The sequence below is a fragment of the Aurantiacibacter sp. MUD11 genome (genome assembly GCF_026967575.1).
Lineage (GTDB): Bacteria > Pseudomonadota > Alphaproteobacteria > Sphingomonadales > Sphingomonadaceae > Alteraurantiacibacter.
Genome location: NZ_CP114054.1, coordinates 57,672 through 112,591, shown reverse-complemented (window position 1 = coordinate 112,591; position 54,920 = coordinate 57,672). Strand labels below are relative to the sequence as shown.

The window sequence follows — 54,920 nt, the reverse complement described above, 5'->3', positions numbered from 1 at the left end:
ACCCGCTCGTGCGCACCGATGGAGATGACCGCACCGCTGGCATCGGCCAGTTCCTGCAGCGGCAGCAACCGCTCGTCATCGGCGACGACGGCATTCTCCATCAGCAGGCGGTGCAGCGCCCTGGTGCCGGGGTGGTCCCACAGGGCCGCGCCGGGCGCTTCATCCAGCCACAGCGGATAGCCGCCGAGGAAGGTCTCGCCGAAGGCCACAAGCTGCGCGCCGCCTTCCACGGCCTCTCGCGCCAGCCGTACGGCCTTGTCGATGCCGTCACTGACGGCGAGCGGGACCGGCGCGGCCTGAACGATGGCGACGTTGAGTGATGTCATGTGCCGAGCGGTAGGCCCACCAGGGCGTCAGCGCAATCGGATCAGCCCTCGATCAGTTCGGGTTCGTCGTGCTCGATGACGACCGGCTTGCTGTCACCACGGCCAAGGCGGGTGGTGGTCCACCAGGCGGGCGGCAGGGCGCAGACCGAGAGGATGACGAAGAACAGCAGGGTGAGCGCGGCCAGGCTGAGGAAGAAATCGTCCTGGCCAACGTCCGCTTCCTGGAAGAAGCCACCGAACACGATGATCATCGGCAGCACTGCCGTCACTGCCGAAGCGGTCAGGATGCGGCGGCGCTCGCTCCAGTGCGGTGCCAGCAAGTGCAGGCCTAGCGACAGTCCGCCCGACATGGCGGCAAGAACGATGATGGCCAGTACGACCCAGAGAACCCACATGATTTTCGCACCTTCGCTAGCGTCCCGAAAGGTGTGTTACCTTAGCATAACGCCTGCGGCAAGAGGACTCAGGATTCGGCGAAATCGTCGGAGACCGTGAGCGTCTCTTCATCCCAGCCGGGCACGGCCTCCACCCGCATGGGGATCATGAAGGTCTTGCCGTCGGCCTTGCGGATCTCGACTACGTCGCCCGCGCCGAAATTGTGCACGGCGATCACCTCGCCCAGCGCAGCGCCGCTGGCGGAAACGGCCGCGAGGCCAAGCAGGTCGGTGTGGTAGTACTCGCCCTCTTCCAGCGGCGGCAGCGCGTCGCGCGGAACGGTGAGCGTGGTGCCGCGCAGCTTCTCGGCGGCGGTGCGGTCCTTGACCTCGGCAAAGCGGGCGATTGCCCCGCCCTTGTTGTCGTCGCGGACCTTGGACAGCGTCAGCGCGCCGTCGTTGAATGTCTTGTGCGGTTTCAGCGAGGCCAGGCCGTCGCCGAACAGCTTCAGGCGGACCTCGCCCGTCACGCCATGCGCGCCGGTAACGGCAGCAAGGGTGACGGGCTTGGCCATGGCCGAAATCAGTCTTCCGACTTCTCTTCTTCGGCAGCAGCTTCCTCAGCCGGAGCTTCCTCAGCCGGAGCTTCCTCGGCGGGAGCCTCTTCAGCAGCGGCTTCCTCAGCCGGTGCTTCTTCGGCTGCGGCCTCTTCGGTGACAGCTTCTTCAGCAGCGGCTTCCTCGGTTGCGGCCTTGGCAGCTTCCTCGGCTTCGGCAGCCTTGGCAGCCTTTTCCTCGGCGCGTTCCTTGGCGGCAGCGCCCGGCTCACCCTTCTTCGGGTTGTTCTTCGGTGCACGCTCGAGGATGCCGGCGGCATCGAGGAAACGGTGCACGCGGTCCGACGGCTGGGCGCCGACGCCCAGCCAGTAACGCACGCGGTCCTCGTTCAGCTTGACGCGGTTGGCGTCGTCCTTCGGCAGCATCGGGTTGTAGGTACCCAGCTGCTCCAGGTACTTGCCGTCACGGGCACGACGGCTGTCGGCCGCCACGATGCGGTAGTACGGACGCTTCTTGGCGCCACCACGGGCGAGACGAAGTGCAATTGCCATGTTAGATTACCTTTCCAGTCCTAATTCTTGAAAATACTTATTTCTTCTTGAGAAAATCCTGCATGTCGGGCGGCAGCTGGCCACCCGGCAAACCCGGCATGCCGCCGCCGGGAAGGCCCGGTGCGCCGCTGGGAGAGGCGCCGCCAATGCCGCCGCCGCCGAACATGGCGGCGAGGCCCTTCAGCCCGCCCATCTTCTTGATCTGCTTCATCGCGCGGCCCATTTCCTGGTGCATCTTGAGGATCTTGTTGACCTCCTGCACCGAGGTGCCGCTGCCGGCCGCCACGCGCTTCTTGCGCTTGGCATTCATCAGCTGCGGGTGAGCGCGTTCCTTCTTGGTCATCGAGCCGATGATGGCATCCATGTGGACAAGCACCTTGTCGTCCATGTTGGCGTTGGCCATCGCCGCCTTGGCCTTCTTCATCCCCGGCAGCATCCCGGCCAGCATGCCCAGCCCGCCCATGTTCTGCATCTGCTGCAGCTGCTTGCGCAGGTCGTTCATGTCGAACTTGCCCGCCATCATGCGCTGGGCGAGTTCCTCGGCCTCTTCGGCCTTGATCGTCTCGGCGGCCTTTTCGACCAGCGAGACGACGTCGCCCATGCCCAGGATGCGGTCGGCCACGCGCGCCGGGTGGAACCGTTCGATGGCGTCCAGCTTTTCGCCGGTACCGGCAAACTTGATCGGCTTGCCGGTGACGGCGCGCATGGAAAGCGCCGCGCCGCCGCGGGCATCGCCGTCCATACGGGTCAGCACGACGCCGGTCAGCGGGACTTCGTCGGTGAAGCTCTGCGCGACGTTGACGGCGTCCTGACCGGTCAGGCTGTCGACCACCAGCAGCACTTCCGCCGGGTCGGAGACACCGGCGACGGCCTTCATCTCGGCCATCAGCGCTTCGTCGACATGCAGGCGGCCGGCGGTGTCGAGCAGCAGCACGTCGACGTTCTGCAGCTTGGCCGATTCGAGCGCGCGCTTGGCGATGTCGACCGGCTGCTGGCCGGGGACGATCGGCAAGGTGGCGACACCCGCCTGCTCACCCAGCACGGCGAGCTGTTCCTGCGCCGCCGGACGATTGACGTCGAGCGAGGCCATCAGCGGCTTCTTGCCGTGCTTTTCCTTGATCAGCTTGGCGATCTTGGCGGTGCTGGTGGTCTTGCCCGAACCCTGCAGGCCGACCATCATCACCACGGCCGGCGGCTTGACGTCGAAGTTGAGCGGCGACGCCTCGCCGTCGCTCTGCTCCCCGCCGAGCATGGTGATCAGTTCGTCATTGACGATCTTGATGACCTGCTGGCCGGGAGTGACCGACTTGAGCACTTCCTGGCCGACGGCGCGTTCGGTGACGCGGGCGATGAAATCGCGGGCGACCGGCAGGGCCACGTCGGCTTCGAGCAATGCGACGCGAACCTCGCGCATGGCATCGCGCACATCCTGCTCGTTCAGCGCCCCGCGACCGCGCAGGCGGTCGAAGACATTGTTCAAGCGATCGGACAGCGTATCGAACATGCGCGTCTTTGCTCCTTTGCAGCGCGTGGCACCCCGATGTGGGAAGTCATGCGCCAAATGCCAAAAACGCCGGCGGACGAGAACTCGTCGGCCAGCGTGAGCCCGGAGGGCCCGCTCAATAATAGCGCCATGCCGAAGCAGGGCGGGAAATCGTCTTAGTCGATGGTGGAGCCTAGCGGGATCGAACCGCTGACCTCAACACTGCCAGTGTTGCGCTCTCCCAGCTGAGCTAAGGCCCCGTTCCATCGATTTGAGCACCATATCAGGTGCCGGTTCCAACCGCCAGTGCGGCCGGGAGGCAGCCCTTTATGAGGAGGCTGCCTCTGACGCAAGTCCTAATTTTCGTCGTCGTTCTCGTCGTCGGCAGTCTGCACGCCGAGATCGTCGTCGCCGCCAAGGTCGACATCGTTGTCGGGCGAATCATCGTCCTCGTCGACGTCGATATCTTCCAGATCGTCATCGGCCAGATCCGAATCGGCTTCCTTGTCGTCCTTCTTCTTGTCCTGCTCGTCGAACGGGATCGGCTGCTTGGACTTCAGCACCGGTTCGGGCGTCCATTCGTTGCCGCATTCGATGCAGGTGACCGGATCTTCCTTGCCCAGGTCGTAGAAGCGTTCACCGCACTTGGGGCAGGTGCGCTTGGTGCCCCATTCTGGCTTGACCATGTGTATGTCCTTAACTCTCATCCGGAGTTCGTCCGGGAAAACTGTTGGCGTGAACCGGATGGCGTATGTGACGCCGGTCCAGAATCACGAGCGGGGCGCGCCTTGCCATAGGCCTATCGCACTGTCAAAGCACCTCGCCGACGCGACACCAGATAGGTAGCCCCTTGAGTCATTCCAACCCGCCTGCCCCGCACCGCTTTTCCGCCACCGGCCCGCTGACCGGGCGCATCCGTGTTCCGGGCGACAAGTCGATCAGCCACCGCTCCATCATGCTGGGCGCGCTGGCCGTGGGCGAGACCCGCGTCACCGGCCTGCTGGAAGGCGAGGACGTGCTCGCCACCGCCGCCGCCATGCGCGCCATGGGCGCACAGGTGGAGCGACTTGAAGACGGTAGCTGGAGTATCCACGGGGTCGGCGTCGGCTCGCTGCTGCAGCCGCAGCAGGCGCTCGACATGGGCAATTCGGGCACCAGCACGCGGCTGCTGATGGGCCTGGTCGCCAGCCACCCGATCACCGCCATGTTCACCGGCGATGCCAGCCTGTCGAAGCGTCCGATGGGCCGGGTGATCGACCCGCTCAGCCAGATGGGCGCGAGCTTCGAGGCCTCGCCCGGCGGCACCCTGCCGCTGACGCTGCGCGGCATCTCCCCCGCCGTGCCGATTACCTACCGCCTGCCCGTCGCCAGCGCGCAGGTGAAGAGCGCCGTGCTGCTGGCCGGTCTCAACACCGCCGGCATCACTACGGTGATCGAACCCATCCCCACCCGCGACCATTCGGAACGCATGTTGCGGGGTTTCGGCGCGAAGCTCGACGTGGGCGAGGAGAACGGCGCGCGCGTCATTCGCATCCACGGTGAAGCGGATCTCAAGCCGCAGGACATCGTCGTGCCGGGCGATCCCTCTTCCGCCGCCTTCTTCACCGTTGCCGCACTGCTGGTTGAAGGCAGCGACCTCGTGATCGAGAATGTCGGCCTCAACCCCACCCGCGCCGCGCTGTTCGACGTGCTGCGCGACATGGGCGGCCAGATCGAGGAGCTGGACCGCCGCGAAGTCGGCGGCGAGCCGGTGGCCGACCTGCGCGTGCGGCACTCCGCCCTGACGGGCGTGGAGGTCGATCCCGCCGTGGTCCCGGCCATGGTCGATGAATTCCCCGTGCTGTTCGTCGCCGCCGCGATGGCGCAAGGCACCACGACCACCACCGGCCTCGAGGAATTGCGGGTCAAGGAATCGGATCGCCTTTCCGCCATGGCCAGTGCCCTGACGCTGGCAGGCGCCAAGGTGGAAGAACGCGAGGACGGCCTGGTGATCCACGGACGCGGCGGCGATCCGCTGCCCGGCACGCCTGAGGGCGCCGCCATCACCACCCACCTCGACCACCGCATCGCCATGAGCATGGCCGTTGCCGGGCTGGTGAGTGCGAACGGGGTGGAGGTGGACGATACCGCACCCATCGCCACCAGTTTCCCGACTTTCACATCGCTGCTTGAAGAGGCTACCCGATCATGAACATCCGCTCGATCCGCAACATCCTCGCCCCGACCCTGCTGATGCTCGCGGCTTGCTCCAACGCGGCGCAGGCGGCCACCTTCACCATGTTCCGCGATCCCAATTGCGGCTGCTGCGAACTCTGGGCGGAGCATGTCCACGCCGAACACGAAGCCGAGGTCACGGTGGTGGAATCCTCCGACATGGCGGCCGTCAAGCGCGAGCATGGCGTGCCTTCGGTGCTGTGGTCGTGCCACACCGCCATCGTCGATGGCTACGTAATCGAAGGCCATGTCCCGGCGGCAGAAATCGAACGCCTGCTAGAGGAACGGCCGGAAGGGATCCGCGGACTGGCCGTGGCCGGGATGCCGATCGGCTCTCCCGGCATGGAAATGGGCGACCGCGTGCAACCCTACCAGGTCATCGCCTTTGGCGACGTTCCCGCCTATGTCTTCGCCACCTATCCGCAAGACCCCGGTGCCTGATTGAATGAGTGAAGCGCTCGACATCTATTCGGTGATCGGCTTCGTCGGCACGGCGTGCATCATCGGCGCCTATTTCTACCTGACCGCGGTGGACAGGCCGAACCCGTGGATCCTGCACGGCACCAACCTGAGCGGTGCGGCCCTGCTGACCGTTTCCCTGCTGGTGCACACCAACTGGCCGAGCCTGGTGCTCGAAGGCTTCTGGGCAGCAATTGCCATCTGGGGCCTGGCCAAGGCCTGGCGAGCGCACCGGGCGAAAGGCGATGCGGCATGAGGTTGCCGGCCACCCTTGCAGCCGCACTGGCGCTGTCAGCTGTGCCTGCCTCGGCGCAGGAAGTCCCGGCCCATGCGCAGGACTGGTCCGACCCCACCTCCCAGCACATGGTCGAGGTCGAAGGCGGACGCGTGTGGGTGCGGGTGAACGGCATCTACACGCGCGACAATCCGCCGGTGGTGTTCATCCACGGCGGGCCGGGCGGCACGCATCTTGGTTTCGGCGGCATGTTGAGCCTCGCCGACGAACGCGCCGTGGTGCTGTACGACCAGCTGGACAGCGGCATGTCCGAACGACCCGAAGATCCGGCCAACTGGCGCGTCGAACGCTTTGTGGCGGAACTGGAGGCAATCCGGCAGGCGCTGGGCTACGAGCGCTGGCACCTGGTCGGCCACAGCTGGGGCGCTGCCCTCGCGCTGGAATATGCCGCGGCCTATCCGCAGCACACCGCCTCTGCCGTGCTCTCCGGCACCTTCATCTCCACCCCGCACTGGATAACCGGCACCAACCTGCTGATCCGCGAACTGCCGGACGCGGTGGCGGCGGACATCATCGCCTGCGAAAGCGACACGCCGCCCACGCCCGATGTCTGCGGCCCAGCCACGGCTGCCTTCTACAACGCCTACAACGGCCGGCCCGACCGCCCGGCTCCGTCACCGGAAGCCCTTGCCTATCGCCAGCGCTATTCGGGCGATGGCTGGAACGAGACGGTCTACAACGCCATGTGGGGGCCGAGCGAATTTTCCGCGCGCGGTTCGCTGGTCAATTACGACGCCACCCCGCTGCTCGCCCGCATCGACGGCAGCCGCACGCTGTTCATGGTCGGCCAGTACGACGAGGCGCGGATCGACGACGTGCAGGACTTCGTGACACTGACGCCGGGTGCGGAGCTGGCCGTGGTGCCAGGTGGCAGCCATGCCTTCTTCGGCGAGCGTCCCGCGATTACCGAGGCCATCCTGCGCAGCTGGCTGGCGCGCATGGATGCCGCGCAAGAGGAAACCGAATGATCATCGCCGTCGACGGACCGACCGCATCGGGCAAGGGCACCATCGCCAAGGCGCTGGCGAGGCATTTCGGCCTGCCCCATCTCGATACCGGCCTGCTCTACCGCGCGGTGGGGTGGCAGGTGGCGGCCAATGGCGGCGATCCGGACGACCCGGCCGACGCGCTGGCGGCGAGCGATTTCCCCGACGACCTGCTCGACAACCCGGACCTGCGCAACGAAGTGACCGGCGGCCTCGCCAGCCGCGTCTCGGTGCATCCCGAAGTGCGCGAGGCGCTGTTCGAGCGGCAACGCAGCTTTGCCACCCGGTCAGGCGGCGCGGTGCTGGACGGGCGCGACATCGGCACCGTGATCGCGCCGGAGGCCGAGGTGAAGCTCTACGTCACCGCCACCACCGCTGCGCGCGCCGAGCGCCGCTGGCTGGAAATGCGCGATGCCGGTCGCGAGGTATCGCTGAAGGATATCGTCGAGCAGCTCGAGCGCCGCGATGCGCGCGACAAGGGCCGCGAGAGCGCCCCGCTCGCCATCGCCAAGGACGCCTTCGTCCTCGACACCACCGAGCTGAGCAAGGACGACGCCATCGCCCAGGCCATCGCCGTCGTGGTGGAAGTCACCGGCCAGGCACCCTGCCCCTGAGCATGGACCGGCGGCTCCTCCTGCTGACTGCGACCTGGTTCGCCATGCTCGCCTGGTCCGGCTGGCACCCCTACGACCGCGGGACCTGGCTGATGGAGGTCGCTCCCGCCCTGATTGCGCTGCCGATCCTCTGGGCCACCGGCAAGCGCTTCCCGCTCACCAGTCTTTCGCTCACCCTCATCGGCCTGCACGGCCTCGTGCTGATGCTCGGGGGAGCCTACACCTACGCCCGCGTGCCGATCGGGTTCGAGGTACAGGAGTGGCTCGGCCTCGCCCGCAACCCCTATGACCGCTTCGGCCACCTGATGCAGGGCTTCGTCCCCTCCGTGGTCTTTCGCGAGCTGCTGCTGCGCCTGTCCTCCCTGCGCCCCGGGTGGTTGCTCACCGTCCTGCTGCTGGCCTGCTGCCTGGCCGTGAGCGCCAGTTACGAGCTGATCGAATTCGGCGCGGCCATGGCATTGGGCCAGGGCGCGGAGGAATTCCTCGGCACGCAGGGCGACGTGTGGGACACGCAGTGGGACATGCTGATGTGCCTGATCGGCGCGGCGCTGGCCTTGTTGCTGCTCTCACGCTGGCACGATCGCCAGCTGGCGCGGCTGGACTAGTCTTCCATCTCGCGGCGCAGGTCTTGCATCAGGCCAAGCGCAAACAGGCCTTCCACCACCACGAACAGCGGACCGACAAGGAAGCTGCGCAGGTCGTCCACGAAGGCGGGTTTGCGGCCCTCGAACTTGTGGCCCACCAGCTGGAAAATCCAGCCGACCACGAACAGGCCGATCCCGCCGCCGAGCCATAAGGCGTCAGACGAGTTCGCGATCATCTGCCCCAGCGCCGTGAACAGCGTCAGCAGCATAGCCATCAGCACCCCGGTCCACAGCTCCAGCCTCACATAGAAGATCGCCGCCAGAACCGCCGCTATGAGCGCCGGGGTCAGGATCACACCGCCCACGTCGAACATGGGCCGCGCCAATAGCGTGGTGATGGAGAGCACAATCATCGGGATACCAATGGCGTGTGTCAGCACATTGCGACCGTCGCGGTGGTATTCACGATAACGGGACAAGGATTCACTGAGCGTCATGCTGCTGTCCTACACCCGATTTCCCTCTGCAAAAAGGTTCACATGTTAACCATGCTTCTTCCCTGTAATGCGGTGGGGACTGAAGCGACCTGCGCACTCCGGACTTTTTGCGCCCAGGACAGTGTTCCAAGTGTTCCACATTAGCCGCAGCGCCACTGTCCGCGCAGCCGCAATTCGCTTGCCAACGCGCGTATTTTCGCCTAGGCGCGCGCCCGTTCGACGGACGGAACACATGTCCGCGGGCGCACAAGCCAGCATGGTCGGCTTTCCACCGGGGCGCAACGACGCCCATGCCATGTTTGTTTGTCGCTCCGCAGTCATGCCGTTCGAAGAGCGCCTGTGCCGGTATTCGGCCGCACGGGCAGTTCGGCCCTTTGGCCCGCCAATCGCAATCCCGCGAGCGGCGGAGAAAAGACCCCCGGCTTAACCGGGTGGCCGGAAAAAACATTGATTAGGAACACCAGATAATGGCTACTTCTGCCAATCCGAGCCGCGACGATTTCGCGGCACTCCTCGACGAACAGCTCGGCGGCGCCGAGGGCGGCTTCGAAGGCCGCGTCGTCAAGGGCACCGTCACCGCCATCGAAAACGGCATGGCCGTGATCGACGTGGGCCTGAAGAGCGAAGGCCGCGTCAACCTCAAGGAATTCGCCCGTGGTGAAGACGACCACGGCCTGACCGTCGGCAGCGAAGTCGAAGTCTTCGTCGACCGCGTCGAGAACGCCGACGGCGAAGCCATGCTGTCGCGCGACCGTGCCCGCCGCGAAGCTGCCTGGGACAAGCTGGAAAGCGAGTTCGGCGAAGGCAAGCGCGTCGAAGGCCGCATCTTCGGCCGCGTCAAGGGCGGCTTCACCGTCGACCTCGACGGCGCCGTGGCCTTCCTGCCCGGTTCGCAGGTCGACATCCGCCCCGTGCGTGACGTTACCCCGCTGATGGACGTGCCGCAGCCCTTCCAGATCCTGAAGATGGACCGTCGCCGCGGTAACATCGTCGTGTCGCGTCGCGCCGTGCTGGAAGAAACCCGCGCCGAACAGCGCAGCGAGCTGATCGAAGGCCTGAGCGAAGGCCAGATCACCGACGGTGTCGTGAAGAACATCACCGACTACGGTGCCTTCGTGGACCTGGGCGGCATCGACGGCCTGCTGCATGTCACCGACATGAGCTACAAGCGCGTCAATCATCCCAGCGAAGTGATCGAGATCGGCCAGACCGTGACCGTCCAGATCATCCGCATCAATGCCGATACGCAGCGCATCTCGCTGGGCATGAAGCAGCTGGAAAGCGATCCGTGGGAAGGCGTTGGCGCCAAGTACCCGGTTGGTGCCAAGGTCACCGGCCAGGTCACCAACATCACCGAATACGGTGCCTTCGTGGAGCTGGAGCCGGGCATCGAAGGCCTGGTCCACGTTTCCGAAATGTCGTGGACCAAGAAGAACGTCCACCCGGGCAAGATCGTCTCGACCTCGCAGGAAGTCGAAGTCGTGGTGCTGGAAGTCGATTCCGAGAAGCGTCGCATCTCGCTCGGCCTCAAGCAGGCCCAGCGCAACCCGTGGGAAGAGTTCGCCGAAGCTCACCCGGTCGGCTCGACCGTTACCGGCGAAGTCAAGAACGCTACCGAGTTCGGCCTGTTCATCGGCCTGCCGGGCGACGTGGACGGCATGGTTCACATGTCCGACATCGCCTGGGGCATCTCGGGTGAAGACGCGCTGGCGCTGCACCGCAAGGGTGAAGAAGTCCAGGCCGTCGTTCTGGACGTCGACATCGACAAGGAGCGCATCTCGCTCGGCATGAAGCAGCTCGAAAAGGGCGCTCCGACCGAAGCTGGTGCCGCCGGCGCGCTGCGTCGCGGCGAAGTCGTCACCGTCACCGTGCTGGAAGTCCGCGATGGCGGCCTCGAAGTGCAGGTTGGCGACGATGGCGCAACCGGCTTCATCAAGCGTTCGGACCTCGGCCGCGACCGCGACGAGCAGCGTCCGGATCGCTTCCAGACCGGCCAGAAGGTCGACGCCATGGTCACCGGCTTCGATCGTTCGAAGAAGCCGAACTTCTCGATCAAGGCTCACCAGATCGCCGAAGAGAAGGAAGCCGTGGCACAGTTCGGCTCGGCCGACAGCGGCGCCTCGCTGGGCGACATCCTGGGCGAAGCCCTGAAGAAGAACGACTAAGCGCGTTCTCCCGTAACGGGATCAGGAAGGCCCGCTTGCCACACCGGCAGGCGGGCCTTTCTTGTCTGCGCGGTGCGGTGTAGGCTGGGCAGATGAAAGCAACGCCATTTCTGATGTTTCAGGGGCAAGCCAAGGATGCCCTCGCGCTCTGGCAATCCGCAGTGCCGGGCTTCGAAGTGCTCGAACTGAACGAACATCCTGAAGGTGACATGGCGGGACAGGTAATGACCGCGCGCATCCGCATCGGCGGTGCGGAATGGCTGGTGAACGACAGCCCGCCGGTTCACAATTTCAGCTTCACACCATCGACTTCGATCTTCGTCGAGTGCGATGACGAGGCACAGTTGCGCGACATGGCCGAGAAGCTCACCGCCAGCGTGATGATGCCGATCGACAACTACGGCTTCAGCCGGCTGTTCACCTGGATTGCCGACCCGTTCAATATCAGCTGGCAACTCAACCTCCCGGAATGACCATGCTGCAAGTCCACCAGTTCCCCTGCCTGTCCGACAACTACGGCTTCCTGCTGCACGACCCTGCCAGCGGGGAGACCGCCTGCATCGACACGCCCGATGCCGAGGAATACCTGCAACAGGCCGCGGCCAAGGGCTGGCGGATCACGCAGATCTGGAACACCCACTGGCACCCCGATCACGCTGGCGGGAACGAGGCGATCAAGGCTGCCTGCCAGAGGGATGGTGGCGTCTGCACCGTCACTGCCCCGCTGCTCGACGCCGAGAAGATCGCCGCGGTCGACCGCACCGTGCGCGATGGGGACCTGGTGAAGCTGGGCGAGCACACCGCCCGTGTTATTGACGTGAGCGGCCATACGATGGGCCACATCGCTTATCACCTGGCCGAGAGCGCCATGGCCTTCGTCGGCGACAGCGTCTTCGCGCTGGGTTGCGGGCGCATGTTCGAGGGCACTGCACCGCAGTTCTGGGACAGCCTTGCCCGCATCAAGCGCCTGCCCGCCGACACCACGCTCTATTGCGCGCATGAATACACCAAGGCCAACGCCGCCTTCGCGCTGCATGCGGATCCCGGCAACGATGCCCTGATCGACTACGCCCGCGAAATCGACGCCAAGCGCGCCGCCGGAGAGCCGACCGTGCCCTTCCCCCTCGCCCGCGAGCTGGAGACCAACCCCTTCCTGCGCGCCGACGATCCCGACATGCAGGCCCGTTGGGGCGGCGACGCCCCGCACGAGACCTTTGCCGCACTCAGGGCAGCGAAGGACAGCTTCTAGGGGTAAGCCGCGGTGAACCGCTGGCGGCTGTGGTTGTGCTGCTCCAGCTCGTCGACCATGGCGATAGCGTAGTCGGCATAGCTGATCTTGCTGTTGCCATCGCCGTCGGTGACCAGCTCATCGCCGCCCAGTTCGAAGCTGCCGGGACCTTTGCGCTCGCCTTCGAAGATGACCATGGCAGGGGAAAAGAAGGTCCAGTCGACCTCCTGCTCCTCGCGCAGTTCATCGAGGAAGGTGATCGCCGGCTTCACGATCGGTTTGATCTCTTCGGGGAAGTGCGGTGAATCGTAGAGCATCACGCCGTCCGCTCCCTTCAGGCTGGCAGCACCGCCCATCACCAGCAAGCGGTTCACCCCGGCCTGCTTCACCGCACCCAACAGCGTGGCGCTGGGGATGTCGAAATGCACCGCGCTGATGACGGCATCGACACCCTTGATGAGCCGGGCCAGTTCATCCGGCTTGCTGGCATCCCCTGCCTTGCGTTGAACGCCCGGCAGGTCCGGAATGGCATCGGGATGGCGCGAAATGCCCACCACCGTGTGCCCCCGCGCCGCCAGTTCCTTGGTAATCTCCGAGCCGCCCTTCCCGCTCGCTCCCAGAACCGCAACTTGCATGGCAAATCTCCCTTTCGGGACAGGTGCTAACGGCAGGGCAGCGCATTTGTGAAGCGCAAAAACAAAAAGCCCCCGCCGAAGCGAGGGCTTGTTTGCCGTAACCGCGGAGGACGCAGGTCAGATGTTGGAGATAACCTCGTCGGCCAGCGCCTTGTCGGCCTCGGCGTCGTGCTGGTCGGCGATCAGCGCGGCGGCGGCAGCGGTGCTGGCGTCGGCGGCCTTGGCCTTCAGCTCGGCAACGGCCTGACGCTCGGCGGCGGCGATCTTGTCCTGCGCCATGCGCTCACGACGGGCGATCATCGCAGCCGTGTCTTCCTGCGCCTTGGCGACAATGCCTTCGGCTTCGCGCTTGGCGTTGTCGAGCATCGCCTCGGCGTCCTTCTCGGCATTGGCGATCTTGGCAGCATATTCCTCGCGCAGGGCCTCGGCCTCGGCACGCAGCTGCTTGGCTTCCTCAAGGTTGTCCTTGATGGCCTTGATCTTGTTGTCGAGGCCGCCGGCAATCGCCTTGTGCACCTTGGCAACGCCGAAGGCGAACAGCAGCAGCACCGCCATGGCGATCGAGACCCACTGGAAGGGCGCGAGACCCAGCAGTTCGGGTTCGGCATGGACGGCAGCGCCGCCGTGCGAGTCCGCAACTTCGATCTGTGCTTCCTCGGTCGCGAAGACTTCGGGCAGGGCTTCGGTCTGGGTCGGGTTAGCCATTGGCCATCGCCTTCTTCACCGCCGTGCGGGCGACGGTCTTGGTCACTTTGACATTGGCCAGGCGGGCAGCGATGTCCTGCGCCGCTTCGGCGGCCACGGTCTCGATTTCCTTGGCGGCTTCGGCACGGCTCGCGTTGATGCGGGCTTCGGCCTCTTCCAGCTGGGTATCGATCCGCGACTGCACTTCGGCCAGCTTGCCTTCGGTGGAGGCCTGCGCCTTCGCCTTGGCTTCGTTGACCAGCGCCTGCGCCGCTTCGCGGTTGGCGTTCTCGCGCTTGCGCCAGGCTTCCTCCGCCTCGTCGGCGGCGTCGCGGGCGGACTGCGCCGCGGCCAGGTCGTCAGCGATCTGCTTGTCGCGCAGGCCCACGGTGTCCATCACACGCGGCACCATGCCGCGACCGATGACGAAATAGATGAAGCCGAAGATCAGCAGCAGCCAGAAGATCTGGCTGGCATATGTCTCGGCCAATTGGGCTATCTGGGGCATGGACGGATTCCGCCTATCTGCGCGAGATTACAAATTACAACCGGCCGGACGCGAATTCGCCCGGCCAGCTATCCGGTGAGGTCGATCAGGCGACGAAGATCAGGATCATCGCCACGACGAACGCCAGCAGGCCGAGAAGTTCGGCAGCGGCGAAGCCGATGAACAGGCGACCCTGCTGGCCGTCGGCAGCACCCGGGTTGCGCAGCGCGCTTTCGAGGAACGAGCCGAACACGTTACCCACACCGATGGCGGCCATACCGGCACCGATTGCAGCAAGACCGGCACCGATCAGCTTGGCAGCTTCCATATCCATGAGATTATCCTTTCAAGTAAATTCGTTGGGCAAAAAGGTGGTTGAACTTAGTGCAGGTTCTCGGCGTCGTTGATGTAGAGCGACGAGAGCAGTGCGAAAACGTAGGCCTGGATCGCGGCGACCAGGATTTCCAGCGCGCAGATACCGACCATCAGCAGGAAGCTGGGCACGCCGACCAGCAGGCCGAACTGGGCACCGGCGTTCCAGCCGTCGATCACGAAGCTGGACAGCACTTCCAGCAGCACGTGGCCGGCCATCATGGCGACGAACAGTCGCAGGCCGAGGCTGAACGGGCGCACGAGGAAGGAAATCAGCTCGATCGGGAAGATCACCGGGATCATCGGCAGCGGCGTACCGTGCGGCACGAACAGGCTGAAGAAGTGGAAGCCGTGCTTCCAGAAGCCCACGATCAGCACGATGGAGAAGCTGATGATGGCCAGCACGCCGGTGACGGTGAAGTGGCTGGTGAAGGTAAACGGGTGCACGCCGACAAGGCCCAGCGGCAGCAGGCCGAGCAGGTTGGCGAACAGGATGAACATGAACAGGCTGAAGATGTAGGGGACGTACTTGCGCCCCGCCTTGCCTACGTTCGCTTCCAGCATGTCGTCGATGAAGCCGGTGAAGGTTTCCACCGCCATCTGCCAGCGGCCGGGCACCAGCTCGCGCTTCATGCCGCCAAGCATGAAGATCCACAGCACCACGGCCGTGATCAGCATCCACAGTGCCGAGTTGGTGAAAGCGATGTTGTATCCGGCGATGTCCCAGTTTTCACCCAGCAGCGGCTGGATGGTGAACTGGTACATCGGGTCGACCTTGGCCGTTTCGGCTTCGCCTGCCACGTCTTTGTAAACCCTTGCGTTTTAGTCCGATCAATCGCCCTTGGGCGGCTGGCTGGACGTCCGAATGATATTCCTGAAAGCGACCACGATCCCGAGGAACAGGCCGATCAGCAGGGCCCAGGGATTGGTATCGGTCAACCAGCCAATGGCATAGCCGACCACCGTTCCACCAAGAAGCCCACCAAGCAGGTCTGCCAGCACCTTGTTGCCAGCCTTGTAGCTGGCATCGGAGCCTTGCACCTGCGGCTGGTTGCGCTGTTCTTCCCGCTCGCGTGCAGCTTTGAGCCGCTCTTCGAGCGCGTCGATCCGCGCATCCTCACCGATGGGTTCCCGTGCGGGTTTCTCATCTGTCATGCCGGCTCCTTTAGGGGAGCATTTTGCCATGCGCAAACGAGCCGCCCGCCGAGGGCGCCGCCCCCTTAGAAGGGGGGTGTTGGCGAGTCAACACGTGGGGGCGGGAAATACCGGCTTGATCAGGGACAACGCGGGTCGCGCTGGGGCGGTCCGTCGCCGCGCTGCTGCCACGATCCGTCGGGGGCCTGGTACATTTCGCCCGGCGCGGTGCGGGCGATCAGGATGCAGCCCTGGGTAAAGGCATATTCCACCAGCGTGGCGTTGTTGGCCTGGGCACGCTCCGCGTAATTGGCGCGGCGGCGAATATTGAGATCTTCTACCATCGCCCGCAGCGCCGGGGTCTCGGCCCCGACGATACCGAGGTAGCCGTCCATTTTCTCGCCGATCTGGCCGTTGTCGCGCGCGGCCTGGTAGGCCGGGTCGCGCTGCGCCTGGGCGGGCGTGGCGAGCATGGCCAGCGCCACGGCCGCGCCGACAATCGTCATGAGGTTGCGCTTGTGCATTCCAACTCGCTCCTTCGATCCGCCATCAGAAGATGTCGGGATTTTCCTCGATATTCTCGCGGGCGTCGTCCGCCAGCCGGTAAATCACTTCCTGCGTGATGTTGATGTTGAGCTCGATCACGATCGGCTCGTCGGGCGCTTCCAGCGTGATGCACCCGGCAAGCGGGATCGCTCCCAACACCGCCATCATCGCGGCCCTTGTGCGCTTCGCCCCCTGCATCGGGTGACTATGCGCGCCACGGGCGCAATTCGTCAATTTCGAAGGGATCATGGGGACGTCTCGCTTTCCTCAGGCTGAATATCGGATTCATCGGGGTTCAAAGCTTCCTGCAGGAGGCGCTCCGCCTCCGCCTCTTCCGCAGCTTCGTTCTCGTCGACAGTCTGCTGGTCGATGGCCTCGCGGAGGCGCACACCATCAGTCGTCAGCAGGCCAAGGTCGCGCGGGTCGCGCACGGTGGCCGGATCGTAGAGCGAGCGCAGCGAGGTCATCAGCTTGTAGAACGGTGCCCGGATGTTGAGCCGCAGCTCGATCGGCAGGTCGGCAATCGCGCGGGTGATGAAATTGCGCCGGGCGGTCTCACCCTGCTCCACGCCCTCGAAGCGCACCTGCGTCACCAGTTCGCCGGTCAGCGGACCGTTCATCTGCACTTCCATGGTGTCGTAGCGTAGGTCGCGCAGCGCTTCGAAGGCGAAGTTGGCCATGAAGCCCACGTCCTCGTAGGTCAGCTGGCCGACGTAGGAGACATGTCCGCCCGGCGGGCGCGAGAGTAGGAAGCCGCCTTCGAGCTGGCCGTTGCCGTCCTCGTCGAAAACGATCGGAATGGTGCCGTCGAATGTGCCGGTGGCCGCCACGTTGGACATTTCCATCCGCTCGACGAACAGGCCGGCCTCCAGCCCCTCGATTTGCATGACGTAGCGCCGCACCTCGGGCGCGCCGAAGCGCAGATTCACCGGCTGCATCGTCAGTCGGCCGCCCATGAAGGGCCAGGTCGCCCCTTCGAGCGCCAGCATCTCGCCGTCCACCAGCTGGAAGGCAACTTCGCCCTCGAACACCTCGATGCCCGGATTGATGGAAGCCACGGAGACGCGCTGGTTCGGCGCGGTGGTGAGGCCCAGCAGGTCGGTAAAGACCAGCGTACCGCTGGCGCCCTTCACCGGCCCGAAGGCGGCGGCAAGATCCAGCGAATCGCTGCTGAAGCGGCCGCTGCTGGTCACTTCTTCGGCATTCCAGTCGATCCGGCCGCTACCGCTGACAGTGCCGGACACGTCGCTGACCACGCCCAGCGCGAGGCAGGTCAGCCCGCTTTGCGGAATGCGCCGCGCGCCGGGGCTGGCCAGACAGTGCGAGGCGGGCGGTACAACCTGCAGGTTCTGCCCGAAGGTGACGCCGTCGACAAACAGGTTGGCATGGCCGGTGCTGGTGGAAAGATCATGGACGATCTCCACCCGGCTGAGCACCGTGTCCGATGCCGGATGCCGCAGCAGGGCATCGGCGGTGATGCGGTTGTCGAACAGCGAGAGCGTCGCTCCGCGTGCCCGCATGGGTTCGAATCGGTGGATCCGCTCGCGGTCTTCCAGCACGAAGCTCGCCTGGCTGATGCTGAAACGCTCGTCCGCATAGGTCCAGTTGCCCGCTGCGCCCAGCAGGTCGAGCGGCACGGAGGCGAGGAACACGTCGGTACCGAAGAACTGGCCGGCGATTGCTTCCGCCGACACGTCCGCCCGCAGGTCCGCGATAACGAAGCGCTGGGCATTGTCGGCAGCACCAAGCACCACGGCAACGTCGCGTGCCGCCAGCGCGCCGGGCCAGGCGATCGCGACCGGGCCGGAGCGAATCGCGATCGGTGTATCGGCAAGTTCACCTGCCAACTGCAGGGCCTCGGTCCCGGCCGCGAATTGCAGGCCATCCGCACCATATCGCAGGATCGGTTCGCCGCTTTGCGGGCACAGCGCCAGCGACTGGCGCGAAAGCGATAGGTTGGCGAGCGCCAGCCGGTCAAAGCTCACTTCGCGGCACCCGCGCCACATGGCGAAGCTACCATTGGCGGCCAGCACGGCGTCGATCGGCAGCAAGAGGTTCTCGACCGAACCGCCCGGCAGCAAGCCGCTCGCCATGGCGCGACCGTCGATGGCCAGCTGCCCGCCCCTGCCCTGCACCAGTGTCAGCTCGGGCAAGGCCAGGCGCGAGGTGCCGGCAGCATATTCGCGCATCGCCATGCGCAGTTGCAGCGCGCCGTTGCCTGCCTGCTCCATCCGCCCGGTAATCTGCGGCAGGCCGTTGCCGCCCGTTGCCACGTTGCCGGTGAAACGCGGCAAGCCATCGCTCTCGTCGGTCAGTTGCACGCGCGACAGCGAGAGCAAGGTCTCCCCGCTGCCACCGCGCAGTCGTGCCTCGGGCACGACCAGGCTGGTGCGGCCGTCCAGCTGGCGAGCAGTGAAGTTCGCCTCCAGCCGGCTGCCGCGCAATTCGCTCGCAAGATTCAGGCCCAGCTTGTCGAGCAAGGGCCCGAGCAGGGTGTCGCGGCTGGCCTCGGCGGCGCTGGCAATCGCGCCATCGAGCTGCGGCCCCATGCGCAGTTCTTCGCCCGCGACGTCACCCTCGACCTCGACTTGGGCGAATCCGTCCAGCGCCCGCACGCGCCCGGCCAGCGCCAGTTCGCCGAAATCGGCATAGGGCGTCGCCGCATCGCTGGCAGCGAGATCGTAACTGACGGTCAGTTCCTCGGCATGCCAGGCGAACCGCCCGGTACCGCGCAACGCCCCTTGCAGGTCCGCCACCGAGACCGCACGCGTGACGAAATCGATCTCGCCGTCGAATTCGACGAGGCTGCGTTCGGCCTGCACGTCGAGCGCGATGCCCGACCGGCCGATTTCGAGGCCGTTCTCGCAGGAAAGCGAGGCGAAGCGGAGCGGACCGTGCAATTCCGGGCGTTCGGCATTGATGCCGATTTCGCCGTAGAGCGTGACGTCTTGCGCCCCGCAGCTGCCCAGCGCCAGCGAGGGAGCCACGGCAGCCAGTTCCCCGGCAAAGCCGCCGCGCATGTGCCCGGCCCCGCTCACCTTCAGGCCGATGTCGCCCATATCGGTCTGCATCAGCCCCCGGCCATCGTCGATGACGAGCGTGAGCGAAGGGAATTCGAACGGCTCTTCGCTGCCGGTGAAGATAAAGGGATCGAGGTCGCCGAAACTCAGCTCGCCATCGCGGTAGGTGCCGTAGAGGCGCGGCCTGGTCAGCCGCAGCTCGGTGATGTCGGGCAGGCCCAGGCGCGGGGTGACGAACACCTCCATCCGCTCCACCGTCAGGTCCGGCCGTTCGGGATCACCGATGACGATGTCGGACAGCACCTGTGGCCCCGGCCCGATGGTGTCGACGCGATAGCTGGCACGCACGTTGCGGGCGTCGAATTCGCGGGCAATGAAGTCGTTGGCGATCTGCTCGCGCTCGAACCAGACGAGCAGGACCGCTACCGCCATCAGGGCGATAACCACGCGAAAGGCGTTGCGCGCAATGCGGCGCTTGCGACCCCTTGGGCGTTGCTCGATGGCCTCTCCGGCTTCCTGCGCCATTGCGCCTGCACACTTGCGCGACTGCGCGCACAAAGGCAATGCATCGTGTAGGGGAGAGCGCTTAAGGCAATGTCTCAAGGCGATTTTTTGCAGGACGAGCCGGTGTCGCCACCGGGGAAACCAGGCGCTGCGGGCCACCGTGCGCGGCTGCGCGAACGCCTGCTGGGCGGCGGGGCGGAAGCGCTGGCCGACTACGAAGTGCTCGAATACCTGCTGTTCGGCGCGCTGGCGCGAGGCGACACCAAGCCGCTGGCAAAGGCACTGCTGGCGCGTTTCGGCACGCTGGCCGGGGTGCTGAATGCGGAAGCCTCGGCGCTGAAGCAGGTGAAGGGCATCAGCGATGCCAGCGTGGGCCAGATCAAGATCGCCGCGCTGGTCGCCCGTCGCATGGCGCGCAGCGAGGTGCAGGACAAGCCGGTGCTGGGCAGCTGGCAATCGCTGCTGGACTACCTCGCCATCGACATGGCGCATCTCAATGTCGAACGCGTCCGCGTACTCTATCTCAATTCACGCAACCGGCTGCTGGTGGACCACCACTTCGGCGAAGGGACGATCGACGAGGCCGCCATCCACCCGCGCGAGGTGATCCACCGGGCTATGGACCTTGGCGCATCGGCGCTGATCCTGGTGCACAACCACCCCAGCGGCAATCCCGAGCCCAGCCGCGCCGACATCGACATCACCAAGCGCATTGCCGAGGCCGGCAGGCCGCTGGGCATCCTCGTCCACGACCACGTGATCGTGGGCCGCGAAGGGCACGTTTCGTTGCGGGCGAAGGGTCTGATCTAGCCCGCGCTCACACCTCCGGGGTCAGGCCGTATTCGGCATATTGCCGGTCGATCATCGGCGCGATGCGACGAGCGTGGACGATATCTTCCAGGCCGTCCTCGTCGCCCTGCTCCAGCCGGATGATACCGCGCAGGAAGAGGCTGGCGGCGATGCCGGGCTGCTTGCGCAGCGCGGCTTCGAGGTCGGCCATGGCGGCATCGGTATTGCCCGCGCGGTAGTGATACAGCGCGCGGCTATCGAGCACCGATGCCGAGTAATTGGACGCGGTCACCGCCTCGTCGCAGATGTCCCCGGCCTGATCGAGATTGGTCTGCCAGGTGCCGGCCAGCCAGCATTGCGAGTTGAGCACGGCGCCGTCGCCCGGACGATCCAGCAGCACCTCCGACAGGCGCTCCCAGGCTTCCTCCTGGCGCCCGGCCTTGCCCGACAGGTCCGCCCACAGCGAGGCGACCGTGGTGGCTTCCTGTCCGGCCAGCCCCAGCGAATCGAGCAGGTCGAGCGCTTCTTCGGTACGGTCCACTTCGGACAGCGCGGTGGCCAGCAACGCGGCGGTTTCGAGATCGCCCTGCAGGTCGTGCGCGCGCTCGGCAGAGGCCAGCGCTTCTTCGTAGCGGCCCAGCTGGGTCAGCGCATTGGCGCGCAGGATGTGTCCCTGCGGGGATTCCTCCAGCTCCAGCGCGTGGTCGAAATGCGCGATCGCCCCATCGTAATCCCGGCCATAGAGGCGCACGATGCCGGCCATCAGCGGATAACCGGAATTGTCCTCCTCGATTGCCAGGACGGCCTCCAGCGGCTCCTCGAAACGCTCCATCCGGGCGGTCAGCTCGGCATCGTCGAGCTCCCAGGCGCGGACCGGTTCGTTGATCGCGATCTGCGGATCGCCGCTCACCAGCTGGCGCATCTTTGCGCGCTCGGCGGGGATATCCTCGGCCGCGATTTCGCGGGGGATATAGCTGTACGAATCCTCCAGCAGTACGCGGTCTCCCTCGACCGAGATGCTGCGGCTGTAGCGCGTGCCCGCCGTAACCTCGTCCAGCGTTGGGGTCCCGTTGATCTGCAGACCCTCGCCGCCATCGGGCAGGATATAGGTGCTTTCGAAAGCCACCGTCAGCGGCCCGCCGACCATGTAGGGAATATCCCGCCATGCACGGCGTGCGCGGTCGGGGTTGAAAGCCCAGTTGGTGGTGGCGGAGGAGATCGCATGGGTCGCCGTGTCGCGGTCGATGGCGAAGGTGTCCATCTCGAAGCCGCGCGCGCGCAGCGTCCCCACGCCGCTTGCCTCGTCATAGGAATATTCCGCGTCGTAGAGCACACCCGGAACGATCTCGCTGAGGAAGCCGTGGGCGTTGCTGAGGACGACCAGCGGATTGGTTTCCGCCGCCTGCTCGCGCATCCGTGCCGCATAGACGCCGCGCGTCTCCACCTCGATCTCGTAGAGGCCGGGCAGGTCGACGCCGCCGCTCATGTCATGGGTTACGCGCACGATCTGGTCGGGCGCGATGGGCCAGCGCTGCTCGACCCGCGCCAGTTCCGCCCCGCCTTCGATCAGCGGTAGCGCATAGGTGTAGTCCGGCACCTCGTACATCGTATCGAGACGCGTGCCGGCGCTGGTGCCATCGAGGTAATAGGTCGTGCCGTCGATTTCGGCGCGCACGATCATGTGGTTGAAGGCTGCCGGCTGCGGCAACACCGCGCTGGCGGCATCGGAATTGTTGGTATCGACCAGGATCGCCACCGCCTCGATGCCCAGTTCGCGCAGCATGGCGAGCAGCAACATGCTCTTCGCCTTGCAGTCGCCATAGCGCAGCTGCCAGGTCTCCTCGGGCATCTGCGGCAGGTAGTTGCCGCCGTCGAGGCCGTTGAGAAGATAGTTGATCTCGTCCTGCACCAGCTGCAGCGCCAGCGCCGCCTGCTCGGTCTTGTCGCCGGTGGTCTGGCGGATGCGGTCGATTTCCTCGGCAATCGGCCCTTCCGGATCGATCGTGCCCTCGGTGGCGAAATGCGGCGCCATCACCCGGCTGACATCGCGCCAGCTGCCGAAGGTGCCGACCTGGATGCCGGGATTGAGGTGATAGCGGCCCGGCGCATCCTCGGGCATCTCTTCCGGTTCCTCGATCGGCAGGGTGACCTCGATCAGGTCGTATCCGCCGCGCGTCACCACCTCATGCTCGCCCGCCTGGCCGACGGCGCGCCAGTGGATGTCCTCGTCCTCCGGCCACGAGAACACCACCCGGCCGAAACCCAGCCGCGCAGGCTCGGCAGTCAGCCGCGCCTGCGCCTGCATTTCGCGCTCCAGCGCCTGGTCGGCCAGCGTGGTGCTGATCGAATAGCGCAGCACGTCGCCCACCTGCAGACCGGGAATCGGGATGGCGGCGGTCAGCGCACCGTCGAGCGACTGGCGCTCCAGCCGCCGTTCGCGGCGCAGGATCTGCGGCTCGGCGCCCTGCTCCAGCACGTCGATGGTCTCACCGTCGCGGATGATTTCCAGGCGATGGATGATCAGGTCGCCCTTGTCCGGCAGCCAGCCGAATTGCAGCGTGCCGAAGCGGCGCAGCGATTCGGTGGAGCGCATTTCGTAGGCGACGTCCGAATATTGCGTCACCACCCCGTCCTCGAGCCGGTAATGCCGGTCGTAAATCACCACTTCCTCGCCCGCGGCGATGGCGGCGTCGAGATCGACCGGCGCGACGTAATCGGGCGCATCGGCGTAGAGCGGCTCTTCACCGGCAAGGACAGGCGCGCTCCACGCGATGGCGACGAGCGGCAGGACGGCAATGGACTTGTACATCAAGGGACCCCGTTGGGCGCTGCCGGAAAGACAGCGCGGGTTATTCCAACACGAAGTCGCAGCGAAAGCAACGCCATGGCGCGGCTCCCTTGCCATTTTCCGGCAAGCGGCCTAGCCGCGCTGCCAAATCCTCTCGCACATTGCCAATCCGGAGTTCACGATGGTCCCCCGTTACGCCCGCCCTGCCATGACTGCGATCTGGGATCCGGAGACGAAATACGAGATCTGGTTCCTGATCGAGGCGCACGCCACGCAGAAGCTGGCCGAGCTGGGCGTGGTGCCCGAAAGCGGCGCCAAGGCCCTGTGGGACTGGTGGGCCACCAAGCCCAAGATCGACGTCGAGGCGATCGACGAGAAGGAACGCGTGCTCAAGCACGACGTTATCGCCTTCCTCGACTGGGTGGCGGACCAGGTCGGCCCCGAGGCGCGCTTCATGCACCAGGGCATGACCAGCTCCGACGTGCTCGACACCACGCTGGCGGTGCAGCTGGCGCGCGCCACCGACATCCTGCTGGAAGACATGGACGCCCTGCTTGAGGCGCTGAAGCGCCGCGCCGAGGAGCACAAGTACACCGCCACCATCGGCCGCAGCCACGGCATCCATGCCGAGCCGACGACTTTCGGCCTCAAGCTGGCGCAGGCCTATGCCGAGTTCGACCGCTGCCGCGAACGGCTGGTCGCCGCGCGAGCGGAAATCGCCACCTGCGCCATTTCCGGCGCCGTGGGCACCTTCGCCAACATCGATCCGAGTGTTGAGGAATATGTCGCCGAGCAGCTGGGCCTGAGCGTCGAACCGGTCTCCACGCAGGTGATCCCGCGCGATCGCCACGCCGCCTACTTCTCCACCCTCGCCGTCATCGCGTCGTCGATGGAGCGTCTCGCGGTGGAAATCCGTCACCTGCAGCGGACCGAGGTGCTGGAGGCGGAGGAATACTTCTCGCCCGGCCAGAAGGGCTCGTCGGCCATGCCGCACAAGCGCAACCCGATCCTGACCGAGAACCTGACCGGACAGGCGCGCATGATCCGTTCCTATGCCCTGCCCGCGCTGGAGAACGTGGCGCTGTGGCACGAGCGCGATATCTCGCACTCCTCCGTCGAGCGTTTCATCGGCCCCGACGCCACCATCACGCTGGACTTCGCCCTCGCCCGCCTCACCGGCGTGGTCGACAAGCTGCTGGTCTATCCGGAGCGGATGCAGAAGAACCTCGACAAGATGGGCGGCCTTGTCCACTCGCAGCGCGTGCTGCTGGCCCTCACGCAGGCCGGCATCACCCGCGACAACGCCTACCGCCTCGTCCAGCGCAACGCCATGAAGGTGTGGGAATCGGACGGCCAGCTGTCGCTGCTCGAACTGCTAAAGGCCGACCCGGAAGTGACCGCCGCCATGAGCGAGGCGGAGCTCGAGGAAAAGTTCAACCTCGACTACCACTTCAAGCACGTCGACACGATCTTCGACCGCGTGTTCAAGGCCTGAGCGGGCTGCTCTTTCAATGCCGCGCCGATGCGCCTAGCATCGCTGCCAAACGCATTTGGATGGGAAGGTAACTGATGCAAATCGTCCGCACGGTCATCTGGGTTCTGCTGCTGGTGGGACTGCTGCTGTTCTCGATCGCCAACTGGGACCCGACGGTCACCGTGCGCATCTGGGACGGCATCGTCGTCGACACCAAGATCCCCGCCGTGGTGATCGTGTCCTTCCTGATCGGCTTCGTGCCGATGTGGCTGTACCACCGCGGCAGCCGGTGGCGCCTGACCCGCAAGATCGCCAGTCTGGAGAATGCCGCGCGCACAGCTGCGAACACCCCGGTTGCCCCGCCTCCGGCCGAACCGGCCCCGGCTCCCTCACCCGCTCCGGTTGCCGAACCGGCGCCGGAACCTGCTGGCGAATCGCCGCTGGAGCCGACCCACAGCGGTGACGAAGACAAGCGATGAGCAACCCGGTCTACCTGGCACTGGACGTCCCGCAGCTGGATGCAGCGAAGGCGCTTTGCGACAAGGTCAAAGGCCATATCGGCGGGGTGAAGCTGGGGCTGGAATTCTTCTGCGCCCACGGCACCCACGGTGTGCACGAGATCGCCCATCTCGGCCTGCCGATCTTCCTCGACCTGAAGCTGCACGACATTCCCAACACCGTCGCCGGCGCCATGCAGGCCTTGCACGTGGTGGAGCCCGCCATCATGACCGTGCACGCCAGCGGCGGGCGGGCGATGATGGAGGATGCCAAGGCCGCGGCGAGCGAGAACACCAAGGTCGTTGCCGTCACCATGCTCACCAGCCTCGACGAGAACGACCTGAAGCGCACCGGCGTCAGCGGCACGCCGCACGATCACGTGATGCGCCTGGCCGAACTGGCAGAGGCCAGCGGGCTCGACGGCATCGTCTGCTCCGGACAGGAGGTGAAGGCCGTGCACAAGCAGTGGAAGGACGGCTTCTTCGTCGTTCCCGGCCTGCGCCCCGGCGGCAAGGCGACGGGCGACCAGAAGCGCGTCGTCACCCCGCGCCAGGCTCGCGACGACGGCGCTTCGGTGCTGGTGATCGGCCGCCCGATCAGCCGTGCGGACGACCCGTTGCAGGCCGCCCGGGATATCGAGGCAACGCTGTAAGCGGTTTCCGTTGGCTGATCGCGCCACCCCCAACCTGCCCAGCCGCGACTTCCTGAAGACCGAGCGCTGGTATTCGAAGCTGGGCTTCGCCGCTTCCTACCGTTCCGGCCATTGGCTGATCCTGCAACGCGGTGGCTTGCAGCTGGAATTCTTCCCCTGGCCCGACCTCGACCCGGCGCAGAACAACCATTCCTGCTGCCTCCGGCTGGACGACCTCGATGCGCTGGTGGCGCAATGTGGCGAGGCGGGAGTGCCGGAGGCACGCGAGGGCATCCCCCGGCTGGTCCCGCCGCAGCGCGATATCAGCGGGTTGACCATCGCCTATCTCGTCGATCCCGACGGCAGCCTGCTGCGACTGGTGCAGAACCCCGCCGGCGACTAGCGACGGGTCTTTGCGGAGCGCCACTTCCAAGGAAAATGTTAATCCGGGCTGCCGCACTTTCGCATGGCAGTCGAATCACCTATCTGGACGCCATGGCTGAACAGCTGATCAAGATTTGCGGTCTCACGACCGAGGAAACCATCGACGCCGCAGTGGAAGCGGGGGCGACCCACGTCGGTCTCGTGCATTTCGAGCCGAGCCCGCGTCACCTCTCCATCGAAGACGCGGCCCGGATGCGTGTGCGCGTGCCGAAGTCGGTGAAGGTCGTCCTGCTGACCGTGAACATGGACCCGAAGGCGACGGCGGCCGCGTTGCAGGAAGTGCAGCCCGACGTCCTGCAACTGCACGGCAAGGAAACGCCCGAGTGGCTGAGCCTGATCAAGGACAATTCGGAGCTGGAAGTGTGGAAGGCGGTCGGCGTCAAGGATCGGACTACGCTGGAAAAGGCCGCCAAGTACAAGGATTCGGCGCATCGGCTGCTCTACGATGCGGCGGCGGGCGCGCTGCCGGGCGGCAACGGCCTGGCGCTCGACTGGCGGTTGCTGCTAAACCACCGCCACGTGCTTCCGTGGGGGCTGGCAGGCGGCCTTGGCCCGTCCAATGTCGCCGACGCCATCCGCTATACCGGCGCCCCGCTGGTGGATGCCTCCTCCGGCCTCGAAAGCGAGCCGGGCAAGAAGGATATCGGCAAAATCAAGGCGTTTTGCGAAGCTGCCCGCGAGGCACGCGCCAAAGCTGCGTGATCAGGGGTGGTATTTAGACTCGCTGGACTTGCCCGTCCTTCCCTGTAAATCGGCCCTCGATGACCGAGAACACACCCAATTCCTATCGCAACCAGCCCGACGAGCGCGGGCACTTCGGCCAGTTCGGCGGACGCTACGTCGCCGAAACGCTGATGCCGCTGATCCTCGACCTCGAACGCGAATACGAGGCCGCCAAGGCCGATCCCGCCTTCCATGAAGAGTTCGAGGACCTGCTGGAGCATTACGTTGGTCGTCCCAGCCCGCTCTATTTCGCTCCGCGCCTGACCGAGGAGCTGGGCGGCGCGCAGGTGTGGTTCAAGCGCGACGAGCTCAATCACACGGGCGCGCACAAGATCAACAACTGCATCGGTCAGATCCTGCTGGCGATCCGCATGGGCAAGACTCGCATCATCGCGGAAACCGGCGCGGGCCAGCATGGTGTGGCCACGGCCACCGTCTGCGCGCGTTTCGGCCTGCCCTGCGTCGTCTACATGGGTGCAGAGGACGTGCGGCGGCAGTCGCCCAACGTCTTCCGCATGAAGCTGCTGGGCGCCGAAGTGCGCCCTGTCACCGCCGGGCGCGGCACGCTGAAGGACGCCATGAACGAGGCGCTGCGCGACTGGGTCGCCAACGTCCACGACACCTTCTACATCATCGGCACCGCTGCCGGCCCGCACCCCTATCCGGAACTGGTCCGCGACTTCCAGAGCGTGATCGGCAAGGAAGCGCGTGCGCAGATGCTCGACCGCACCGGCAAGCTGCCGAACCTGTGCGTTGCCGCCATCGGTGGCGGATCGAACGCCATCGGCCTGTTCCACCCCTTCCTCGACGATCCGGAAGTGAAGCTGTTGGGCGTGGAAGCGGCGGGCAAGGGCCTGCAGGGTGACGAACACGCCGCCAGCCTGGCAGGCGGCTTTCCCGGCGTTCTGCACGGCAACAAGACCTACCTGCTGCAGGACGAGGACGGCCAGATCACCGAAGGTCACTCGATCAGCGCGGGCCTCGACTATCCGGGCATCGGGCCGGAGCACGCCTGGCTGAAGGAGACCGGCCGCGTCGACTACACCAGCGCCACAGATACAGAAGCACTGGAAGCCTTCCAGTTGCTCTGCCGCACCGAGGGCATCATCCCGGCGCTGGAACCGAGCCACGCCATCGCCGCCGTGCAGAAGGTCGCGCCGACCATGGGCAAGGACGAGATCGTGCTGATGAACCTCTGCGGTCGCGGCGACAAGGACATCTTCACCGTCGCCGAGGCGCTGGGAGTGGAGATGTGAGCACCCGCCTCGCCAACACTTTCGCCAAGTCCCACCCCGCCCTCGTCTGCTTCATCACCGCAGGCGATGGCGACACGGCGGCCAATCTCGACGCGCTCGTCGAAGGCGGCGCCGATGTGATCGAACTGGGCATGCCCTTCACCGATCCCATGGCAGACGGCCCCGCGATCCAGGCGGCGAATATCCGTTCGCTGGGTGCGGGCACCAAGACTGCCGACGTGCTGCAACTCGCCACCGACTTCCGCGCGCGGCACCCGGACGTGCCGCTGGTGCTGATGGGCTATGCCAACCCGATGATCCGCCGCGGGCCTGAATGGTTTGCCGAGCATGCCTCTGCCGCAGGCGTCGACGGTGTGATCTGCGTGGACCTGGCGCCGGAAGAGGACGAGGACCTGGGCCCGTTCCTGCGCGACAAGGGCATCTCGCCCATCCGTCTCGCCACGCCGACGACGGACGAGAAGCGCCTGCCCACCGTGCTCGATGGCTCGTCCGGCTTCCTCTACTACGTCAGCGTTGCCGGGATCACCGGCAAGCAGCAGGCGGCGATCGATTCGATCGAGGAGAACGTGAACCGCATCAAGCAGCACACCGACCTGCCCGTGGCGGTGGGTTTCGGCGTGCGCACGCCCGAACAGGCCGAAGCCATCGCCAAGGTGGCAGACGGAGTGGTGGTAGGCAGCGCGCTGGTGGAACTGGTGGGCGAACACGGCACGGACGCGCCGAAACACCTGCGCGAACTGACGCAAAGCCTTGCCCAAGCCGTGCATAATGCGCGATAGGCTGCGCGCATGAGCTGGTTAACCCGTGTCCGCGAGCGCCTGCCGTTCGGCAACAAGCGCGAATCGCCCGATAATCTCTGGATCAAGTGTTCGCGCTGCCAGGAGATGATCTTCCGCAGCGAGTACGAGCAGAACATGAGCGTCTGCCCGAACTGCGAGCATCATGGCCGCATCAATGCCGATACCCGGCTGGACCAGATTCTCGACGAAGGCGATTTCGAGCTGCTGCCTGCGCCCGAAGTCACCGAGGACCCGCTGCGCTTCAAGGACAGCAAGCGCTACACGGATCGCCTGAAGGCCGCGCGCGCCAGCAATCCGCACAACGATGCATTCACCGCCGCCGTCGGCACGATCGAAGGCCGCAAGGCCGTGGTCGGCGTGCAGGACTTCACCTTCATGGGCGGTTCGATGGGCATGGCCGTGGGCGATGCCTTCTGCAACGCGGCCCAGCGCGCGCTGGACGAGAAGTGCGGCTTTGTCTGCGTTACTGCCGCCGGTGGTGCGCGCATGCAGGAAGGCATTCTCAGCCTGATGCAGATGCCGCGCGCCACGGTGATGACCCGCCGCCTGCGCGACGCCGGCCTGCCCTACATCGTCGTGCTGGCGGACCCGACCACGGGCGGCGTCACCGCCAGCTATGCCATGCTGGGCGACGTGCACATCGCCGAACCCGGCGCCCTCATCGGCTTTGCCGGCCAGCGCGTGATCCAGGAAACCATTCGCGAGCAGCTGCCCGAGGGGTTCCAGCGCGCCGAGTACCTGCACAAGCACGGCATGGTGGACATGGTGGTGCACCGCAAGGACCTGCGCTCCACGCTGGCCAACCTGCTGGACTATCTCACCCCGGCCAAGGCCGCCTGAACAAAGCCGTACATCGCCAATGAAAGACTTCGCCATCTCCGATAACGAGGCGGTGCAGCGCCAGCTTGACCGGCTGGGCGCGCTCAGCCTGCCGCAGGGCCGCATCGGGCTGGAAGTGATCCACGAACTGCTGCGCCGGCTCGGCAACCCGGAGAGGCACCTGCCGCCGGTGTTCCATGTGGCGGGCACCAACGGCAAGGGTTCGACCTGCGCCTTCCTGCGCGCCATGCTGGAGGCGGAGGGCCACACGGTCCACGTCGCCACCAAGCCGCACCTCGTCCGTTACAACGAGCGTATTCGCGTCAGCGGCGAGCTGATCTCGGACGACATGCTGGCCAGCCTGCTGGAAGAGGTGCTCGACACTGCCGCAGACCTCTCGCCGAGCTTCTTCGAAGTGACCACGGCAGCCACCTTCCTCGCCTTCTCGCGCGAGCCGGCCGATGCCTGCGTGATCGAGGTGGGCCTTGGCGGACGTTTCGATGCGACCAACGTGATGGAAAAGCCCGCCGCCTGCGGCATCGCCTCGCTCGGCGTCGATCACGAACAGTTCCTGCTCAACGAAGACCCGGACGCACCCTCGCCAGAGAACAAGCTGGTGCGCATCGCCTTCGAGAAGTCGGGCATCGCCCGCAAAGGTTCGCCGCTGGTGACGCAGAACTACGCGCCCGATGTCGAGGCGGAAGTGCAGCGCCGCGCCGGGCTGGCCGGAGCACCGCTGCACATGCGCGGCCACGACTGGTGGGCCGAAGCCGGACCGGACTCGATCGCCTATCGCGACCGCGACGGGCGGCTGGACCTGCCGCTGCCGACCATGCCCGGCGGGCACCAGGCGGATAACGCCGCGCTGGCGGTCGCCATGCTGCGACACCAGGATACGGTGGCGGTATCGCCCGCCGCGATGGCAGAGGGCATCCGCGCCACGCGCTGGCCCGCTCGCCTGCAATACATGGGTGCTGGTCCGCTCACCGAACTGGCGCGCGGTCGCCCGGTGCTGCTCGATGGCGGGCACAACCCCGACGCGGCCGAAGCCCTCGCCCGGCACCTGGCGAAGGTGGACCAGCCGGTCCATGTCCTGCTCGGCATGATGGCCGCGAAGGACGCGCGGCGGTTCCTCGCCATCCTCGCCCCGCACCTGGCCAGCGTCACCGCCGTGCCGATTGCGGGCAATGACCACGTGCCGCTGGACGTGCTGGCCGAACTGGCGCGCGAAGCGGGTGTGGTGAACGTCACCACGGCGCCCGACATGCCCACGGCGCTGGAAGCCCTGCCCGATGGTGGCGATGGTACGGTGCTGATCGCAGGTTCGCTCTACCTCGCGGGCAAGGCGCTCAGCGCCAATCGCGAACTGCCGAACTGACTATTCCGCCGGGATCGCCTTGGCATCGGCGGTAACGACGCCGCTGCTCTTGCCGGCTCGCGTCTCGCGAATCCATTCCATCACGCACAGCGCCACGGCGACGAAGCCGATCAGCGTGGTGAAGATGAAGACGGTGTAATAGCCCTGCTCCTCGATCATCTCGCCCAGCGCGCCGCGTCCCAGTGTCCCCACCAGCATGGTGAGCGAGGACAGCAGCGCATATTGCACGGCGGAATACTTCTTCGAGACGATGGAACTGAGCCAGGCGACATAGGCCGCCCCGGCAATCCCGATGGCGAGGTTTTCCCACATGATGGTAAAGGTCAGTCGCGGCAGCGCCTCGGACCCGAAGGGCGCGATGGTGCTGATGAACCAGGAGAAGCCGCTGGCATCGCTGGCCACCTGCATCGTCGCCCCGCCGATGGCCATGTCGGCGTAAAGCAGGTTGGTGAGCGCCGCCAGTAACGCGCCGATGGTCAGCGTCGCCATACGCCCGATCACGGTGAGCATGTAGCCGCCCAGAGCCAGGCCGGCGATGATCGCGCCGACGCCGAAGAACTTGGAAGCGAAGGCCACCTCGTCGTTCGTGTACTCCAGCTCACCCAGGTAGAACGGGTAGGCGAAGGTGCCCCAGATCGCGTCGCAGATGCGATAGGTGAGCACCAGCGAGAGGATCAGCACCAACGACCAGCCCATGCGGCCGACGAATTCCACCAGCGGCATCACCAGCGCCCGGTAGAGATGGTCCAGGGAGTAGGCCCCGCCTGCCTGCTCGGGAAGATCCTCCGTCATCACGTTCTCGCCCTTCCGCTTCTGCGAGGCGAGCCAGCCGGCGATGAATGCGGGGATTACGACGGTCGCGACGATGATCCACGGGCCGTAGTTGAGCGTGAAGTCGGTGGGGTTCGGGCGCTCCTCCGGCGGGTAGGCCAGCGACATGTACATGAAGGTAAGCACCACGCCGATTGCAATCGCCCACAGCAGGCCGACAGCCGCCAGCGCCTTCGCGCGCAGTTCGGGCTTCAGCTCGCCCTTCTTGCGCAGGCTCAGCAGCAGGTCGTCGCCCACGGTACCGTCGACATTCTCGCCCGCCTTGCTGTCCGGCGCGAACAGGCCGGCGATGCCGATTGCCAGCAGGATCGCGCCCATCATCAGGTAGGTCTGCGGCCAGCCGATGCGCGCGGCGATGATCAGGCCCAGCGCGCCGCCCACCAGCGCCGCCAGCCGGTAACCCATCTGGTAGATGGTGGAGAGGATATCGAGCGTTGCCTCCTCGTCCGCCACGTCGATGCGCCAGGCGTTGATGGCAATGTCCTGCGTCGCACTGGCCAGCGCGCCGATGCCCGCCAGCAGGCTGAACCAGCCGATCGCCTCGTTTGTGGGGTTGGAGAGGCTGAGCGCAATCAGGATCACGCCTAGCAGGATCTGCGCCGGCACGATCCACTGCTTGCGCCGGCCCAGCTTGCTGAAGCCGGGAATCGTCACCTTGTCGATCAGCGGCGACCACAGGAACTGGAAGGCATAGGCGAGGCCGATCAGCGAGAAGACGCCCATCGTCTCCAGCTCCACCTCGGCCTCGCTCAGCCAGGCGTAGAGCGTGCCCAGGAACAGCGCGAAAGGCAGGCCGCTGGCGAATCCGAACAGCGCCATGTAGCCGCTCTTGGGGTTGCGCAGCGAGCGCAGCAGGACACCCCAGCCCGGCTTCTTTTTCTTCACGGTGGCGGCGGCTTCAGCCATTGTCTGCCCTCTTTCAGTGCCTCTCTACCCGTCTAGCCGTAATCCATTGCATTGGAAGGCTGGATGAACGGCCTCTCAACGCCTATGGCGCGCAAAATGTCGAATGATGAACGTCCCGAAGGCGACCGCATCGCCAAATTGCTTGCCCGCGCAGGTGTCGCCAGCCGCCGCGAGGTTGAGCGCATGATCGCCGACAAGCGGATCAAGATCGGGGACGAGCTGGTGACCACGCCGGCCACCTTCCTCACCAGCCTCAAGGGCGTGACGGTGGACGGCAAGCCCGTCGCCAAGCCCGAGCGAACCCGCTTGTTCGCCTTCCACAAGCCCACCGGCCTACTGACGGCAGAGCGCGATTTTTCCGGTCGCCCGACGATCTACACCGCGCTGCGCAACGCCTTGCCCAAGGGCACGCCGCGCCTGATGCCGGTCGGTCGGCTGGACATGAATACCGAGGGCCTGTTGCTGCTGACCAACGACGGCGAGTTCAAGCGGCTGCTGGAACTGCCTTCCTCCGAAATCCCGCGCACCTATCGCGCGCGCACCTTCGGCGAGATCACGCAGGAACAGCTGGAAACGCTGATCGAAGGCGTGGAGATCGACGGCATGCGGTACGACCGAATCGACGCCAACCTGGAACGGCGCACCGGCCAGAACCAGTGGATCGAACTGACGCTGACCGAAGGCAAGAACCGCGAAGTCCGCCGTGTGCTCGAACACTTCGGCCTCAAGGTGAACCGCCTGATCCGCACCGCCTACGGCCCCTTCGGCCTTGCAGACCTGCCGCGCGGCGCGGCCCAGGAAATCCGCAAGGAAGACGTCGAACGCTTCCGCTCCTCGCTGAAGCAGGGGCGCGGCCAGTGAGGATCATCGCGGGCGAATGGAAGCGCCGACAGCTACGCGCACCTGCAGGCGATGCCACGCGCCCGACGGCGGATCGCACGCGCGAAACGCTGTTCTCCATGCTCACCAGCCGGCTCGGCTCCTTCGAAGGGCTGAAGGTCGCGGACATGTTCGCTGGCAGCGGCGCGCTGGGGCTGGAGGCGCTCAGTCGCGGCGCGGCAAGCTGCCTGTTCGTGGAGCAGGACGCCGCCGCCGTGCGTGCCTTGCGGCAGAACATCGCCTCGCTTCGCGCGCAGCAGCGCTGCGACGTGCAAGTTACGTCGGTCATGTCGGTTGGCCCGGCCAAGGCCCCGCTCGACCTGATCATGCTTGATCCGCCCTACGGCACAAATGCCGGTGCCGTGGCCATCGACCGGCTCAACCGGCTGGGCTGGATCGGCCCGGCGACCTGGGTCGCGCTGGAGGTCGGCGCCAAGGACGACGTCCAGCTCAAGGCGCTGGAAATCGAAACCGAGCGCAAGACCGGCCCGGCCAAGCTGGTGCTGGCGCGGCTGCCCGAAACCTAGTCGTCCTGCGGCGGACGATGGGCCGGCAGCGGCTCATCGATCTCGCTGGCCGGGCGGCCCGGCCAGTAGTCGATCGGTACGCCGCCGAAATCGAGGCCGGCCTCGCGCGGGTTGATACAGCCATCCTGCTGGCCCTCCCCGCAAACCACGTATTCCTGCCCCTCGACACGAATCAACGTCGCGCGGCCGTTCTCGTCGCGCTTGAGGACTTCCGCCAGCGGAGCCTCCTCTTCGTCCTGCGCCTGCGGTTCCCCTTCCTGGTGATGGTCAGCCAGGGCGGGTGTAGCCATCGCCGTAAAGGCGATTGCTGCGGCAAGGGCGGGAGTCTTCATCGGATTGGTCCTCTCCTCTTCGCGAGTTGCACAATGAACGGACAAAAGCCGGTGCAGTTCCTTGCACGGATGGCCGCCGTTCCCTAACTGTTCACGGGTGACCGACGCCCCTTCTCCCAGCGATTCCCTGCCTGCCGCCACCACACCCGAGTGGCTGTCGCACCTCAACGCACCACAGCGCGAGGCGGTGCTGACGACCGAGGGGCCGGTGCTGATGCTGGCAGGTGCGGGCACGGGCAAGACCGCCGCCCTTACGCATCGCCTGGCGCACATCGTGCGCGAGCGGCTGGCCTGGCCCAGCGAGATCCTCTGCGTCACCTTCACCAACAAGGCCGCGCGCGAGATGCGCGAACGCGTCGCCAGGCTGACGGGCGGCGCGCTGGAGGGGATGCCGTGGCTCGGCACCTTCCACTCGATCTGCGCCAAAATGCTGCGCCGCCATGCGGAACTGGTGGGGCTGCAAAGCAACTTCACTATCATCGACACCGATGACCAGTTGCGGCTGCTCAAGACGCTGATCCGCGACAACGACCTTGACGAAAAGCGCTGGCCGCCGCGCCAGCTGGCCGGGCTGATCGACAGCTGGAAGAACCGCGGCCTCAATCCCGGCGACCTGACCGCCGTCGATAACGAGAGCTATGCCAACGGCCGCGGGCAGGAAATGTACCGAATCTACCAGGAGCGTCTGAAAAGCCTGAATGCCTGCGATTTCGGCGACCTGCTGCTGCACATGCTCAACATATTGCGCCAGCACGCCGACGTGCTGAAGGCCTACCAGAGCCGGTTCAAGTACATCCTCGTCGACGAATACCAGGACACCAACGCCGTGCAGTACCTGTGGCTGCGGCTGCTGGCGCAGGAGCGCAAGAACATCTGCGTGGTGGGGGATGACGACCAGTCGATCTATTCCTGGCGCGGGGCGGAGGTGGCCAACATCCTGCGCTTCGACAAGGATTTCCCGAAGGCCAAGGTGGTGCGGCTGGAGCAGAATTATCGCTCCACTCCGCAGATCCTCGCCGCCGCCAGCGGGCTGATCGAAAGCAATTCGCAGCGCCTCGGCAAGACGCTGTGGACCGAGCTGCCCGAGGGCCCGAAGGTGCGCGTGGTCGGCGTATGGGACGCGCCCGAGGAAGCCCGCCGCGTGGGCGAGGAGATCGAGCGGCTGGAGCGCGAGGGCCTTAGCCTCGAACAGGTCGCCATTCTCGTGCGCGCGCAATACCAGACGCGCGAGTTCGAGGACCGCTTCATCCAGATCGGCCTCAACTACCGCATTATCGGCGGTTTCCGCTTCTACGAGCGCGCCGAAATTCGCGACGCGCTCGCCTACCTTCGGGTGATCGAGCAGCCGGCAGACGACCTCGCCTTCGAGCGCATCTACAACCAGCCCAAGCGCGGGCTTGGTTCGAAGACACTCGAGAAGATGCACCAGCACGCGCGCCGCACCGGCCAGCCGCTCGCCGCAGCCGCGCTGGAACTGGCCGACAGCGACGAGCTGCCCGCCCGCGCACGCAACACCATTGCCGCGTTGATGAAGCAGTTTGTCGACTGGCGCGAGATGAGCGAGGCGGTGACCCCCGCCGACCTGCTGCGCGCGGTGCTGGAGGAATCGGGCTACGACGCCATGCTCAAGGCCGATCGCTCCGCCGAGAGCGCCGGGCGCGCGGACAACCTCGTCGAGCTCGCCCGCGCGATGGAGGACTACGAGACGCTGGGCGATTTCCTCGAACACGTCAGCCTGGTGATGGACAACGACGCCAACGACGGCGAGGAAAAGGTCACCATCATGACCATGCACGCCGCCAAGGGGCTGGAATTCGACCACGTCTTCCTGCCCGGCTGGGAGGAAGGCGTGTTCCCGTCGCAGCGTTCGCTCGATGAAGGCGGCCTCGCCAGCCTGGAGGAGGAACGGCGCCTCGCGTATGTCGCGATCACGCGCGCGCGCCGTCGCTGCACCATCCTGCATGCCGCCAACCGCCGCATCTACGGCCAGTGGACCAGTTCCATCCCCAGCCGCTTCATCGAGGAACTGCCCGAAGAGCATATCGAGCAGGAGACCAGCATGACCGGCGGCAAGTCGCTGTGGCAGGCCAACTGGTCCGAGAGCGAAGACCCCTTCGCGCACGTCTCGCGCGATCGGCCCGAGCGTTCACAGGCGCGCGGCCCCGGCTGGCAGCGCGCACTCGCGACCGGCTACGAGACCAAGCAGGTGCGCCTGAAGGAACCCGGCCGCAGCGCCGCCAGCTTTGCCGCCAAGCCGCGCACCGACATCGAACTGGGCGCCCGCGTGTTCCACGAGAAGTTCGGCTACGGCGAAGTGATCGGCCAGGAAGGCAACAAGCTGGAAATCGACTTCGATAAGGCCGGCACCAAGCGGGTGATCGACAGCTTCGTGAAGCTGGCCTGACCACCGTTTCCGCCCTCACCCTCCAAAGAAAACGCGGGGCAGGTCCATCGCCCCACCCCGCGTCCTTGAATTCGGCGCAATTTGCCAGCGCTTACACGCCGTCGACAGCCTTGCTGACGAGGATGTTGACCGACACGCGGCGGTTCTGGGCGCGGCCGGCGGCGGTGGTATTGTCCGCAGCCGGGTCGGCTTCGGCCATGCCCGTCGGCGTCAGCATGCGCCACGGGGCCCAGCCGCACTGCTGCTGCAGGTAGTTCACGACGCCACCCGCGCGGCGCTCGCTCAGCTGCTGGTTGTAATCATAGTCGCCGACATCGTCGGTGTAGCCGACCACCAGCAGCAGGGCGTTGTCCATCTGTTCGGCCTCGGCGGCAGCCGCGCACAGTTCGCGCTGGGCAGCCGGGCTCAGGTTATGGCGCCCGGTGTCGAAATAGACATTGGTGGTGCCGCGGATGTTGTACTGGTCGATGTTGGCGACACGGCCACGCAGCGCCTCGGTGGCGGCGGCGTTGATCTCGATGTTGTCGGCGTTCTCGTCGATCATCGCTTCATTGGCGGCGAAGCGCTGGTTGGTGCCGCTGCGGATCATCGTCGCGGTTTCGAGATCTTCGTTGGAGAAACGGATCTCGCTGGCGACGAGGCCACCTTCCCAGTGCACGGTCTTCACCGTCACCGGCAGGCCGTTGAGCAGGGCTTCGGCGCCCAGTTCGGTACGACCCAAGCCGAGGAAGCCGCCGCGCGCCTTGATGTCGGTCGTGTCGGCGATGAACACCTGCTGGGTGCTGCCGTCGGTGCCGGTCACCTGCACCTGGCGACCGGTGCGCGCCGAGATGAAGCCATCCAGTTCCGGACCGACTTCGAGGCCCGACAGGTCAGCCGGCAGCGAGCCGACGACGTTGATCGGCGGGTTGGCGGAAGTGGCCTCCAGCTCCTGCGCCGAAAGGCCGGCGGTGGCGGGCATCGCCAATGCGGCGCACAGGGCCAGCGCTGCGGGCTTGGTGGACATGAAACGCATAATTCTACTCCTACGATATTCGACAGGCGCAGTGCCTAGATCAATACTGTCGCCTGCCAGCGACCCGTCCGCAGTGTTCATTGTTATAGGCAGCAAGATAGCCGCCAGCGAACGGAGTGGTGAGCCCGCCTGTTCGGGGCCGAATTGCCATTGGATTAACGATTTCGGATATGTCCGCACCTGAACGGATGGCTTGAGCCCATCCTGCGGCGAACCGTTGCCAGCCAGGCACGCGAAATCCTTTCTTGCGGAGTGCCGGGGCCCTCGCACCCGGCAGTTTTCAGTCGAAGCCGACGCCGAGGAAGTCCGGCTTGGGCCCATTCCACTCGCCTGCCGGCACCGGATCGTCGTCCTGGTCACGGCGGCGGGACTGGCGCGGCTCGTCACGCTTTTCGCGGCGCGGCCTGTCCTCGCGCTTCTCGCGGCGCGGCTTGCGCTCTTCGCGCGGCTCCTCGCTGCGCTTCGAACGCGAGCGCTTGGGCTTTTCCTCGCGCTCATCGGCCTCGTCGTCGTCGCGCTTGTCCTGCTTCGGCTGGGCCTTGGGCAATTCGACGCGCACGTCCTTCTTGCCGAACACGGGGATTTCCGCCCCGGTCAGCTTCTCGACGTTCTCGATGGCTTCGGCATCTTCGGGCGCGACGAAGGTGAAGGCGCGGCCCTTGGCCCCGGCGCGACCGGTGCGGCCGATGCGGTGGACATAATCGTCGGGGTGCCACGGCGTATCGAAGTTGAAGACGTGGCTGACGCCCTTGATGTCCAGCCCGCGTGCGGCGACGTCGGAAGCGACGAGGATGTTGATCTCGCCGTCCTTGAAGCGCTGCAATTCCTTGTTGCGCTGGTTCTGGTCGATGTCGCCGTGAATTTCGCCCGAGGCGAAGCCGTGGCGCTGCAGGCTCTGGTTGAGCTCGCGCACGGTCGTCTTGCGGTTGGCGAAGATGATGGCGGTTTCGACCAGGTCGTTGCGCAGCAGCCAGCGCAGCGTCTCGCGCTTCTCGCGGGTCTTCACCGGGATCTTGAAGGCGGTGATGTTCTCGTTGGTGGAGGCCGCGCGGCTCACCTCGATCCGCTTCGGGTTGTCGAGGAACTTCTTCGCCAGCTTCTCGATCGGCGGCGGCATGGTGGCCGAGAACAGCAGCGTCTGGCGCTGGTCGGGCAGCTTGTCGCAGATAAATTCGATATCGGGGATGAAGCCCATGTCGAGCATGCGGTCGGCTTCGTCGATTACCACCAGCTCGCATGCCGAAAGCATGATCTTGCCGCGCTCGAACAGGTCCATCAGGCGACCCGGCGTGGCGATCAGCACGTCGACGCCCTCGTTCAGCGCCTTGACCTGGTCGCCCATCTGCACGCCGCCAATCAGCAGCGCCATCTTGAGGTCGTGGTTCTTGCCGTACTTCTCGAAGTTCTCCGCCACCTGGGCAGCCAGTTCACGGGTCGGCTCGAGGATCAGCGAACGCGGCATCAGCGCACGGCGGCGGCCGCTGGCGAGCACGTCGATCATCGGCAGCACGAAGCTGGCCGTCTTGCCCGTACCGGTCTGGGCAATGCCGATCATGTCCTTCATCATCAGCACCGCCGGAATGGCTTCCGCCTGGATCGGAGTCGGCTCGGTATAGCCGGCCGCTTCCACGGCTTTGAGCAATTCAGGCGAGAGGCCGAGGTCGGCGAAAGTGGTCAAAACGTCTGGTTCCGGAAATATTGGAGAGCGCGCCAAGGCGACGCCGGGAATGCTGCGCGCCCTATGCTGGCAAAGGCGCAAAAGTCAAGATTTACGGGTAGGAGAAGCCTATTGGCCCACAGCCACGAGGCGGCTGAACTGGGCCACTTCGCAAGAAGCCCCCGCGCGCGACTGCAACAGGTCGCGATTGACGCACAGCTGCCCGTCCTCGCTGCGCTCGACATAGAAGCCCGCATAGAAGGCTCGCGCGACGCAGGAATCGCCCAAGGTTGCCGCCAGCACCTGACGATTCTGGGTGAAGAACAGCAGGCGGTTATCATTGGTGGGCTGGATACCGACGATGTCATTCACATCGATGCAGTCGCCATGCTCCACTTCCTCGAAACTGCGCGGCATCGGCCGACGTGGCAGGTCCGCCAGCATCTGCGTACGCGCCCGCGGCGGCGCGGGAGAAACGCGCACGATGACCCGGCTTTCGATCCGCACCTGGTTCTGCTCCGCCGGGCGGCGGGCCTGCTCAAGCAGCTCGAACGGCGAAGGACGGGTCTCGTCGAAACCCAGCGGCAGGCTGGACTGCGGCCCGGTCAGCCGTCCGGCATCCTGTGCCGCGACGCGCGTCGGCAGCGGCATCGCGAACAGCGGCACCAGCAGGGCAAGGATCAGGGACAGGGCAACAAAGCGTTTCATGCCGGGGGCTTTTCAGGCGGTGGCCAAGCGAACAATTCGAGCCACCATGTAGCAGGTCTCCCTAGCAACGACGATTGAATGACGGCTTAACCCGCTTTGCCCCCTTTGCAACCATGCCGTTGTGCTGGCATTGCGCGCGGCGATGGATACGACGCAGAAATTCCTCGATGCCGCCGCAGCTCTGCTGGGCGAGCGCGGCTTCACCACCGACACCGACCTTGTCACCCCATGGCTGACCGACTGGCGCGGACGTTTCACCGGCAAGGCGCTGGGCCTCGCCTCGCCGGCCAGCACGCAGGAAGTCTCCGCGCTGGTTAAGCTGTGCGGCGAATTCGGCGTGCCGATCGTCCCGCAAGGCGGCAACAGCGGCATGTCCGGCGGGGCAACGCCCGACGAGACCGGCAAGGCCATCGTGCTCTCGCTGCGACGGATGGACGCGGTGCGCAGCTTCGATGTCGATGCCCGCCAGATCACCTGCGAGGCGGGCGTTATCCTGCAAACGCTGCACGACACCGTGGAGGCAAAGGACCTGCGGTTCCCCCTGACGCTGGGCGGCAAGGGTTCGGCCACGGTCGGCGGGCTGATCTCCACCAATGCCGGGGGCACACAGGTGCTGCGCCACGGCTCCATGCGCGCGCAGGTGCTGGGGCTGGAAGCGGTGATGGCCGACGGCACCGTGTTCGATTCGCTCCGCCCGCTGAAGAAGGACAATCGCGGGTTCGACCTGAAGCAGCTGCTGATCGGCTCCGAAGGCACGCTGGGCATCGTGACGGCCGCCACGCTGCGCCTCCTGCCTGCGCTGGCGGACCGGGCCGTGCTGTGGGCCGGACTTGGCGACATCCGCGACGCCCGCAAGCTGCTGCTACATGCAGAGAAGGTCGCCGGCGATGCGCTGGAGGGCTTCGAGGTGATGCCGCGGCATTCGCTGGAGGCGGTGCTGGCGCACAGCCCGCGAGCGCGGGCGCCATTGCAGGACGGGCACGAGTGGAACGCGCTCATCGAGCTGACCGCCGATGCCGGCAACGCCGACGGGCTGCCCGCCCTCGCCCAGAAGCTGCTGGAAAGCGCCTTCGAGGCCGGACTGGTCGCCGATGCCACCATCGCCGCCAACGAAACGCAGGCGGAGGAATTCTGGGCCCTGCGCGACGAGATCGCCCCCGCCGAACGCGCTATCGGCCCGGCCATGCAGCACGATATCTCCGTGCCCGTGCAGGACATGGCGGAATTCGTCGCCGCTGCCGTGCCCAAGGTTGAGGCGGCCTTCCCGGGCACTCGTGCCGTCGCCTTCGGGCACCTTGGCGACGGCAATGTGCATTTTCACGTGCTCGCCCCCAGCGAAGCGACGCCGGGCGAGTGGGAAGAGAATGACGGCAAGGCCATCAGCGCCTTCGTGCATGACGAGGTGACGGCCTGGAACGGATCGATCAGCGCAGAGCACGGGATCGGACAGCTGAAGCGCGATGAACTGGGCCGGCTGGGCGATCCCGCGCAGCTTGCCATCATGCGCCAGGTGAAGCAGGCGCTGGACCCTGCCGGACTGCTCAACCCGGGCAAGCTGGTCCCGCTTGAAACCAGTGGCGAGACACTTTAAGGCCGCGCCCGAACTTCACGGAATCCGCAACGGACCCCGACGGTTCCATTGCCGGATGACGCAATCCAGTTTGATCGGAGAATACGATGGCCAGCGCGCCGAAGCCCAATTTGCCCGTTCTGTATAACGAACTCGTTCCCCTCAACAGCCAGGACCATGCCGACTGGAATGGTCGTACTGTCGACAAGGCTCCGTGGATCGCCAACCAGCACGCCATCCCGCTGACGGTGGAGGAATTCCCCTCGGCCCAGCGCTTCTTCCCGATCGTGTTCTCGTCGGGTGAAAAGGCCGTGCCGCTTGCCCTGATGGGCCTGAACGAAGGCGTGAACGTCTACTTCAACGAAGACGGTTCGCCGCGCGACAGCACTCCGCCGTACATTCCGGCCTACATCCGTCGTTATCCGTTCCTGCTCGCCAAGCTGGACCCGAACTCCGACAACCTGTCGCTGTGCTTCGATCCGACCAGCGACCTGATCGGCAAGTTCGACGAGGGCAACCCGATGTTCGACGCCGACAAGCAGCCGAGCGACCACACCAAGGGCCTGCTGCAGTTCTGCGAGAAGTTCGAGGAAGCCGGTCACCGCACCCAGCTGTTCATGGAAGAGCTGAACAGCCTCGACCTGCTGATGGACGGCGAAATCGTCATCAACCGTTCGGACGCGCCGGACCAGCCCTTCACCTATCGCGGCTTCCGCATGGTGAACCAGGACAAGCTGCGCGAACTGCGTGGCGACCAGCTGCGCAAGTGGAATGAAAACGGCCTGCTGCCGCTGATCTACGCGCACCTGTTCTCGCTCGACCTGATGCGCGTGATCTTCGCCAAGCAGGTGGAAATCGGCAAGGGCCCGCAGGGTGCCGCCAATGGCGCCGCCGTGCCGACCCAGGAAGCCGCGGATTCGGCTCCGAAGGCCTGATTTTCCAGTGCATAGCGAAACGGGCGCCAAGGCGCCCGTTTCCTGCGACAAACGCGCCGGATAGAGGCGCAGGCGACGCTGCATATCTTGAAACGGGGCGGACCGGACCTATCTTTGATGTGTCCGGTCGGCGCTCCCCTCATGGCCCGATTGGATAGGTGCACTTCGGTGCGCCTCCTCCCTGAACCTTGGCCGCCTCGTGCACTTTGCACGAGGCGGTTTTTTCATGCCTGCAACGGGCTATTCGGCTGCCTGGGCGAAGCCCTGGGCGCCCTTGCAGACTTCGTCGGCCAAACGCCTGACCAGCAGCACCAGCTCCTCTGCCACGTGATCGAGCCCGTCGGCGGGCTCGCGCAGCGGGGCGTCGAGATAGGCCGCCCGGCAAATCTCCAGCTGCATGGCGGAAACCGCACGCGCCGGGGCGCCGTGGCGGTCAAGGACATAGCCGCCGGCATAGGGCCGGTTGTGCGCTGCCCGCAGGCCGCGTTCGTCGAAATGATCCAGCGCCGCGCTGACAAGGTGGCTTTCGCAGGACGCGCCGAACCGGTCGCCCAGGACGAAATCGACGGCCGCATCGGCACCCGTCTTCGGCCCCAACGGCGGCATCGAATGCATGTCGATCAGCAAGGCTGCGCCCCACCGGTCGCGCAGGCTGTCGAGCATTTTCGACAAAGCCTGGTGATAGGGTGCGTGGATATGCTCGATCCGCTCGTTCAATTCGATCGCGGGCATGCGTTGGCGCCACAGTTCACCCAGCCCCGGCAATCGGCGAGGCACCAGCCCCAGGCCGCTGCGCGAACGGCGACCGGCGGCCAACCGCGCCCGCATGGTGGTGTTGCGCGGCCCGTTCACCATCTCCCAGTCGACATCCTCCGGTGACCGGTTGAGATCGATCATGGCCCGCGGCGCGTTTGCCATCAGCAGCGCGGCGCCGGTCGCCTCAGCCACCTTGCGTGCCACCAGGTCGACATAGCGGTCTTCCAGTCGCAGCGCGGCTTCCTCCGGGTGGCGCATGCTTTGCAGCAGGCTGTCGGGATAGGTGCGCCCGGCATGCGGCACGGCAATCAGGACGGGGATGGCCAAGGACTTGCGCCTGCGCATGACGAAGGCCGGCTGATCGTCCGCGCCGGGGATCGTCCCGCCGGGCGTCAGCACCGAATCGGGCAGGTCGGGATCGTCTGCTTGCATTGCCCCATTGCTGGCGGCGAACTTTCCCCAAGTCAAAGGCGGGCTGTACCAAAGCAGGACTCCGGCCAATCGGGGGCAGATTTTTAACGTGAATGTGCTTAGGGCCAGACCTCACAAGCAACCAGGGAAGAGACCAAGGCATGATCCGCATCCTGCTCGCCGAAGACGACACCGCCATGCGTACCTATCTGAAGCGGGCACTGGAGCAGGCTGGCTTTTCGGTGATGGCGGTTTCCTGCGGCACCGAAGCGCTCCCCCTGATCGAAACCGAGATCTACGACCTGCTGCTGTCCGACATCGTGATGCCGGAAATGGACGGGATCGAGCTGGCCCAGCGCTGCAACGAGCTGAGCCCGTCGACCAAGGTGATGTTCATCACCGGATTCGCCGCCGTGGCCCTGAAGGCGACGCGCGACGCACCGCATGCCAAGATGCTGTCGAAGCCCTTCCACCTGAAGGACCTGGTGATGGAAGTGGAGCGCATTTTCGAGGACAGCGCGGCGCTTAGCCTCTGAGCCTGTTTTAGCCTCTTGAAACATCTGAACGGCGGCGCTAGATGGCCCGCCTGCCGACCGATAGGTCCGGCTCCTACCGAATGGTGCGGGCGTATAGCTCAGTGGTAGAGCACTATGTTGACATCGTAGGGGTCCCAAGTTCGAACCTTGGTACGCCCACCATTCGTTTCCCCCCAGTAATGCCAAGGCCCGCGGGCGAGGATCAGTCCTTGCCCTCCCGCGCTTTCAGGTGCCGCAGCGACAGTGCCTCGAGGCTCTCGAGCTCCTCGATCGTCTGGTCGATGGCCTCGCGCTGCTGGCGCAGTTCCTCCAGCCGCTGCTGCGTCGCCTCGATCATACGCCTGGCCTGCACCACCTGATCGGGGTCGAGATCGTAAAGATTGAGGAATTCGCCGATCTCGCGGATCGAGAAGCCCAGCCGCTTGCCGCGCAGGATCAGCTGCATCCGCCCCATCTCGCGCCGGGAATAGACGCGCATGGAGCCAACTCGCTTGGGCTGGATCAGCCCCTTGTCTTCGTAGAAGCGCAAGGTGCGCTGGGTCACGCCGAGCGCTTCGGACGCTTCGGCAATGCTCTTCAGGTCGCCCGGCGCCATGCCTTCGAATCCGGGTGTATGGTCTAGCTTTTCACGCGCTGGCTCAGTCATCGGCTGTCTCCCCCTTGGCCGCCTTCGCCGCCTCTGCTTTCGCCCGTTCCTCGGCCACCAGCTCCTTCTTCTCGAGCTTGCCGACCAGGGTCTTGGGCAATTCGTCCCGGAATTCGTAGGCATCGGGCATTTCGATGGGGCTGAGCCGCATCTTCAGGAATGCATCGAGCGTCCCCGCATCCAGTTCCTCGCCCTCGTGCAGGGCAATGAACAGCTTAGGCGCCTCGCCGCGGTAATCGTCGGGAATACCGATCGCGATGGCTTCCTTCACCGCCGGGTGTTCATAGGCGGCATCCTCGATCACGCGCGGATAAACGTTGTAGCCGCTGGCGAGGATCAGGTCCTTGATGCGGTCGACGATGAACAGGTAGCCGTCCTTGTCGAGATAGCCGATGTCGCCGGTACGCAAGGCGCCGTCGATGAAGGTGGCCTCGGTCGCCTCCGGACGGTTCCAGTAACCCTTCATCACCTGCGGACCGCGCGCGCAGACTTCGCCACGCTCGCCTTGCGGCAGCAGTTCCCCGGTCTCCGGATCGCGGATCTCGACGATCGTGTGCGGGAAAGCCGGACCGGCGGAGTTTTCCTTCACCGGCTGACGGCCCAGCAGCGGGTTGCTGGTGATGATCGGTGAAGCCTCGGTCAGCCCGTAGCCTTCCGATACCGGCGAACCGGTGCGCTTCTCGTACTGCAGGCGCACGTCCAGCGGCAGCGGCGCGCCGCCGGAGATGCTGGTGCGCACGGCGCTGAGGTCCGGCACCTTGTCATCCGGCAAGCTGCCGATGGCGTTGTAGATCGTCGGCACGCCGAAAAGCTGCGTCGGCGGCTTGCGCTTGATGGTCTTGAGCACCTCGTCCATTTCGAAGCGCGGCAGCAGCACCAGTTCCGCGGCGATTTCGACGCCGAAGTTCATCACGCAGGTCAGCGCGAAGACGTGAAACAGCGGCAGTACGCCCAGCGTGCGTTCCTGCATGTCACGCTCCTCGCCCACGTGCAGCAGCATCTGCGCGGCATTGGCAGCAAGATTTGCATGGGTGAGCATGGCACCCTTCGGTCGCCCGGTCGTTCCACCCGTGTACTGCAGGACTGCGACATCGTCCGGGTCCTGCTCAACCGCGCGGAGAGAGGGCTGGTGAGCGGCAAGTTCGCGATAGTCGATATAGGCGGCATCGCTGCGCTTCTTCGCCAGCGAGGAACGCTTCAGCGTGCGCAGGCCGACGCTTTTCCAGAACGGCAACACGTCCGCCATCGAGCACAGCACGATGCGCTCCATCTCGCCCTTGCCCCAGGCAGCGGCCACCTTCGCGTGAAGCGCCTCAAGGTCTGGCACGGCGACGAACTTGGCACCCGAATCGGTGATCAGGAACTCGACTTCGCTCTCGGAATAGAGCGGGTTGAGCTGCACCACGATGCCGCCGGCGCGCAGCACCGCGTAATAGAGGATGACCGAATAGGGCGTGTTGGGCAGGCACAGGCCGAACCTGTCGCCCTTCCCCAGCCCCATCGCCTGCAGCCCGGAAGCGACCCGCTCCACCTCGGCGCCGATCTCGCCATAGGTCCATTCGCGGCCGAGGAAGTCGATGGCGACGCGGTTCGGGAAGGTCGTGATCGCGCGGTCGAAAGGCTCGGTCAGCAGGCGAGGACGCAACTTGCCCTCCGCATCGAGGATCCGGCTGGGATCCAGCGGGTGGGACGTTGCGACCGCCGCCTCGCTCATGACACATCCTTTCCTTACGTTGCGCAGAGTCCACCGAAACTGCGTCTTGATTCCACCTCGCTTAACGTATACGTCAAGCAACAGACTTTATCGTAATCATTCAGCGCAAAAGGTCAATCGGCGAACGATTGGCAGGCGCGAATCGAAAAGAAAGGCTCGAGGCAAACCATGAGTGATGTCGTCATTGCAGGATATGTCCGCTCCCCCTTCCACCTCGCTTACAAGGGTGCTCTCGCCAAGGTCCGTCCGGACGACCTGGCAGCCAACACGATTCGCGGCCTGATCGACAAGACCGGCGTCAAGGCCGAGGATGTCGAGGATATCGTCATGGGCTGTGCCTTCCCCGAAGGTGAGCAGGGCTTCAACATCGCTCGCCTCGTCGGCCTGCTGGCCGACCTGCCGCTATCGATCGGCGGCATGACGGTGAACCGCTTCTGCGGCTCCTCGATGAGCTCGATCCACTACGCCGCTGGCCAGATCGCCATGGGCGCTGGCGAGGTGTTCATCTGCGCCGGCATCGAGTCGATGAGCCGCGTGCCGATGACGGGCTTCAACCCGATGCCGAACCCCGAGCTGGCGAAGAAGAGCGCCGCCTATATCGGCATGGGCGACACGGCAGAGAACGTCGCCAAGAAGTACGGGCTGAGCCGCGAAGAGCAGGACGCTTTCGCGGTGAAGAGCCAGGAGAAGGCCGCTGCTGCCATCGAGGCCGGCAAGTACAAGGACGAGATCGTCCCCTACACCCTGCCCGACGGCACCGTGATCGACGCTGACGGCACTCCGCGCCCCGGCACCACCGCCGAGGCGCTTGCTGGCCTGAAGCTGGCCTTCGACGAGAACGGCACGGTCACCGCCGGCACCTCCTCCCCGCTGACCGACGGCGCCACCGCCGTGCTGGTCTGCAGCGCGGACTATGCTGCCAAGAACGGCCTCAAGGTGATGGCCAAGATCAAGAGCATGGCGATTTCCGGCTGCGCCCCTGAAATCATGGGCATCGGCCCGGTCGGCGCCAGCCAGAAGGCGCTGGAGCGCGCCGGCCTGACCATCGACGATATCGACATCGTCGAACTGAACGAAGCCTTCGCCAGCCAGTCGATCGCCACCGTGCGGGACCTCGGCATCGACGAAGCCAAGCTGAACATCGATGGCGGCGCGATTGCCATCGGCCACCCGCTGGGGGCCACCGGTGCGCGCATCGTCGGCAAGGCCGCCCAGCTGCTGCAGCGTGAAGGCAAGAAGTACTCGCTGTCGACGCAGTGCATCGGTGGCGGCCAGGGCATCGCGACGATCCTGGAGGTCGCATAATGGCTGACAAGACCATCAACAAAGTCTGCGTGATCGGCGCCGGCACCATGGGTGCCGGGATTGCCGCACAGGTGGCCAATGCCGGCGTGCCCGTGCTGCTGCTCGACATCGTTCCCAAGGATGGCGACAACCGCAACGCGATTGCCGAGGGCGCCGTCGCCAAGATGCTGAAGACCCAGCCGGCTCCCTTCATGGGCAAACGCCCGGCCAAACTGGTCGAAACCGGCAATATCGAGGATCACCTCGACAAGGTGGCCGAGTGCGACTGGATCGTCGAAGCCATCATCGAACGGCTCGACATCAAGCAGGATCTCTACGCCAAGCTGGAAAAGGTGCGGAAGGCCGGGACGGCGATCTCGTCGAACACCTCGACCATTCCGCTTGCCCAGCTGACCGACGGCCGCAGCGACCAGTTCAAGCAGGACTTCCTGATCACCCACTTCTTCAATCCGCCGCGCTACATGCGGCTGATCGAGATCGTGGCCGGTCCGCAGAGCGATGCGGGCACCGTGGCGATGGTGAAGGACTTCGTCGACCGCAAGCTCGGCAAGAGCGTGGTCGATGCCGAGGACTCCCCCGGCTTCATCGCTAACCGCGTGGGCACCTTCTGGATCCAGCAGGCGGTCAACGCCGCCTTCGAACAGGGTGTCACGGTGGAAGAGGCCGACGAGATCGGTGGGCGTCCGATGGGCGTACCCAAGACCGGCATCTTCGGCCTGATCGACCTGATCGGCATCGACCTGATGCCGCACCTGATGAAGTCGCTCACCAGCACGCTGCCGAAGGACGATCCCTACCAGAAGATCGCCCGCAGCGAGCCGCTGATCGAGCAGATGATCGAAGAAGGCTACACCGGCCGTAAGGGCAAGGGTGGCTTCTACATGCTCGAAAAGGGCGCTGACGGTTCGCGCACCAAGATGGCGAAGGACCTGAAGTCCGGCGAATACCGCAAGGCGGCCCGTCCGGGCTTGGTGCGCGGTTCGGCCGCCAAGGGCGACCTTGGCAAGCTGATCTCACAGAAGGGCAAGGTCGGCGAATACGCCTGGGCCGTGCTCGGCCCGACGCTGTCCTACGCGGCCAGCATCGTGCCCGAAGCGACCGCGACTGTCGTCGGCGTCGATGACGCGATGAAGCTGGGCTACAACTGGAAGTTCGGCCCCTTCGAGATGATCGACAAGATCGGCGTCGCCATGCTGGTCGAGCGGCTGGAAGCAGACGGTCTGCCGGTGCCGGAAATCCTCCGCACCGCGGGTGACCGCAGCTTCTACCGGGTCGAGGACGGCAAGCGCCAGTACCTCGGCACCGACGGCGAATACCATGACGTCGTTCGCCCCGAAGGCGTACTGCTGCTGGAAGACATCAAGCTCTCGTCCGAGCCGCTGATGGCCAATGGCTCTGCCGCGCTGTGGGACATCGGCGATGGCGTCGTCGCGCTGGAATTCACCGGCAAGATGAACGCGCTGGACGAGCAGGTAATGAAGATCATCCAGAAGGCCGTCCCGCTGGTGAAGAAGGAATACAAGGCACTCGTCGTCTACAACGAGGGCTCCAACTTCTCCGCCGGCGCCAATCTCGGCCTCGCCATGTTCGCACTGAACATCGCGGCGTGGAGCGAGGTGGAGAAGCTCGTGAAGGGCGGACAGGACGCCTACAAGGCGCTCAAGTACGCTCCCTTCCCGGTCGTCTCCGCACCGTTCGGCATGGCGCTGGGCGGCGGCTGCGAAATCTGCCTCAACTCCGATGCCATCCAGGCCCATGCCGAGACCTATATCGGCCTCGTCGAGACGGGCGTGGGCATCATCCCGGGCTGGGGCGGCTGCGGCGAAATGCTGAGCCGCTGGATCGAAAATCCGCGCCACCCCAAGGGCCCGATGCCGGCCGTTTCCAAGGCGTTTGAAATCATTTCCACCGCCACGGTTGCCAAGTCGGCTGCCGAGGCCAAGGACTATGGCTTCCTGCGCCGCGACGACGGCATCACCATGAACCGCGACCGCCTGCTGTTTGACGCCAAGCAGCGCGCGCTGGCCATGGTCGATGGCTACGAGGCACCCGAAAAGCCCGAGTACCGCCTGCCCGGCCCGACCGGCGCCGCGGCGCTCAAGCTGGCGGTCGACAGCTTCCGCAAGCAGGGCCTGGCCACGCCGCACGACGAAACCGTCGCCAGCGAGCTTGCCCGCGTGCTGACCGGCGGCGATACCGACGTGACCGAAACCGTGACCGAAGCGCAGCTGCTGAAGCTGGAAGTCGAAGGCTTCATGCGCCTCGTCCGCAACCCGAAGTCGCAGGCCCGTGTCGAGCACATGCTCGAAACCGGCAAGCCGCTTCGTAACTGATCTAGGGAGAGCACCGACATGCAAGTCTATGAAGCCCCCATCCGCGACATGCGCTTCGTTCTCGAAGAGCTGCACACCGACGACGGTTTCGGCGACCTCGAAGGGTTCGAGGATTTCGACGATCCGGACATGCGTTCGGCCATCCTCGAGGAAGCCAACAAGCTGTGCCGCGACGTGCTGCTGCCGCTCAACTGGCCTGGTGACCAGGAAGGCTGCCACATCGAAAACGGCGTGGTCCGCACGCCCAAGGGGTTCCAGGAAGCCTACAAGGCCTTCTGCGAAGGCGGCTGGGCCGGCCTTGGCGTCGATCCCAAGTGGGGTGGCCAGGGCGCCCCGCACTCGCTGGGCAAGATGGTGGAAGAGATGACCTGCTCCACCAACCTCAGCTTCGGTCTCTACCCAGGCCTCACCAACGGCGCGATGGTCGCGCTGGAGGCCTACGGCAGCGAGGACCTGAAGAACTTCTACATGCCGAAGATGGCCAACGGCGAATGGTCGGGCACCATGTGCCTGACCGAGCCGCATTGCGGCACCGACCTCGGCATGCTGCGCACCAAGGCGGAACCGCAGGACGACGGCAGCTACCTCGTCACCGGCAACAAGATCTTCATCTCCGCCGGCGACCACGACCTGACCGACAACATCGTCCACCTGGTGCTGGCGCGCCTGCCCGATGCCCCTCCGGGCGTGAAGGGCATCTCGCTGTTCCTGGTGCCGAAGTACCTGCCGAACGAGGACGGGTCGCTGGGCAACCACAATGGTGCCGGCCCCACCGCCATCGAGCACAAGATGGGCCTGAAGGCTTCGGCCACTTGCCAGATGTCCTTCGAGAATTCGAAGGGCTGGCTGGTCGGCAAGCCACACCGCGGCCTGGAAGCCATGTTCGCCATGATGAACACCGAACGCGTCGCGGTCGGCATCCAGGGCCTTGGCGTCGGCGAAATCGCCTACCAGTCGGCTGTCTGGTACGCCAAGGATCGCCTGCAGGGCCGCTCGCTGTCAGGCGTGAAGAACCCGGACGGCCCCGCCGACCCGATCATTGTCCACCCCGACGTGCGCCGCATGCTGATGACCATGCGGGCCTACAATGAAGGCTCCCGCGCGGTTTCCGCCTGGGTCAGCCGCGCGCTGGACGCCGAACATGCCGCGAAGGAACCCGAGGCCCGCGAACGCGCCAAGGACTTCGTCGCCCTGATGACGCCGGTGGTGAAGGCCCTCTTCACCGATCTCGGCCACGAAAGCGCCCACCTGGCGGTGCAGGTCTACGGCGGTCACGGCTACATCCAGGAAAGCGGCGTCGAGCAGTTCGCCCGCGATGCCCGCATTGCCCAGATCTACGAAGGCACCAACGGCATCCAGGCGCTGGACCTCGTCGGTCGCAAGCTGCCCGACCGCATGGGCCGCAACCTGCGTAGCTTCTTCCACCCGGTCTCGCAGTTCATCGAGGACAATGGTGCGGACGCCAACATCGGCAAGATGGTCGGCTCGCTGCAGCAGGCCTTCGGTGCACTGCAGCTGTCGACCGGCCATATTGCCCGGAAAGGCCTGAAGGATCCGGAAGAGGCTGCCGCCGCGGCCACCGACTACCTCAAGCTGCTCGGCTTCGTCGCCATGGGCTACTGCTTCGCCAAGGCGGCCAAGGTCGCCCACGCCGCGCTGGAAGCCGGGACGGAAGAGAAGGCCTTCTACGAAGCCAAGATCGTCACCGCCCGCTTCTTCTTCGATCGGCTGCTGCCGCCAGTCATGGCGCAGATGATGGCGATCACCAGCGGCAAGGCGAGCATGATGGACATGCCGGAGGATGCGTTTTGACGGTCGAGGAGTTCAAGTCGCGACTGCGCGTCCCCGCCATCGTCGCGCCGATGTTCCTCGTCTCGGGGCCGGACCTCGTGGTGGAAGCCTGCAAGGCCGGCCTCTGCGGCACCTTCCCCGCACTCAACCAGCGCACCTCGGAAGGGTTCGAGGAATGGTTGATGGAGATCAAGGATCGGCTCGGGCCGGACGACGCGCCCTTCGGCGTCAACCTGATCGTCCACCCGTCGAACCCGCGCGTGATGGCGGACCTGCAATTGTGCGTGAAGCACGAGGTGCCGCTGATCATCACCTCGCTGGGTGCGGTGCCGGACCTGGTCAAGGCAGTGCACGGCTATGGTGGTCTCGTCTTCCATGACGTGATCAAGCGCCGCCATGCGGAAAAGGCGGCCGAGGCCGGTGTCGACGGCATCATTGCCGTCGCTGCCGGTGCCGGTGGCCACGCCGGAACCTTCAGCCCCTTCGCCCTCACCCGCGAAATCCGCGAGTTCTGGGACGGGGCGCTGATCCTGTCCGGTTCCATGAGCCACGGCAGCCACATCGCCGCGGCGGAGCTGATGGGGGCCGACATCGGCTATTTCGGCACGCATTTTATCGCGGCCGAGGAAAGCATGGCACCCGGCGAGCAGAAGCAGATGATGATCGAGGCTTCGGCCAAGGACATTACCTACACCGACAAGGTGACGGGCGTCGGCGCCAACTTCCTCACCCCCAGCCTCGAGGCAGCCACCCTGCCCGACCATGCCGGGGAAATGTCGCTCAACGAAGAGGCGAAGGCGTGGAAGACCATCTGGTCTGCCGGTCATGGAACGGGCTCCGTCCACGACGTTCGCCCGACGCGCGAGCTGTGCGATCAGCTGGTCAGCGAATACGAGGCCGCGAAGGCCAGATTCTGCGGCTGATAGGGCTTTGGGCGGGGCGCATGCGCCCCGCCCTTGCGCGCCCGTCTCTCCCTGCTAAGACGCGCGCAAACCTTTCAAGCAATTCCAGACAAGCAGGGAAGCCCCATGGCGAAAATTCAGGTCAAGAACCCGGTCGTCGAAATCGACGGCGACGAAATGACGAAGATCATCTGGCAGTGGATCCGCGAGCGGCTGATCCTGCCTTACCTCGACATCGACCTGAAGTATTACGACCTGTCGGTGGAAAAGCGCGACGAGACCGACGACCAGATCACCGTCGATGCCGCCAATGCCATCAAGAAGTACGGCGTGGGCGTGAAGTGCGCCACCATCACCCCGGACGAGGCCCGCGTCGAGGAATTCAACCTCAAGCAGATGTGGCGTTCGCCCAACGGCACGATCCGCAACATCCTTGGCGGCACCATCTTCCGCGAACCGATCGTGATCGACAACGTGCCGCGTCTCGTGCCCGGCTGGACCGACCCCATCGTCGTTGGCCGTCACGCCTTCGGTGACCAGTACCGCGCCACCGACACCCTGATCCCCGGCGCCGGCAAGCTGCGGATGGTGTTCGAGGGTGAAGACGGCGAGACCATCGACCTGGAAGTCCACCAGTTCGACCAGCCCGGCGTCGCCATGACCATGTACAACCACGACGAGTCCATCCGCGACTTCGCGCGGGCCAGCTTCAACTACGGCCTCGACCGTGGCTGGCCGGTGTACCTGTCGACCAAGAACACCATCCTGAAGAAGTATGATGGCCGCTTCAAAGACCTGTTCCAGGAAGTGTTCGACACCGAGGGTTTCAAGGAGAAGTTCGAAGCCGCGAACCTCACCTACGAACACCGCCTGATCGACGACATGGTCGCCGCCGCGCTGAAGTGGAACGGCAAGTTCGTCTGGGCCTGCAAGAACTACGACGGCGACGTGCAGTCGGACGTCGTGGCGCAGGGCTTCGGTTCGCTCGGCCTGATGACCAGTGTGCTGATGACGCCGGACGGCAAGACCGTGGAAGCCGAAGCTGCCCACGGCACCGTCACCCGTCACTATCGCCAGCACCAGCAGGGCAAGGCGACCTCGACCAACCCCATCGCCAGCATCTTCGCCTGGACGCGTGGCCTGATCTATCGCGGTCGTTTCGACAACACGCCGGACGTCGTGGCCTTCGCCGAGACGCTGGAGCGTGTCTGCATCAGCTGCGTCGAAAGCGGCAAGATGACCAAGGACCTCGCCCTCCTGATCGGTCCGGACCAGAGCTGGATGACGACCGAGCAGTTCTTCGAAGCCATCGTCGAAGGCCTGGAAAAGGAAATGGCGGCGCAGGGCCTGGGCTGAGGCCCGGGGGCTTACGGCATGACCAAGGCCCGCCTCGAAGTCCGGCAGGCAGAGACCGGCGATATTCGCAAGATCGCCGCGCTCGCCCGCC

56 protein-coding genes and 2 tRNA genes (2 of these 58 cut by a window edge) are annotated in these 54,920 nt (G+C 65.5%); 32 read left to right on the top strand and 26 right to left on the bottom strand.

Going from position 1 to position 54,920, the window contains the following annotated elements:
• The 7 genes from OZN62_RS00535 to OZN62_RS00505 form a co-directional block, all read right to left on the bottom strand.
• On the bottom strand, positions 1-326 hold the 5' portion of the coding sequence (locus tag OZN62_RS00535) for a carbon-nitrogen hydrolase family protein (protein WP_269100655.1). Its footprint begins 643 nt before the window's first position; only the first 326 of its 969 coding nucleotides appear in the window; the start codon lies at positions 324-326; its stop codon lies off the left edge, out of view.
• A gap of 41 nt (positions 327-367) precedes the next feature.
• On the bottom strand, positions 368-721 hold the full coding sequence (locus OZN62_RS00530; protein WP_269100654.1) for a hypothetical protein: 354 nt from the start codon (positions 719-721) through the stop codon (positions 368-370).
• 68 nt (positions 722-789) lie between these two features.
• Positions 790-1,275 carry a ribosome maturation factor RimM gene (gene rimM / locus OZN62_RS00525; protein ID WP_269100653.1) on the bottom strand — a complete coding sequence of 162 codons (486 nt, stop codon included), beginning with the start codon at positions 1,273-1,275 and terminating at the stop codon, positions 790-792.
• 8 nt (positions 1,276-1,283) lie between these two features.
• Positions 1,284-1,808, bottom strand: a complete 525-nt coding sequence (gene rpsP / locus OZN62_RS00520) for a 30S ribosomal protein S16 (protein WP_269100652.1) — start codon at positions 1,806-1,808, stop codon at positions 1,284-1,286.
• 37 nt (positions 1,809-1,845) lie between these two features.
• Complete coding sequence (gene ffh / locus OZN62_RS00515) at positions 1,846-3,312, bottom strand: signal recognition particle protein (protein WP_269100649.1); 1,467 nt, start codon at positions 3,310-3,312, stop codon at positions 1,846-1,848.
• A 163-nt stretch (positions 3,313-3,475) separates the two neighbouring features.
• Positions 3,476-3,551: transfer RNA gene (locus OZN62_RS00510), tRNA-Ala, on the bottom strand.
• 96 nt (positions 3,552-3,647) lie between these two features.
• A complete protein-coding gene (locus tag OZN62_RS00505; protein WP_269100648.1) occupies positions 3,648-3,977 on the bottom strand; it encodes a TIGR02300 family protein in 330 nt (109 codons plus the stop codon).
• Positions 3,978-4,141: 164 nt separating this feature from the next.
• Here OZN62_RS00505 and aroA point away from each other — a divergent pair, with 164 nt between their 5' ends.
• Genes aroA through OZN62_RS00475 form a run of 6 tightly spaced genes read left to right on the top strand, consistent with a single transcriptional unit; the run spans position 4,142 to position 8,464 of the window.
• The gene (aroA, locus tag OZN62_RS00500; RefSeq protein ID WP_269100647.1) at positions 4,142-5,482 is read left to right on the top strand and encodes a 3-phosphoshikimate 1-carboxyvinyltransferase; all 1,341 of its coding nucleotides are present in this window, start codon (positions 4,142-4,144) and stop codon (positions 5,480-5,482) included.
• Entirely contained in the window at positions 5,479-5,946 is a 468-nt protein-coding gene (locus OZN62_RS00495) for a DUF411 domain-containing protein (protein ID WP_269100646.1), read from the top strand. The genes aroA and OZN62_RS00495 overlap by 4 nt, the downstream gene beginning before the upstream one ends.
• Positions 5,947-5,950: 4 nt before the next feature.
• The gene (locus OZN62_RS00490; RefSeq protein WP_269100645.1) at positions 5,951-6,220 is read left to right on the top strand and encodes a CBU_0592 family membrane protein; all 270 of its coding nucleotides are present in this window, start codon (positions 5,951-5,953) and stop codon (positions 6,218-6,220) included.
• The gene (locus OZN62_RS00485; protein ID WP_269100644.1) at positions 6,217-7,227 is read left to right on the top strand and encodes a proline iminopeptidase-family hydrolase; all 1,011 of its coding nucleotides are present in this window, start codon (positions 6,217-6,219) and stop codon (positions 7,225-7,227) included. Before OZN62_RS00490 ends, OZN62_RS00485 begins: the two co-directional genes overlap by 4 nt.
• Positions 7,224-7,859, top strand: coding sequence for a (d)CMP kinase (locus tag OZN62_RS00480; protein WP_269100643.1), 636 nt, complete (start codon positions 7,224-7,226; stop codon positions 7,857-7,859). The genes OZN62_RS00485 and OZN62_RS00480 overlap by 4 nt, the downstream gene beginning before the upstream one ends.
• A 2-nt stretch (positions 7,860-7,861) precedes the next feature.
• Positions 7,862-8,464 (top strand): DUF2238 domain-containing protein, encoded by a 603-nt coding sequence (locus tag OZN62_RS00475; protein WP_269100642.1) that lies wholly within the window; start codon positions 7,862-7,864, stop codon positions 8,462-8,464.
• Here the strand turns inward: OZN62_RS00475 and OZN62_RS00470 are convergent.
• Complete coding sequence (locus OZN62_RS00470; protein ID WP_269100641.1) at positions 8,461-8,940, bottom strand: Mpo1 family 2-hydroxy fatty acid dioxygenase; 480 nt, start codon at positions 8,938-8,940, stop codon at positions 8,461-8,463. The two genes, OZN62_RS00475 and OZN62_RS00470, sit on opposite strands and share 4 nt — an antisense overlap.
• Positions 8,941-9,407: 467 nt before the next feature.
• Here OZN62_RS00470 and rpsA point away from each other — a divergent pair, with 467 nt between their 5' ends.
• The 3 genes from rpsA (at position 9,408) to gloB (ending at position 12,354) form a co-directional block, all read left to right on the top strand.
• Entirely contained in the window at positions 9,408-11,105 is a 1,698-nt protein-coding gene (gene rpsA / locus OZN62_RS00465; RefSeq protein ID WP_269100639.1) for a 30S ribosomal protein S1, read from the top strand.
• 92 nt (positions 11,106-11,197) lie between these two features.
• Positions 11,198-11,578 carry a VOC family protein gene (locus OZN62_RS00460; protein WP_269100638.1) on the top strand — a complete coding sequence of 127 codons (381 nt, stop codon included), beginning with the start codon at positions 11,198-11,200 and terminating at the stop codon, positions 11,576-11,578.
• Between the two features lie 2 nt (positions 11,579-11,580).
• A complete protein-coding gene (gene gloB / locus OZN62_RS00455; protein ID WP_269102194.1) occupies positions 11,581-12,354 on the top strand; it encodes a hydroxyacylglutathione hydrolase in 774 nt (257 codons plus the stop codon).
• Here gloB and OZN62_RS00450 read toward each other — a convergent pair.
• The 9 genes from OZN62_RS00450 to OZN62_RS00410 form a co-directional block, all read right to left on the bottom strand.
• Complete coding sequence (locus OZN62_RS00450) at positions 12,351-12,968, bottom strand: NAD(P)-dependent oxidoreductase (RefSeq protein ID WP_269100637.1); 618 nt, start codon at positions 12,966-12,968, stop codon at positions 12,351-12,353. The two genes, gloB and OZN62_RS00450, sit on opposite strands and share 4 nt — an antisense overlap.
• Positions 12,969-13,085: 117 nt before the next feature.
• Positions 13,086-13,673, bottom strand: a complete 588-nt coding sequence (locus OZN62_RS00445; protein WP_269100636.1) for a F0F1 ATP synthase subunit B family protein — start codon at positions 13,671-13,673, stop codon at positions 13,086-13,088.
• Positions 13,666-14,160, bottom strand: a complete 495-nt coding sequence (locus tag OZN62_RS00440) for a F0F1 ATP synthase subunit B family protein (protein ID WP_269100635.1) — start codon at positions 14,158-14,160, stop codon at positions 13,666-13,668. The genes OZN62_RS00445 and OZN62_RS00440 overlap by 8 nt, the downstream gene beginning before the upstream one ends.
• A gap of 85 nt (positions 14,161-14,245) precedes the next feature.
• A complete protein-coding gene (locus OZN62_RS00435) occupies positions 14,246-14,473 on the bottom strand; it encodes a F0F1 ATP synthase subunit C (RefSeq protein WP_057884388.1) in 228 nt (75 codons plus the stop codon).
• Between the two features lie 47 nt (positions 14,474-14,520).
• Positions 14,521-15,312, bottom strand: coding sequence for a F0F1 ATP synthase subunit A (locus OZN62_RS00430; RefSeq protein WP_269100634.1), 792 nt, complete (start codon positions 15,310-15,312; stop codon positions 14,521-14,523).
• 30 nt (positions 15,313-15,342) lie between these two features.
• Positions 15,343-15,666, bottom strand: a complete 324-nt coding sequence (locus OZN62_RS00425; RefSeq protein ID WP_269100633.1) for an AtpZ/AtpI family protein — start codon at positions 15,664-15,666, stop codon at positions 15,343-15,345.
• Between the two features lie 119 nt (positions 15,667-15,785).
• Entirely contained in the window at positions 15,786-16,169 is a 384-nt protein-coding gene (locus OZN62_RS00420; protein ID WP_269100632.1) for a YdbL family protein, read from the bottom strand.
• 25 nt (positions 16,170-16,194) lie between these two features.
• Positions 16,195-16,359, bottom strand: a complete 165-nt coding sequence (locus OZN62_RS00415; RefSeq protein ID WP_269100631.1) for a YnbE family lipoprotein — start codon at positions 16,357-16,359, stop codon at positions 16,195-16,197.
• A 77-nt stretch (positions 16,360-16,436) separates the two neighbouring features.
• Positions 16,437-19,736, bottom strand: a complete 3,300-nt coding sequence (locus OZN62_RS00410; protein WP_269100630.1) for an intermembrane phospholipid transport protein YdbH family protein — start codon at positions 19,734-19,736, stop codon at positions 16,437-16,439.
• Between the two features lie 69 nt (positions 19,737-19,805).
• Between OZN62_RS00410 and radC the strand changes: the two genes are divergently transcribed.
• On the top strand, positions 19,806-20,525 hold the full coding sequence (gene radC / locus OZN62_RS00405) for a RadC family protein (RefSeq protein WP_269100629.1): 720 nt from the start codon (positions 19,806-19,808) through the stop codon (positions 20,523-20,525).
• A gap of 7 nt (positions 20,526-20,532) precedes the next feature.
• Here radC and OZN62_RS00400 read toward each other — a convergent pair whose 3' ends face one another.
• A complete protein-coding gene (locus OZN62_RS00400) occupies positions 20,533-23,313 on the bottom strand; it encodes a DUF3857 domain-containing protein (protein WP_269100628.1) in 2,781 nt (926 codons plus the stop codon).
• A gap of 160 nt (positions 23,314-23,473) precedes the next feature.
• Between OZN62_RS00400 and purB the strand changes: the two genes are divergently transcribed.
• From purB to OZN62_RS00355, 9 genes are all read left to right on the top strand, one after another.
• Complete coding sequence (purB, locus tag OZN62_RS00395; protein ID WP_269100627.1) at positions 23,474-24,787, top strand: adenylosuccinate lyase; 1,314 nt, start codon at positions 23,474-23,476, stop codon at positions 24,785-24,787.
• Between the two features lie 74 nt (positions 24,788-24,861).
• A complete protein-coding gene (locus OZN62_RS00390) occupies positions 24,862-25,245 on the top strand; it encodes a LapA family protein (RefSeq protein WP_269100626.1) in 384 nt (127 codons plus the stop codon).
• The gene (gene pyrF, locus OZN62_RS00385) at positions 25,242-25,916 is read left to right on the top strand and encodes an orotidine-5'-phosphate decarboxylase (RefSeq protein WP_269100625.1); all 675 of its coding nucleotides are present in this window, start codon (positions 25,242-25,244) and stop codon (positions 25,914-25,916) included. Before OZN62_RS00390 ends, pyrF begins: the two co-directional genes overlap by 4 nt.
• A 10-nt stretch (positions 25,917-25,926) precedes the next feature.
• On the top strand, positions 25,927-26,298 hold the full coding sequence (locus tag OZN62_RS00380; RefSeq protein WP_269100624.1) for a bleomycin resistance protein: 372 nt from the start codon (positions 25,927-25,929) through the stop codon (positions 26,296-26,298).
• Positions 26,299-26,390: 92 nt separating this feature from the next.
• Positions 26,391-27,041, top strand: coding sequence for a phosphoribosylanthranilate isomerase (locus OZN62_RS00375; RefSeq protein ID WP_269100623.1), 651 nt, complete (start codon positions 26,391-26,393; stop codon positions 27,039-27,041).
• Positions 27,042-27,100: 59 nt separating this feature from the next.
• A complete protein-coding gene (gene trpB, locus OZN62_RS00370; protein ID WP_269100622.1) occupies positions 27,101-28,318 on the top strand; it encodes a tryptophan synthase subunit beta in 1,218 nt (405 codons plus the stop codon).
• Positions 28,315-29,097 carry a tryptophan synthase subunit alpha gene (trpA, locus tag OZN62_RS00365; RefSeq protein ID WP_269100620.1) on the top strand — a complete coding sequence of 261 codons (783 nt, stop codon included), beginning with the start codon at positions 28,315-28,317 and terminating at the stop codon, positions 29,095-29,097. Before trpB ends, trpA begins: the two co-directional genes overlap by 4 nt.
• A gap of 9 nt (positions 29,098-29,106) precedes the next feature.
• On the top strand, positions 29,107-29,958 hold the full coding sequence (gene accD, locus OZN62_RS00360) for an acetyl-CoA carboxylase, carboxyltransferase subunit beta (RefSeq protein ID WP_269100619.1): 852 nt from the start codon (positions 29,107-29,109) through the stop codon (positions 29,956-29,958).
• A gap of 19 nt (positions 29,959-29,977) precedes the next feature.
• On the top strand, positions 29,978-31,315 hold the full coding sequence (locus OZN62_RS00355) for a bifunctional folylpolyglutamate synthase/dihydrofolate synthase (RefSeq protein ID WP_269100618.1): 1,338 nt from the start codon (positions 29,978-29,980) through the stop codon (positions 31,313-31,315).
• Here OZN62_RS00355 and OZN62_RS00350 read toward each other — a convergent pair whose 3' ends face one another.
• Positions 31,316-33,052: an AmpG family muropeptide MFS transporter gene (locus OZN62_RS00350; RefSeq protein WP_269100617.1), complete on the bottom strand. Its 1,737-nt coding sequence runs from the start codon at positions 33,050-33,052 to the stop codon at positions 31,316-31,318. It lies immediately after the preceding gene.
• A gap of 96 nt (positions 33,053-33,148) precedes the next feature.
• Between OZN62_RS00350 and OZN62_RS00345 the strand changes: the two genes are divergently transcribed.
• Positions 33,149-33,913 carry a pseudouridine synthase gene (locus OZN62_RS00345; RefSeq protein WP_269100616.1) on the top strand — a complete coding sequence of 255 codons (765 nt, stop codon included), beginning with the start codon at positions 33,149-33,151 and terminating at the stop codon, positions 33,911-33,913.
• Entirely contained in the window at positions 33,910-34,458 is a 549-nt protein-coding gene (gene rsmD / locus OZN62_RS00340) for a 16S rRNA (guanine(966)-N(2))-methyltransferase RsmD (protein WP_269100615.1), read from the top strand. Before OZN62_RS00345 ends, rsmD begins: the two co-directional genes overlap by 4 nt.
• Here rsmD and OZN62_RS00335 read toward each other — a convergent pair.
• Positions 34,455-34,790: a hypothetical protein gene (locus tag OZN62_RS00335; RefSeq protein WP_269100614.1), complete on the bottom strand. Its 336-nt coding sequence runs from the start codon at positions 34,788-34,790 to the stop codon at positions 34,455-34,457. The two genes, rsmD and OZN62_RS00335, sit on opposite strands and share 4 nt — an antisense overlap.
• A 127-nt stretch (positions 34,791-34,917) precedes the next feature.
• On the opposite strand from OZN62_RS00335, the gene OZN62_RS00330 reads away from it, so the two are divergent.
• Positions 34,918-37,194: an ATP-dependent helicase gene (locus tag OZN62_RS00330; protein ID WP_269102192.1), complete on the top strand. Its 2,277-nt coding sequence runs from the start codon at positions 34,918-34,920 to the stop codon at positions 37,192-37,194.
• Between the two features lie 91 nt (positions 37,195-37,285).
• On the opposite strand, the gene OZN62_RS00325 is transcribed toward OZN62_RS00330, so the two are convergent.
• The 3 genes from OZN62_RS00325 to OZN62_RS00315 all read right to left on the bottom strand — a co-directional run bounded on the left by OZN62_RS00325 (position 37,286) and on the right by OZN62_RS00315 (position 40,574).
• The gene (locus OZN62_RS00325) at positions 37,286-38,209 is read right to left on the bottom strand and encodes an OmpA family protein (protein ID WP_269100613.1); all 924 of its coding nucleotides are present in this window, start codon (positions 38,207-38,209) and stop codon (positions 37,286-37,288) included.
• A 280-nt stretch (positions 38,210-38,489) separates the two neighbouring features.
• Positions 38,490-39,887, bottom strand: a complete 1,398-nt coding sequence (locus OZN62_RS00320; protein WP_269100611.1) for a DEAD/DEAH box helicase — start codon at positions 39,885-39,887, stop codon at positions 38,490-38,492.
• Between the two features lie 108 nt (positions 39,888-39,995).
• On the bottom strand, positions 39,996-40,574 hold the full coding sequence (locus tag OZN62_RS00315) for a hypothetical protein (RefSeq protein ID WP_269100609.1): 579 nt from the start codon (positions 40,572-40,574) through the stop codon (positions 39,996-39,998).
• A 142-nt stretch (positions 40,575-40,716) separates the two neighbouring features.
• Here OZN62_RS00315 and OZN62_RS00310 point away from each other — a divergent pair, with 142 nt between their 5' ends.
• Together OZN62_RS00310 and OZN62_RS00305 are read left to right on the top strand one after the other, a co-directional pair.
• Complete coding sequence (locus OZN62_RS00310) at positions 40,717-42,165, top strand: FAD-binding oxidoreductase (RefSeq protein ID WP_269100607.1); 1,449 nt, start codon at positions 40,717-40,719, stop codon at positions 42,163-42,165.
• Positions 42,166-42,251: 86 nt separating this feature from the next.
• A complete protein-coding gene (locus OZN62_RS00305; RefSeq protein ID WP_269100605.1) occupies positions 42,252-43,079 on the top strand; it encodes a SapC family protein in 828 nt (275 codons plus the stop codon).
• A gap of 240 nt (positions 43,080-43,319) precedes the next feature.
• Here the strand turns inward: OZN62_RS00305 and OZN62_RS00300 are convergent, their stop codons facing one another.
• Positions 43,320-44,267 carry an N-formylglutamate amidohydrolase gene (locus OZN62_RS00300; RefSeq protein ID WP_269100604.1) on the bottom strand — a complete coding sequence of 316 codons (948 nt, stop codon included), beginning with the start codon at positions 44,265-44,267 and terminating at the stop codon, positions 43,320-43,322.
• Positions 44,268-44,407: 140 nt separating this feature from the next.
• On the opposite strand from OZN62_RS00300, the gene cpdR reads away from it, so the two are divergent.
• Entirely contained in the window at positions 44,408-44,782 is a 375-nt protein-coding gene (gene cpdR / locus OZN62_RS00295) for a cell cycle two-component system response regulator CpdR (protein WP_269100603.1), read from the top strand.
• A gap of 87 nt (positions 44,783-44,869) precedes the next feature.
• Positions 44,870-44,944 (top strand) — tRNA-Val (locus tag OZN62_RS00290).
• A 40-nt stretch (positions 44,945-44,984) separates the two neighbouring features.
• On the opposite strand, the gene OZN62_RS00285 is transcribed toward OZN62_RS00290, so the two are convergent.
• Entirely contained in the window at positions 44,985-45,377 is a 393-nt protein-coding gene (locus tag OZN62_RS00285) for a MerR family transcriptional regulator (protein ID WP_269102191.1), read from the bottom strand.
• Positions 45,378-45,420: 43 nt separating this feature from the next.
• A complete protein-coding gene (locus OZN62_RS00280; protein WP_269100602.1) occupies positions 45,421-47,142 on the bottom strand; it encodes a long-chain-fatty-acid--CoA ligase in 1,722 nt (573 codons plus the stop codon).
• Positions 47,143-47,310: 168 nt separating this feature from the next.
• On the opposite strand from OZN62_RS00280, the gene OZN62_RS00275 reads away from it, so the two are divergent.
• The 6 genes from OZN62_RS00275 to OZN62_RS00250 all read left to right on the top strand — a co-directional run.
• Entirely contained in the window at positions 47,311-48,447 is a 1,137-nt protein-coding gene (locus OZN62_RS00275) for a thiolase family protein (RefSeq protein WP_269100601.1), read from the top strand.
• Entirely contained in the window at positions 48,447-50,780 is a 2,334-nt protein-coding gene (locus OZN62_RS00270; RefSeq protein ID WP_269100600.1) for a 3-hydroxyacyl-CoA dehydrogenase/enoyl-CoA hydratase family protein, read from the top strand. Before OZN62_RS00275 ends, OZN62_RS00270 begins: the two co-directional genes overlap by 1 nt.
• A gap of 18 nt (positions 50,781-50,798) precedes the next feature.
• The gene (locus tag OZN62_RS00265; protein ID WP_269100598.1) at positions 50,799-52,592 is read left to right on the top strand and encodes an acyl-CoA dehydrogenase C-terminal domain-containing protein; all 1,794 of its coding nucleotides are present in this window, start codon (positions 50,799-50,801) and stop codon (positions 52,590-52,592) included.
• Positions 52,589-53,494: an NAD(P)H-dependent flavin oxidoreductase gene (locus OZN62_RS00260; RefSeq protein WP_330848751.1), complete on the top strand. Its 906-nt coding sequence runs from the start codon at positions 52,589-52,591 to the stop codon at positions 53,492-53,494. Before OZN62_RS00265 ends, OZN62_RS00260 begins: the two co-directional genes overlap by 4 nt.
• Before the next feature lie 105 nt (positions 53,495-53,599).
• Positions 53,600-54,829 (top strand): NADP-dependent isocitrate dehydrogenase, encoded by a 1,230-nt coding sequence (locus tag OZN62_RS00255; protein WP_269100596.1) that lies wholly within the window; start codon positions 53,600-53,602, stop codon positions 54,827-54,829.
• An 18-nt stretch (positions 54,830-54,847) separates the two neighbouring features.
• Positions 54,848-54,920: the beginning of a bifunctional GNAT family N-acetyltransferase/carbon-nitrogen hydrolase family protein gene (locus OZN62_RS00250; RefSeq protein WP_269100595.1), read on the top strand. Its footprint extends 1,532 nt past the window's final position; the window shows 73 of its 1,605 coding nt (coding positions 1-73); the start codon lies at positions 54,848-54,850; its stop codon lies off the right edge, out of view.

Bases quoted from the DNA above. Each gene is read 5' to 3' on its own strand.
- OZN62_RS00280 (WP_269100602.1), bottom strand. From the start codon at position 47,142: ATGAGCGAGGCGGCGGTCGCAACGTCCCACCCGCTGGATCCCAGCCGG.
- OZN62_RS00335 (WP_269100614.1), bottom strand. From the start codon at position 34,790: ATGAAGACTCCCGCCCTTGCCGCAGCAATCGCCTTTACGGCGATGGCT.
- radC (WP_269100629.1), top strand. From the start codon at position 19,806: ATGTCTCAAGGCGATTTTTTGCAGGACGAGCCGGTGTCGCCACCGGGG.
- OZN62_RS00530 (WP_269100654.1), bottom strand. From the start codon at position 721: ATGTGGGTTCTCTGGGTCGTACTGGCCATCATCGTTCTTGCCGCCATG.
- OZN62_RS00305 (WP_269100605.1), top strand. From the start codon at position 42,252: ATGGCCAGCGCGCCGAAGCCCAATTTGCCCGTTCTGTATAACGAACTC.
- OZN62_RS00410 (WP_269100630.1), bottom strand. From the start codon at position 19,736: ATGGCGCAGGAAGCCGGAGAGGCCATCGAGCAACGCCCAAGGGGTCGC.
- OZN62_RS00355 (WP_269100618.1), top strand. From the start codon at position 29,978: ATGAAAGACTTCGCCATCTCCGATAACGAGGCGGTGCAGCGCCAGCTT.
- OZN62_RS00440 (WP_269100635.1), bottom strand. From the start codon at position 14,160: ATGCCCCAGATAGCCCAATTGGCCGAGACATATGCCAGCCAGATCTTC.
- OZN62_RS00400 (WP_269100628.1), bottom strand. From the start codon at position 23,313: ATGTACAAGTCCATTGCCGTCCTGCCGCTCGTCGCCATCGCGTGGAGC.
- OZN62_RS00435 (WP_057884388.1), bottom strand. From the start codon at position 14,473: ATGGATATGGAAGCTGCCAAGCTGATCGGTGCCGGTCTTGCTGCAATC.
- OZN62_RS00425 (WP_269100633.1), bottom strand. From the start codon at position 15,666: ATGACAGATGAGAAACCCGCACGGGAACCCATCGGTGAGGATGCGCGG.
- rimM (WP_269100653.1), bottom strand. From the start codon at position 1,275: ATGGCCAAGCCCGTCACCCTTGCTGCCGTTACCGGCGCGCATGGCGTG.
- OZN62_RS00275 (WP_269100601.1), top strand. From the start codon at position 47,311: ATGAGTGATGTCGTCATTGCAGGATATGTCCGCTCCCCCTTCCACCTC.
- accD (WP_269100619.1), top strand. From the start codon at position 29,107: ATGAGCTGGTTAACCCGTGTCCGCGAGCGCCTGCCGTTCGGCAACAAG.
- OZN62_RS00350 (WP_269100617.1), bottom strand. From the start codon at position 33,052: ATGGCTGAAGCCGCCGCCACCGTGAAGAAAAAGAAGCCGGGCTGGGGT.
- OZN62_RS00415 (WP_269100631.1), bottom strand. From the start codon at position 16,359: ATGATGGCGGTGTTGGGAGCGATCCCGCTTGCCGGGTGCATCACGCTG.
- OZN62_RS00375 (WP_269100623.1), top strand. From the start codon at position 26,391: ATGGCTGAACAGCTGATCAAGATTTGCGGTCTCACGACCGAGGAAACC.
- pyrF (WP_269100625.1), top strand. From the start codon at position 25,242: ATGAGCAACCCGGTCTACCTGGCACTGGACGTCCCGCAGCTGGATGCA.
- OZN62_RS00390 (WP_269100626.1), top strand. From the start codon at position 24,862: ATGCAAATCGTCCGCACGGTCATCTGGGTTCTGCTGCTGGTGGGACTG.
- OZN62_RS00470 (WP_269100641.1), bottom strand. From the start codon at position 8,940: ATGACGCTCAGTGAATCCTTGTCCCGTTATCGTGAATACCACCGCGAC.
- OZN62_RS00310 (WP_269100607.1), top strand. From the start codon at position 40,717: ATGGATACGACGCAGAAATTCCTCGATGCCGCCGCAGCTCTGCTGGGC.
- OZN62_RS00270 (WP_269100600.1), top strand. From the start codon at position 48,447: ATGGCTGACAAGACCATCAACAAAGTCTGCGTGATCGGCGCCGGCACC.
- OZN62_RS00490 (WP_269100645.1), top strand. From the start codon at position 5,951: ATGAGTGAAGCGCTCGACATCTATTCGGTGATCGGCTTCGTCGGCACG.
- OZN62_RS00345 (WP_269100616.1), top strand. From the start codon at position 33,149: ATGTCGAATGATGAACGTCCCGAAGGCGACCGCATCGCCAAATTGCTT.
- OZN62_RS00325 (WP_269100613.1), bottom strand. From the start codon at position 38,209: ATGCGTTTCATGTCCACCAAGCCCGCAGCGCTGGCCCTGTGCGCCGCA.
- OZN62_RS00505 (WP_269100648.1), bottom strand. From the start codon at position 3,977: ATGGTCAAGCCAGAATGGGGCACCAAGCGCACCTGCCCCAAGTGCGGT.
- gloB (WP_269102194.1), top strand. From the start codon at position 11,581: ATGCTGCAAGTCCACCAGTTCCCCTGCCTGTCCGACAACTACGGCTTC.
- rpsA (WP_269100639.1), top strand. From the start codon at position 9,408: ATGGCTACTTCTGCCAATCCGAGCCGCGACGATTTCGCGGCACTCCTC.
- OZN62_RS00445 (WP_269100636.1), bottom strand. From the start codon at position 13,673: ATGGCTAACCCGACCCAGACCGAAGCCCTGCCCGAAGTCTTCGCGACC.
- OZN62_RS00450 (WP_269100637.1), bottom strand. From the start codon at position 12,968: ATGCAAGTTGCGGTTCTGGGAGCGAGCGGGAAGGGCGGCTCGGAGATT.
- cpdR (WP_269100603.1), top strand. From the start codon at position 44,408: ATGATCCGCATCCTGCTCGCCGAAGACGACACCGCCATGCGTACCTAT.
- OZN62_RS00480 (WP_269100643.1), top strand. From the start codon at position 7,224: ATGATCATCGCCGTCGACGGACCGACCGCATCGGGCAAGGGCACCATC.
- OZN62_RS00485 (WP_269100644.1), top strand. From the start codon at position 6,217: ATGAGGTTGCCGGCCACCCTTGCAGCCGCACTGGCGCTGTCAGCTGTG.
- OZN62_RS00460 (WP_269100638.1), top strand. From the start codon at position 11,198: ATGAAAGCAACGCCATTTCTGATGTTTCAGGGGCAAGCCAAGGATGCC.
- OZN62_RS00475 (WP_269100642.1), top strand. From the start codon at position 7,862: ATGGACCGGCGGCTCCTCCTGCTGACTGCGACCTGGTTCGCCATGCTC.
- OZN62_RS00255 (WP_269100596.1), top strand. From the start codon at position 53,600: ATGGCGAAAATTCAGGTCAAGAACCCGGTCGTCGAAATCGACGGCGAC.
- OZN62_RS00315 (WP_269100609.1), bottom strand. From the start codon at position 40,574: ATGAAACGCTTTGTTGCCCTGTCCCTGATCCTTGCCCTGCTGGTGCCG.
- rpsP (WP_269100652.1), bottom strand. From the start codon at position 1,808: ATGGCAATTGCACTTCGTCTCGCCCGTGGTGGCGCCAAGAAGCGTCCG.
- OZN62_RS00495 (WP_269100646.1), top strand. From the start codon at position 5,479: ATGAACATCCGCTCGATCCGCAACATCCTCGCCCCGACCCTGCTGATG.
- OZN62_RS00300 (WP_269100604.1), bottom strand. From the start codon at position 44,267: ATGCAAGCAGACGATCCCGACCTGCCCGATTCGGTGCTGACGCCCGGC.
- trpB (WP_269100622.1), top strand. From the start codon at position 27,101: ATGACCGAGAACACACCCAATTCCTATCGCAACCAGCCCGACGAGCGC.
- OZN62_RS00265 (WP_269100598.1), top strand. From the start codon at position 50,799: ATGCAAGTCTATGAAGCCCCCATCCGCGACATGCGCTTCGTTCTCGAA.
- OZN62_RS00285 (WP_269102191.1), bottom strand. From the start codon at position 45,377: ATGGCGCCGGGCGACCTGAAGAGCATTGCCGAAGCGTCCGAAGCGCTC.
- OZN62_RS00420 (WP_269100632.1), bottom strand. From the start codon at position 16,169: ATGCACAAGCGCAACCTCATGACGATTGTCGGCGCGGCCGTGGCGCTG.
- purB (WP_269100627.1), top strand. From the start codon at position 23,474: ATGGTCCCCCGTTACGCCCGCCCTGCCATGACTGCGATCTGGGATCCG.
- ffh (WP_269100649.1), bottom strand. From the start codon at position 3,312: ATGTTCGATACGCTGTCCGATCGCTTGAACAATGTCTTCGACCGCCTG.